This is a genomic window from Mesorhizobium vachelliae, from assembly GCF_033977325.1.
GTDB classification, from domain to species: domain Bacteria; phylum Pseudomonadota; class Alphaproteobacteria; order Rhizobiales; family Rhizobiaceae; genus Mesorhizobium; species Mesorhizobium vachelliae.
In genome coordinates, this window is the sequence record NZ_JAVIIR010000003.1 from 165,663 (window position 1) to 220,219 (window position 54,557).

Consider the following 54,557-nt stretch of genomic DNA (forward strand, 5'->3'; position numbering starts at 1 on the left):
TCGATCAGCCTCTTCAGCGTCATATAAAGGACGATGACCACGATGCAGCCGAGGAAGGTCAGGCTGGTGAAGGTGGTGCCGAAACCCATGCCGCCATATTCCACCGGCTGCGAGAGCAGGTCGCCGAAGGAGGCGCCGAACGGCCGGGTCAGGATATAGGCGAGCCAGAAGGCGAGAATGGCGTTGAGGCCGAGGAAGTACCAGGCAAACCAGATCGCCGCGATCACGCCGCCGAAGATGAGGCCGGTGTTGAGATAGCCCAGGTCGAAGCGCTCGGCGACCAGGTCGCCGGCCGCCGTGCCGAGCGAGAAGGTGAAGAGGATCGCCAGCCAATAGAAGATCTCGCGCCTGGTGGTGAAGATGGTGTGGATCGACAGCGTCCTTTCACTGGCGTACCAGGCCATGAAGGTCAGGGCCAGCACGACCGAGAAGACGATCGTCGTCGTCTCCAGCCGCACCCCGAAATTGTCGACGAGGTTGTCGGTGACCAGGGTGCCGACGATGCTGATCAGCACGACCGCCAGCCAATAGGCCCAGGGCACGTAGCGCTTCTGCGCGAATTGCAGAACGAGCGCGACAACCAGAACCCCGGTCATGATGAGCGACGTGACGGTAAGGCCGAGGCCGAGATTGACGGCGAGATAATCGGCCGCCGTCTCGCCCATGGTCACCGCCATGATCTTGATCAGCCAGAAATCGAGGGCGACGTCCGGGACCCGGTTCAATTCGGAGTCGTGTTCGTGGATGGTTGCAATCGTGGCGATGTCCATGTCCGATCTCCCCGTCGATTACTTGCCGAGGACCTTCATGGCCTGGGCGAAGAAGTCGTCGGCGCGCTTGTCGTCGTCGGCGTTGCAGCGCTCGATGCCCTTCGTCTCCAGCTCCGAAACCTTGTTCTTGTCGGCATCGTTGAGCGTCGCCTTGGCTTCGGCGGCGCGCAGGTCCTTCAGCGCGGTCTCGCAAGGCGTCGGAGCGGCAACAGCTGAAGCCAAGGAAGCGGCGATCGCGGTGGCGGCAAAGGCGAAAGCAAGGGCAAATTTGTTCATGACTCTATCCTGATGCTGAGGGCCGGTATTCGGCCTCTGTTTCAAGCCGCTTCAAATCCGGTGCGGCGATCGTCAGGCTAGGCGGGGGAATTCACAGCAGCCTGTCGGCGCACTTACAAATTCGTAAGGTCGGCCAAAAAGACTGGACGGGCCTCGTCATTGCGGGGCGGAAGGGCTAGAGATGCCCTGGCGCCCCCGTCGGCGCCGGAGCGATGAGAAAGAATGGCCTACACGTCCCTCAAATCGGCGCCGAAGGCGTTTGACCAGCACAAGCGGCTGATCGTCGTGCAGGTGGCCGCCATCCTTGCCGTCATCCTGCTTCTGTTCAGCAAGCCGGCGCTGGCCGAAGGATCGAACGGACATGAAGCCTTGGAGACGATCGGGTTCATGATGGTGCTGGTCTGCTTCCTCGGTCGGCTGTGGAGCATCCTCTTCGTCGGCGGCAGGAAGAATGACGAATTGATCGTCTTCGGCCCGTTCTCGATGACCCGCAACCCGCTCTACTTCTTCTCGACCGTCGGCGCGGTCGGCATCGGGCTGATGTTCGGCTCGCTGCTGGCGACCGTCATGCTCGGCCTGGCGAGCTTCCTCGTCTTCCGCTTTACCGCGCGCAAGGAGGCCGAGTATCTCGCCGGCAAGTTCGGCGCGGCTTACGCGGCCTATGCCGAACGCACGCCGTCCTTCTGGCCGAATCCGCTTCTTTACCGCGACGAGGCGCAGTGGCTGTTTTCGACGAGAGCGCTGCGGAACACGTTCCGCGACGGGCTCTATTTCCTGGCGCTGTTCCCGCTCATCGAGGCGGTCGAGTATCTGCGTCTCAGCGGGGACCTGCCGACGCTTTTCACGGTCTACTAAAGCTGCGCTGATATTCAGGTGAGGCCGGCCTGCAAATGGCGGCTTCCTGCGCTTTCGGTGCTCACGTACGAAAAGTACGCTCCGCCCCGGCCTACGCCGGCCGAAGCCCTTACAAGCGTATCCGCTCTATGAAGGCTACGGCCGGCGTAGGTCGGTTCTCGGAAACCACCATTTTCGACTCGGCCTGACCTGAATCTCAACGCACCTTTCGCGGCGTTGCTTTGATCAGCGCGCCTTGTCGCGCGCGGCGCGGCGCGCGCTCTCCAGGAGAATTGCCAGGCAGCCGACCAGAAGGACGAAGCCGCCGATGAGCGGCGGCAGCGCCAAAAGCTTCACCGCGGCGGTGATCAGCGCGATCAAGATCAGCGCCAGCAGCGCCAGGCTGCCGTCGTCGACGAACATGCCAACGAGCTCCTTGAAGACAAGACGGATCACGTTCATCGGGCAACTCCTTGGGCCGGCGCCGGATAGGCGCTGCGCAGCCAGCGCACGAGGGCGAAGGACGCTGCTGCAATGATGGCGAAGATGGCGAGCAGAGCGAGGTCGGCGCCCGGCCATTCGGCGCCGAGGCCTTCGCCGGTCCAGAACACGCCGAAGCTGGTCAGCATCAGCCCGACGACGAATTTCAGGGCGTTCTCGGGTACGCGCGCCAGGGGCCGGTGCACGGCAAGGCCGATCAGCATCACCAGCACGAAAGCCGCCAGCGCGCCGAGGCTGGCGTAGAGCGTCTGGCCATGCGCGGCACCGACGGCAATGACGATGAACACCACTTCGACGCCCTCGAGCAGCACCGCCTTGAACGACGCGACGGCCGCCAGATAGTCGGCGCGGCGGTCGGCGGCCTGCCGCTGCAAGGCGGCCGTCTCCTTGGAAAAGGCCTGCTCCTCGTCATGCAGCGCGATGACGCCGACGCTGCGCAGGATCGCCTTCCGTAGCCAGCGCATGCCGAACAGGATCAAAAGCACGCCGACCACGAATTGCAGGACGGTGATGGGGACGAGCGCCAGCAGCGGCCCGAAGACGAGCACCAGCGCGGCCAGCAGGGCGAGCGCCAGCGCCGCGCCCGTCAGCGCCGGGCGCCAGCTGCGCGTCACGCCGACGGCGAGCACGATGGTGAAGGCTTCGACGACCTCGACGAAGGAGGCCAGGAAGGAGGCCGTCACGGTGGAAAAAATGGGTGTCAGGCCATGCATCAAGGCATCCTACAGTTCGGGAATCAGTTGGTGAGAACGATACAGCGCTCGGGCGGCAGCGAGAAAGCCAGCGACGAACCGACCGGGGGCGCCTCCGGCCAGTCGAGGCGGACACGCTGCGGGCCAAGCTCCACCGCCAGCCGCCAGCAGCGGCCCTGGAAGGCGCTCGACAGCACCTTGCCCCGCAGCCGGTTTCCGGGATGCGCCTCGGCCGGCCGCGCATCCTCCGGACGCACCACGAGCATGCCGTCGCCCGGTTGCGCGCCGGGTGTCCGCAGGCTGTCGGATGCAGCGCCCCGCACGCTGAACAGTCCGTCGCGCACGGTGCCCGGCACCACCGAAAAACCGCCGATGAAACCGGCAACGAAGGAATCGGATGGATGCTCGTAGATCGCCCGCGGCGTGTCGAACTGGGCGATGCGGCCGTCGCGCATCACCGCGATGCGATCCGAAACGGCCATGGCTTCGGCCTGGTCATGCGTCACATAGATCACGGTCGCCGCCTCGCGGCGCACCAGCTCCATCATCTCGATGCGCATGTCCTCGCGAAGTGCTGCGTCGAGATTGCTGAGCGGCTCGTCGAACAGCATCAGGGCCGGCCGCGCCGCGAGGCAGCGGGCGATGGCGACGCGCTGCTGCTGTCCGCCCGAGAGCTCGGACGGATAGCGGTCGCGATAGGCCGCGAGCCGCGTGACCTCCAGCGCATGGCCGACCCGGGCGGCTATCTCCGGTTCGGCGAGGCGCTGCGCGCGCAAGCCGAACGACAGATTGCCCGCCACCGTCATATGCGGCCACAGCGCGTAGTCCTGGAACACCATGCCGATCCGGCGCTTTTCCGCCGGCAGGACAGTTTTTTCGCTCCACACGACACGGTCGCCGAGCGTGATCGTGCCCCTGTCGGGGTCGACCAGTCCGGCGATGCTGCGCAACAGCGTGGTCTTGCCGGAGCCGCTCGGGCCGAGCAGCGATACCACCTCGCCGGCCTTGATCGCGAGATCGAGGTTCAAGAGCACGGCGCGCCCGCCGAGCGATTTGCAGATACCGGCGCAATGAAGCGAGGCGGTCATGACGGCTCTCCCGAGGCTGCCGGAGCGCCTTGCGGCCGGCCGAAGGCAATGATGCGCTTGAGCGGATACCAGATCAACGCCGCCGCGCCGCCGGCGGCCACCATGGCGGTCAGCGCGATCGCGCAGGCCAGCCCGTCGCGGTCATGGCTGAACAGCTTCAGGATCAGCGTCGGCGCCGGCGGGCCGCTTTGCGGGATGAGCATCTGTGACATGGGCAATTCGAACACGGTGCGGATGAAGGTGAGCAGGAAGGCGGTGACGACGCTGAGCAGGATCAACGGCAAGGTCACCGCTATCAGACGCCGGACCGCGCCGACGCCGGAGAGCCGCGCGGCGTCGGTCAGGCTTGGCGCCAGCTGGCCGATCGCCGAGAGGATGACCACCAGGCAATAGGGCAGCGCCGCCGCGACATAGCCCATGACCAGCAGCGAGCCGTCGCCATAATGCGGGAACGGCCAGTCGCGAAAGCCGGGCAGCCGGTTCCAGACCAGGATGTAGCCGAAGCCGAGCACGATGCCGGGGATGGCGACCGCGCCCAGCGAGAGGCCGAGGACAGCGGTGCGCATGACGGCGCTGGAACGATCGAGCTGGGCCGAGAGAAGCAGGGCCAGCGTGCTGGCGATGATTGCGGTGAGGCCGGCATAGAAGAGGCTGCGCACCAGCCCGTCATTGGCGGCTGTGTTCAGGCTGAGCGCCGCGCCGATGTTGGCGAGCGTGAAATTGTCCGGCGCCAGGCCGTGGCCGAGCGTGCTGGTGAGCGCTCTTACCGCGATCGCGCCGAGCGGCAAGATCAGCGCCAGGAAAGCGACCAGCAGCGCCATCGCCAGAACGAGCCAGCGCCAGGCGCCGAGGTCGTAGCGTCGGGCCGGCCGGGCCCGTCCGGAAATGAGCTGCGGATCGGCGCGCCGACGCAGCAGCCTGTCCGCCATGACGACGAGCAGAACCAGGGCCAGCAGCACAAGGGCCTGCGCGCCGGCGGCGGGGAAGTCGACGGGGTAGTCGCTTGCGGCGGCATAGATGCCATAGGTCAGCACGCCGAAGCTCGACATCCTGGCAATCGTCGAGGCCAGGCCGAAATCGGAGAGCACCTCGGCGAAGGTGGCGATGAAGCTCAACACAATGGCCGGCGCCAGCAAGGGGCCATTAACGCGCAGCCAGATCCTGAGCGGCCCGGCGCCCGACAGGCGCGCCGCGTCCTCCAGCTCGCTGCCCAGTCCCGCCAGCGCGCTGCCGATGATGAAGGCCGCGAGCGGGAAGAGGCTCAGCGTGTGCACGAAGACCAGGCCGGCCAGCCCGAAGAAGGAGCCGCCGAGCCACGGCGGCAACAGGCCGAGCTGCGCCAGATAGCCGCCCGACGACATCAACAGCACCCAGGCCAGCGCCTTCAGGTAGGACGGCGTCAGGAACACAAGCCAGGGCACCAATGCAAGGGGGCCGCGAAGCGGGATGTCGCAACGCTGCACCAGCACGGCGAAGGCGCCGCCGAGGATGGTTGTCGTCAGGGCCGCAAGCAGGCCGAGCTCCAGCGAATGCAGGATCGAGCCGGCGATATAGGGCGACGAGAAGATCCGTGCGAGCGGTTCCGAGCTGAAGAGGCTTTCCGCGCCATTGACCGCGAACAGCCCGGGCATGACCGCCTGCAGCAGGACCAGCGCAAGCGGCAGGCCGATCAGCAGCGCGAAGACGGCATAGACCGCCAGCGGCCCGCCAAGGCGCGCCAGCGCGGGCAGACGCCTGCGCGCCCACCCGCTCGAGCCGATGCCGCCGGCGGCGGCATCGAATTTCTGCACCATCGTCATTGCCTGGCGAGCGCGGTCACTGGACGAACTTTTCCTTGTACCACTGCTTCCACTCCGTCTCGTGCGCCGAGGCGGTCGCGTCGTCGAGATGGGTGTAGGCGATGTTGGTCTCGCGGCCGGGCTTGGGGTTCACGCCCTTGACGATCGGAATGTAGAAGAAGTCTGTGTCGTCGCCGTTCTGCATCGCGGCCTGACCTTCAGCGCTGGTGACGAAGTCGATGAACTTGCGCGCGGCATCCATATGCTGCGTCTTGGCGCTGATGCCGAGGCCTTGCGGCAGCGAGACGGACCCTTCCTTTGGATAGACCGCAATGACGGGCTCGCTGGCGGCGATCTTGGAGAAGATGGCGCTGTCCTGGTTGATCCCGACCGCGGCGTCGCCGGTGAGCACCGCCTTGTTGACCTTGCCGCCGCTGGAAAGGCCGGAGAGCGACTTGTTGGTCAGCGTCCTGGCGAGCAACTCCTTGCCGGCATCGACGCCATTGGTCTGGAACAGGCCGGCGAGCCACTGATAGGCCGGGCCGGAAAGGTTCGGGTCCTTGGCGGCGACGCTGCCGGCGAAGCCCTCGAGGTCGGCCCAGGATTTCGGCATCTTGTCGGCCTTGACCTTCTTGGTGTTGACTTCGATCGCGGTGGTGCTGGTGCCGGTCGGCAGGAAGGCGTGGCTTTGCGGGATCAGCGACTTGCCGAGGTCGGTCCAGGCGATCTTGTCATAGGCCTCGACCGGAACCGGCTGCAGCACATGGTCGGCCGCCATGCGCTCCATGACGGCGGAGCCGTCGAGCCAGACGATGTCGAATTGCGGGTTGCTGCCCTCGGCGGCGATCTTGCCCAGCGTCTCGCCGGTGCTGCCGGGCTCGACGACGTCGACGGTCAGCCCGGTCTTGGCCTGGAAGGCCTTGGCGACCGGACCGGCGAAGTCGAGCGCGTCATAGAGCACCAGGTCGGCGGCGTATGCCGGCGCGGCGAGGGATAGGGCCGCCAAACTCAACGCAAGTCCAAGCGTTGTCTTTAAATTCATATCGCTCTCCTGTTGTTTTGAGAAGGCAAAGTAATGCCTATTTTATATTATATTGCTGTTGCTGACACTTTTATGTCAGTTGCATTTACTTCTTGCGCGTCCCACGTTTTATCCATGCCTTGTCGATCGCGCCGCGCAGGCCGCTCAGCCGGTCCAGGCTGTCGAACGCGGTCTCGCCGGCCTTTGCCGCCAGGGCGATGATCATTGCCTCGATGAGCACCATGGTGCCGCCATGGGTGGCGAGGTGATCCGCCTTGCCGCGCGGGACCGGCAGCGTGGCGGCGATCCTGTCCGAGACGAGCGGCTCGAGATTGTCGCTGATCAGCACAACCGGCACCTCATGCAGGCCGGCCTGGTCGAGGACGATCTCGACCTCGCGGTAAAGCGGCGCGTAGGCCATCATCAGCACGGCGTCGCCGCTTTCCAGCCACAGCAGGCGGTCGGCAAGCGCGACGCCGGAAACCGAAAGCGCGCTGCTCGGCAGACCGATCCTGTTGAACTGCAGCGCCGCGTATTCGGCCATGGCGCCCGACGGGCCGATGCCGAAGATATGGCGGCGTCGGGCGGCGGCCAGAAGATCGACGGCGTGGGCGAAGGCCGCTTCCATGGCGGGCTGCTTCAGCGCGTCGAGCGCGGTTTCATGGAGGCCGACGACATGGCGCAATGCCGAGGCGCTGTCACCACCTGTCTCTTGCAAGGTGCGGGCCAGCCGCTTGCCGGGCGAGGCCGTTCCGGTCAGATCCGCGAGCAGCACCTGGCGCAGCGCCGACAGGCTGTCGAAGCCGAGCGAGCGCGCGGTGCGAACAACGGTCGCGTCGCTGGCACCGGCCAGCGCGGCGATCTCGGCCGCCGATCCCAATAGCACTGCCTGCTTCTGGCTAACGAAGAAGCGCGCCATGCGCTGCTCGGCCGGCGGCAGGGCTTCCAGCGCCGCCTCGACGCGATCGTCGAAAGCGCTTTGCCGGTCGGCGGGATTTTCGGGTGTCATGGTGGTCGGCCATTCGTCGGGAAGGTTCGTAGCGATCGCTACGGCGCCGACATTCGGAAATGTTCATTACAGCCGTGTGACAGCGCAAGGATGGCTAGAGCGTTTCACCGTTTCACGGAAACGGCGAACCGCTCTATCTCTTTGTTTTTTCGCAATTCCGGACGGAAGGCTACGGCGAAGTCGCCGAGCGTAACCGCTCACACTTTTCCTGGAATTGCTCTAGGCCCGTGCCGATTGACGGTCTGTATCCGTTCGGTGTCCGTTGTATCGTGGCACTGTCCTGGCTATCTGCTGGAGCAACAAGGAGTTCAGGCGGCCGATGGGCCGCTGCAGCAGGAATGGAGCCATGAAGAAGATCGGATTTCTGTCGTTCGGGCATTGGTCGCCCTCGCCGCAATCGGGCACGCGCTCGGGCGCCGACGCTCTCCTGCAGTCGATCGACCTCGCGGTCGCGGCCGAGGAGCTCGGCGCCGACGGCGCCTATTACCGCGTCCACCATTTTGCCCGCCAGCTCGCCTCGCCGTTTCCGCTGCTCGCCGCGGCGGGCGCCAAGACCAAGCGCATCGAGCTCGGCACTGCCGTCATCGACATGCGCTACGAGAACCCGCTCTACATGGCCGAGGATGCGGGCGCGGCCGACCTTATCGCCGGCGGGCGTTTGCAGTTAGGGATCAGCCGCGGCTCGCCCGAGCAGGTGATCGATGGCTGGCGCTATTTCGGCTACGTGCCGGAAGAGGGCAAGAGCGACGCCGACATGGCGCGCCGGCATTCGGAGATCTTCCTCGACCTGCTGCGCGGCGAAGGTTTTGCCCAGCCCAATCCGCGGCCGATGTTCCCCAACCCGCCCGGCCTGCTCAGGCTGGAACCCTTCTCCGCGGACCTGCGCGAACGCATCTGGTGGGGCGCGGCCACCGACGCCACCGCGGTATGGGCGGCCATGTTCGGCATGAATCTGCAAAGCTCGACGCTGAAATTCGATGAGACCGGCGAGCCGTTGCATGTCCAGCAAGCCAAGCAGATAAGAGCCTACCGCGCCGCCTGGAAGGAAGCCGGCCACACGCGCGAGCCGCGCGTCTCGGTCAGCCGCAGCATCTTTGCTCTCGTCAACGACATGGACCGCGCCTATTTCGGCGGCAGCGAGGGCGAGGACCATTTCGGCTATATCGAGCCGGAGAAGCGCGCCGTGTTCGGCCGCTCCTATGCCGCCGAGCCTGACAAACTGGTCGAGCAGCTCAAGGAGGACGAGGCGATCGCCGAGGCCGACACGCTGCTGCTCACCGTGCCGAACCAGCTGGGCGTCGACTACAACGCCCATGTCATCGAGTCGATCCTGAAGCACGTCGCGCCGGCGCTGGGCTGGCGGTAATTTGGCGAGAGCGGCGAAGCGCATAATCTCCCTCCGCAAGGGCAGGGGAAATCGCATAGGCGCTCGCCCTCTCCGTCTCGGCTTCGCCGAGCCACCTCTCCCCGCCTCTGGCGGGGGCGAGGAACCCAAGCTTGTGAAGGTCGCGCCCTCGGCGGTTGGCGTTTCCTCGCCCCCATGAAATAGGGGAGAGGTGGCTCGGCGCGCAGCGCCGAGACGGAGCGGGGGGCAGCGCTGCCATAGGCGATTGCCCTGCCCGCAAGAGATCAGACCTCACGACGGCTTTCGCCAATCTCCAACGTCAGCTTCGGCGCAGCGCCCTCCTCGCCCACCTTACCGTCGATATTGACATCTGATAAAATACGACTCTAGTCTGCCGCGTAATCGGTTACGTAACCGATTACGGCTCAATCAAGTGGAGGAGACTAATGAGCAAGATTTCGAACACGCATGGGTTTGGCCCGCTCTCACGCCGTCAGTTTCTGAAGACCAGCGCCTTGGCCGCCGGGGCGCTGGCGCTGCCGCTCGGACCGGCTTTTGCCGCCGACAAGCCGAAGGTCGGCCTGGTGATGAAGTCGCTGGCCAACGAGTTCTTCAAGCAGATGCAGGCCGGCGCGGAGGCCTATGCGGCGAAGAACAAGGACAAGTTCGATTTCGCCGCCGTCGGCATGAAGGACGAGCGCGACTTCGCCGCGCAGGTCGACGCGATCGAGAACTTCATCACCCAGAAATACAACATCATCGTCGTGGCGCCGGCCGACTCCAAGGCGATGGTGACGCCGATCGCCAAGGCGCTGAAGGCCGGCATCAAGGTCATCAACATCGACGTCGCGCTCGACGAGAAAGCCAAGAAGAAGGCCGGCGTCGATCTCGCCTTCTTCGGTCCGGACAACCGCGCCGGCGCCAAGCTTGCCGGCGACGCGCTCGGCAAGGCGCTGGGCAAGGGCGGCAAGGTGGTCATCCTCGAGGGCAATCCTGAGGCCGACAACGCCAAGCAGCGAAAGCTCGGCTTTGACGATTCGGTGAAGGAGTACGGGCTGAAGCTGCTCGACTCCAAGACCGCGCATTGGGAGACCGAGGAAGCCAACACGCTAATGACCAACTTCCTCACCCAGCATCCGGATATCCAAGGCGTGATGGCGGCCAACGATTCGATGGCGCTCGGCGTCGTCAAGGCGATCGACGCCGCCGGCAAGTCGGGCAAGATCAAGGTGGTCGGCTTCGACAACATCCCGGCCGTCGGCCCGCTGCTGAAGGAGGGCAAGATGCTCGCCACCGTCGAGCAGTATGGTGCGCAGATGGCGGCCATGGGCATCGATTACGGCCTGCGCGAGCTCGCCGGCGAGAAGTTCTCCGGCTGGGTCAAGACCGACGTCAAGCTGATTACGGCCTGAGGCGAGCAAGGGCGCCGGGACTCCCTCTGGCGCCGTCCTTTCGCTTGTCTCATCATCGCCGCCGGCAAGCTGCCGGCGGCGATGGCGGCGCGTTCACGCCGCCTTGGCGGAAGAACGCCATTCAGGATTGCTGCATGAACGATGTGATTCTCTCCCTTGAAGGGGTCGGAAAGGTCTTTCCGGGCGTCGTGGCGCTGAGCGACGTCTCGCTATCGATCGCGCGCGGCGAAACCCATATCGTGCTGGGCGAGAACGGCGCCGGCAAGTCGACGCTGATCAAGCTCCTTGCCGGCATCTACGAACCGGACACCGGCACCATCGCCTTCAACGGCGCGGCCTACCAGCCGAAGTCGCCGCATGACGCGCAGCAGAGCGGCATCCGCATCGTGCACCAGGAGCTCAACCTTCTGCCCTATCTCAGCATCGCCGAGAATCTGATGCTGGAAAACCTGCCGCGACGCGCCTTCGGCATCGTCGACCGCAAGGCGCTGAACAGCCGCGCCGTTACGTTGCTGAAGGAGGTCGGCCTCGATGTCGATCCGAGAACGCGGGTCGAGGCGCTCGGCGTCGCACAGATGCAGCTGGTCGAAATCGCCAAGGCGCTGAGCTACGACTCGAAGCTTCTTGTGCTGGACGAGCCGACGGCGACGCTGACGCCGCCGGAGATCGAACGGTTGTTTTCCATCATCAAGCGGCTGAAAGCCCGGGGTGTCACCGTCATCTACATCTCGCACCGGCTGCATGAGGTGTTCGAGATCGGCGAGCGCGTTACCGTGCTGCGCAACGGCAGGCTGGTCGCGACGCGCGATCTCCACGGCCTCACCGTGCCCGACCTGGTGCGCATGATGATCGGCCGCGACATCGCCGACGAATATAGCTTCGACGCAACGATCGTGCCGGGCAAGGTCGCGCTCAGCGTCGCCAATCTGAAGCGCAACGCCGCGACGCCCGCCATTTCCTTCGACGTGCGTCACGGCGAGATCCTCGGCGTCGCGGGCCTGGTCGGCAGCGGCCGCACCGAAGCGATGCGGGTGCTGTTCGGCGCCGATCCCAAGCTTGACGGCGTGATCGAGATCGACGGCAAGCCGGTGGCGATCGCCGCCCCCAAGGACGCGGTGCGGCATGGCTTGAGCCTGCTTACCGAGGACCGCAAAGGTCAGGGCCTGCTGCTCGACCTGGCCGTCGACAAGAACATCACCATCACCGATCTGAGCAAAGTCTCGCGCAACGGCCTGCTCAACCGCCGGGCCGAGGCCGCGGCGGCCAACGATCTCGTCGGCCAACTGCGCGTCAAGGCAAGCTCGATCGAGCAGGCAGTGCGCAACCTTTCCGGCGGCAACCAGCAGAAGGTGGTGCTGGCTAAGTGGCTGTTCCGCGGCACCTCGACGCTGATCCTCGACGAGCCGACGCGCGGCGTCGATATCGGCGCGCGGCGCGAGATCTACCAGCTGCTGTGGATGCTGGCGGCGCAGCAGAAGGGCATCATCATGGTCTCGTCCGACCTGCCCGAGCTGATGGGCATGTGCCACCGCATCATCGTCTTTTCCAGGAACAGGGTCGTCGGCGAGGTGCCGCGCGCCGAATTCGACCAGGAGCGCATCCTGTCGCTCGCCTATCAGGAGTATGTGCGACCATGACCGAGACGTCCGAACCGCTGGTGTCGGCGCCTGTTTCCCCCGGCCGGGCGAAATTCCTGCGCTTCCTGATCCGCGACGCCGGCGTGCTGCTGGCGCTGGTGCTGATCACCTTGTTCTTCTCGGCCACGGCGCCCTATTTCGCCACTCCCGACAACGCGCTGAAGATCTTCGTGCAGATCGCCATCAACACGGTGCTGGCGGCCGGCATGACCTTCGTCATCCTGACCGGCGGCATCGACCTTTCGGTCGGCTCGGTGCTGGCGCTGTGCACCGTGGTCGGCGCCACCGTCATGATCGACGAAGACCTGTCGCCGGCCGCGGCAATCACGCTGGCGCTCCTGGCCTGCATGGCGACGGGCGCGGTGTGCGGCTTCCTCAACGGCTGGATCTCGACGCGCTGGAAGATCCCTTCCTTCATCGTCACGCTCGGCATGCTCAACATGGCGGCGGGCGCCGCCCGCGTCGTCAGCGACAATTCCACCATCACCGGCCTGCCGCAGAGTTTTGTGGATTTCGGCAACCTCATCATCGGCGGCTTCCTGCCGTCGATCTTCCTGGTCGCGGTGCTGGTGATCGCGGCCGGCTGGTTCGTGCTGCGCTTCACCGTCTTCGGCCGCATGATCTTCGCCGTCGGCACCAATGACGAGGCGGTGCGGCTGTCAGGCCACAATCCGGACTTCTACAAGGTCGCCGCCTTCACCATCAGCGGGCTCACGGCCGGCATCGCGGCCATGGTCTATCTCTTGCGCCTCAACATCGGCAGTCCGATCGCCGGCGTCGGCTACGAGCTCAACGCGATCGCCGCCGTCATCATCGGCGGCACCAGCCTCAGCGGCGGCAAGGGCTCGATCATCGGCACGCTGGTCGGCGCCTGCATCCTGCAGGTGCTCTCCACCGGATTGCAGCTGCTCGGCGTCGGCGACAATTTCAAACCCATTGTGATCGGCCTTGTCATCGTGCTCGCGGTCATCCTAGACGCGTACCGGGAGAGGCTGTTGCGGAAGATTCGCTGAAGCGGTTCCAGGAAAAGCGCGCAGCGGTTTTCCGTCCGGAATTGCATAGGAAAATGTGAGGGCCAGGGACCAAGGGCCATGACGACAATTGCCGATGTCGCGCGCCATGCGGGGGTGTCCGTCGCAACGGTCTCGCATGTGATGAACCATACGCGCCATGTCGAGCCGGAAACGGCCGAGCGCGTGCGCGCCGCGATCGCGGCGCTGCGTTACAGCCCGAACTCGGTGGCGCGGAGTCTGCGGCGCGGCGAGACCAAGACCATCGGCCTCCTGCTCCCCGACAATTCCAACCCGTTCTTCGCCAGCGTCGCGCGGCAGATCGAGGATGCCGGCTTCGTCTCCGGCTACACGGTGATCCTGTGCAACTCCGACGGCAATGCCGAGAAGGAGGAGCGCTATCTCTCGGTGCTGATGGCCAAGCAGATCGACGGGCTGATCTTCGCCGGCTCGTCCGACCATGCGCGGGTCTTCGCCCGCCTCCTGCCCAGCGTGCCGGCGGTGCTGCTCGACCGCGAGATCCAGTCGGTCAATGTCGATTCGGTGCTGGTCGACCACGTCCATGGCGGCTACCTCGCCGGTCGGTATCTGGCCGGGCTCGGGCATAAGATGATCGGCGTCATCGGCGGTCCGCGCGATTCCAGCTCCAGCCCCGCCCGCCTGCGAGGTTTCGTGCGGGCGCTTGGCGAAGCAGGTCTCGAGCTGCCGGCCTCCTCGATCGTCGATTCCGACTATCATTTCGCCGGCGGCCGCCTGGCGATGGACCAGCTCATGGCACAGGCGCCTGAGATCACGGCGGTGTTCGCCTGCAACGATCTGATGGCGATGGGCGCGGTCACCGCGCTGCGGTCGCGCGGCTTGCGGGTTCCCGACGATATCTCGATGGTCGGCTTCGACGACATCCCCTATGCCGTCACCACCTGGCCGCCGCTGACGACGATCGCGCAGCCGGTCGAACAGATCGGCACGCGGGCGGTGAGCCTGTTGCTGGAGAGGCTGGGCGAGCCGGCAGCGCCGTCGCGCCGCGAGGTGCTGGCGCCGGTGCTGGTGGAAAGGGAAAGCTGCGCGGCGCGGCGGTAGTGGCGCGTTATCTCCCCCCTTGAGGGGGAGATGTCGCCGAAGGCGACAGAGGGGGTCGCTGCGCGTGAAGCGCCAACCTCCATCTGCAGAAGCAAGCCGAGCCCAGTCGGACCGACCCCCTCTGGCCTGCCGGCCATCTCCCCCTCAAGGGGGGAGATTACGCGCTCATCCCCTCACGCCGCCGGCTGAATGGCCGCCCGCTCCAGCATGCCGAACAGGTCGCGCGGCTCGTCGGGGTCGGCGAGCAGGTCGAGCTCCTCATAGAGGCCGGTGGCCTGGAGCTGGTCGCGGACATAGCGCAGCGCGGAAAAATCCTCCGTGGCGAAGCCGACGGAATCGAACAGCGTGATCTGCTTGGCCGACTTGCGGCCCTCGGCCTTCCCGGTCATGACCTGCCACAGCTCGGTCACCGGGTGATCGGCGTCGAGCTGCTGGATCTCGCCTTCAATGCGCGTCTGCGGCGGGAACTCGACGAAGATGTCGGAGCGCAAAAGGATGTCGCGGTGGAGCTCGGTCTTGCCCGGGCAGTCGCCACCGACGGCGTTGATGTGGACGCCGGAGCCGACCATGTTGTCGGTGAGGATGGTGGCGTATTGCTTGTCGGCCGTCACCGTGGTGATGATGTCGACGCCTTCCACGGCATCCTGCCCGGTCGCGCAGATGGTGATGTCAAAACCTTTGCCGGCGAGGTTGCGCGCGCATTTCTCGGAGGCCGAACGGTCGATGTCGTAGAGCCGCAGCCGGTCTATGCCGAGGAGCGCCTTGAAGGCGATGGCCTGGAACTCGGACTGGGCGCCATTGCCGATGATCGCCATGGCGTGCGAGCCTTTGGGGGCGAGATATTTGGCGGCGACGGCGGAAGTGGCCGCCGTGCGCAGCGCCGTCAGGATCGTCATCTCGGTCAGCAGCATCGGATAGCCGGAGCCGACATCGGCGAGCACGCCGAAGGCGGTGACCGTCTGGCGGCCCTCGCGCATGTTCTTCGGGTGGCCGTTGACATATTTGAAGCCATACATCTTGCCGTCGCTGGTCGGCATCAGCTCGATGACGCCGTCATGGCTGTGCGAGGCGATGCGCGGCGTCTTGTCGAACAGCTCCCAGCGTCGGAAATCCTCCTCGATGTAGCCGGCGAGCTCGGTCAGGAAGCGCTCGACGCCGATGGCGAGCACCAGCTTCATCATACGGTCGACGCTGACGAAGGGGACGATGGCAAGGCGCGAGGGCTGGGTCATGATCAGAGGCTTCCGGAGTGGCTGCGGGTCGGGCGGTCCATGATGCGGCGGCCCATCAGGCTGGCGGTGAGGTCGACCATCAAAGTGGCGGTGCGGCCGCGCTCGTCGAGGAACGGGTTCAATTCGACCAGGTCGAGGCTGGAGACGAGGCCCGAGTCGGACAGCATCTCCATCACCAGATGCGCTTCGCGAAAAGTGGCGCCGCCGGGCACGGTGGTGCCGACGGCCGGCGCGATCGAGGGGTCGAGGAAATCGACGTCGAGGCTGACATGCAGCAAGCCGTTCTCCTCCTCGACACGGGCCAGGAAGGCGCGCAGCAAGGGCGCGATGCCGTGCTCGTCGATGGCGCGCATGTCGTGCACGGTGACGCCGGCTTCAGTGAGCGCGCGGCGCTCGGCGGGATCGACGCTGCGCAGGCCGATCGCGCAGATGCGGGCCGGGTCGACCGCTTGCGGCAGATCCGGGAAATAGCCTTTGAAGCCGGTCTGCCCGCTGGCATAGGCCAGCGGCACGCCGTGCAGATTGCCGCTGGTGGTGGTGTCGAGCGTGTGGAAATCGGGATGCGCGTCGAGCCACAGCACGAAGAGCGGCCGGCCGCGCTCGGCCGCGCGGCGCGCCACGCCGGACACCGTGCCGGCGGAGATCGAATGGTCGCCCCCGAGGAAGATCGGCATGGCATCCCTGGAAGCGGCGTAGGCGGTCTCGGCGATCGCCGCCGTCCAGGCGGAAATCTCCGGCAGTGCCTTCAGCGCCAGGTTGCCGTGCACCACCGGGCGCGCCGCGGCCTTCTCGACCGTGCCCCAGTCCTCGACCTCATGACCGAGTCCGGCCAGCACCGAGACGAGGCCCGCCGTGCGCAGCGCGCTCGGCCCCATCTCGCATCCCATCCTGCCCGCGCCGTCCTGCACCGGCGCGCCGACGATCCTGCAGCGCATGATTCTTTGGTCCTCGCGATTGATTGGCCGGATTGGATCATCAGTCGCTGGCGGTTTGAACAGGCGAAATTGGCATTTCGAGAAGGATGATTTATCATTTTGCTCATCCGACATCACCAAGGTGAGCAATCATGGATGCGCTCGACGAAAGGCTGGTCACGCTGCTCAGGCATGATGCGCGGCGCAGCGTCTCCGATCTTGCCGTCGATCTCGGCGTCTCGCGCGCCACGGTCAGGGCGCGCATGGAGCGGCTGGAAAAATCCGGCGAGATCATCGGCTACACGGTGGTGCTGCGTGCCGACGCGGTCGACCAGAAGATTCGCGGCGTCATGATGATCGAGATCGAGGGCCACGCCGCCGACCGCGTCGTCAAGGCGCTCGGCGGCCTCGCCGAGGTTTCTACCATCCACACCACCAATGGCCGCTGGGACCTTGTGGTCGAGCTCGGTACCGCCACGCTGACGGATTTCGACGCGGTGCTGCGCCGCATCCGGCTGATCCCCGGCATAACGGGCAGCGAGACGAGCCTGCTGCTGGCGACGCCGCGGACGACGCGGGCGCGGCTGGCGTAGCCGCGCGATCGGTCCAGGCTTGCCGGCAGGCCCCGCTTGCCCATCACGGTTGCGTGAGACTCGGGACGAATGACAGTCCGAAAGCGTTAGCGGCCCATGATGTCCGACTCGCCGGGTGCTCCAAAGACCCGAGCGCCCTCCTGAAATCCAATGCTTTTAGGAGAACACCATGAAACATCTCCTCACACCGATAGCAGCCAGCTTGTTCATAGCCTCCACCAGCATGGCCTTGGCCACCAACGTTCACACAGCAACCGGCACGACAGGCCAGCCGAGCCAAACCATCGGCACGCCCCAGACAGGGAGTGTCACGCCGGGCCACGCCGCCTCCGCTCCGGGTTCGGCCTTCAACCCGGACGGCAACGCGGGAACGCATTACGCGGGCAACCAGCCGCAGAGTTCGAAGAACCCGAAGAGCGTGTCGCAATATGACGTGGCCGGGTTCCAGCAGTCCCACAACCATTAGGCGCCGGGCATCAGGCGACCGGTCGCGCATGGCGGAGATAGCGAAGACCGCCTAGGAGCGTAGCTCAATGTGACAGGTGCCGGCCTTATAGCCGCTGCGACCTGGAGCAGGATGACGTTTCGTTGAATCGTCATTCTGCTCTAACTCGTTGTTGAAGCATGATCTTTTCCGAAAACCGGTTCCCACTTTTTGCGTTCGCTGACCTTCGGTTTGGGATCTTGCTCTGATGGCAATGGCAGCACCGGTGTGGAGGCCAGAGAAGGCTCGACCACACCGGCGCCGCTTTACCAGGAACGCATGCTCGTCAGCCGTTCGGATAGTAGCCGCCGTCCCCACCGCTGCCTATGTAGGTCCCCTGGCCGGTGGCATTCTGAAGCCGCTGGTCCAGCTCGTTGATCTGCCCGATCGCCGAACGGCCTCCGGTGGGCCGGATGGCATCCGCCTGCCGCATCAGGTCGCGGGCCTGATCCTGCGTGATCTTGCCGGTCTGCCTGGCCGTAAGGATACCTTGTTTCACACCAAGCAACTGCTCCGTCGCGGCTCTCGCTTCCGGGTCCGCCGGCACCGACGCCGTGGTCATGGTGTCGACCTGAGCCCTATGGTGGCGGTGCACGGCATAGGCGCTCGAAAGCGGTATGGCCGCGAAGATCGAGGCGGCCGCGATGATCTTTGGGATGAAAGAACGCATGATGACATCTCCTCGTGATGGAGGAAGCGGTAAAGCCGCTTTTTCCGAAACGGGCCGTCCGGTCGCGTCGTGTCGCGGTGCAGGCCATTCACCGCCGGCGGTTCTCGGCCCTAAAACGACATATAGAGACCACTCCAGGCGTTCAAATGGAGGTGGAACGCAAACGTTATCCGATGTGATCGAGCGCTGGATGGCGCATGCACCGCTGGCAGAGCGTTTCACCGTTTCACGGAGACCGCTGGACCACCCTAAGTCTTGGCTTTGACCATGTGCTGGAACCGCTGCCCGCTTCCATGCCATGCATGGAGGTTGGAATGGAGTCCGATTGTTCTGGCGGCGGCCAGTAAAATATCGATAAAAGGCTGAAATATCGAGAAAGCGTGGCCGGCCGCGGCGTCGAGAGGAGCTCATTCGCCTGACCGGCGAGCTCTTCCGCTTCCTCGCGCGTGAGGCCGAGCAGCATCATGTCCGGTATCTGCGCCGGGTAACCGGATCGCAGATCAAAAACCATCCATTGGCCGCACGGATCCTGTAAGGCTGTGAACCTCATGGCCGTTTTGTTCCAGCTTTTTCTGACGCAATTCCGAACGGAAGGTTACCGCGAAGCGCCGGTTTAACCGCTCACGCTTTTCCTGGAATTGCTCCAGCTATGCCCCAACGTAACGACCGCGGGAATGCGCTCCCGCGAGACTGCCCGGCCGGATTAATTCCAGCGCTTTCACGCAGCATATAGTTGTCGGGCGCACGGTAAAAGAGGCTCTACAGTCCCCTCGGTATGCGACCCAAGTCTGACGGGCGACGGATATTTTTCGGATGGCGAACGCTACATACCAGGGAAAGATCGCGCGGCCCTTGTGCTTGATCCCTTCTCGGGAGAGTCGTGGCCGAAGGCGCAAAACAGCTCGAGGCGACGGTCAGGCGCTGCTCTGGGACTCTGTGGGGCCTGAGCCGAAAAGCGAAAAAGCCGCGGAGGTCCGCGGCTTTTCGTTTGCTTGATCCTCGGTGAGGAAACTGGAGCGGGTGAGGCGATTCGAACGCCCGACCCCAACCTTGGCAAGGTTGTGCTCTACCCCTGAGCTACACCCGCTCGCGCGGCCTCGGGCCGCAAGCCGCGCCTATATGGCCGAAGAGCGCGGCGATTGCAACAGGGAAATGACGGTCTTTTTGGAGCGAATTTCTTCCCGTGGCGACGTTCGCCTCGAAAGCATCGAAGCGGCGCGAAACCGGAGCGGTCGCGAATCCGCGCGCAAGGCCGCATCCGCCTTTGCGGGAATTGCTCCGGCGGCCTTGCCCCGATGGCACCGTTGGCCGTAAACGGCATGACCCCTGTTCGATCGCGCGAGGACCGATGCCGAAGACCGAAGCCGAGCTCAACGCATTTCTTGCCGATCTCGGCATTTCCGTCTCGACGGTCAGGCACCCGCCGCTGTTCACGGTCGCCGATTCGCAAGGCCTGCGCGGCGACATTCCCGGTGGCCACACCAAGAACCTGTTCCTCAAGGACAAGAAGGACAATTATTTCCTCGTCACCGTCGGCGAGGACGCCGTGGTCGACCTGAAGCAGATCCACCACCTGATCGGCGCCGCCAGCCGGGTGTCGTTCGGCAAGCCGGAGATGTTGATGGAGCTGCTCGGCGTCATCCCCGGCGCGGTCACCGTCTTCGGGCTGATCAACGACACGGAAGGGAGGGTGAAGGTTGTTCTCGACGAGGCGTTGATGGGCCACGACATCATCAACGGCCACCCGCTGACCAATGAGGCGACGACCTCGATCGCCGCCGGCGACCTGATCAGATTCGTCAAGGCAACCGGCCACGATCCTGTTATCCTGAAAGTCTCATGACCTTGAAACTCAGATTACCTTGAAAGCCCCCTTATCTTGAAACTCAGGGGCTGATCGCCACATGGAAGGCGGTTTTTAAATCCGACAATGACGCGCCGGGCGCCGACGCCTGAGAGCGCGACCGAAAGGGCGACACGATGAGCGACAACAATCCGTATAGCGGCGCGTTTGGCGGCAATGGCGGCCAGTACGCCCAGACGGTGCAATATGGCGGCGGCGACCGCCCCAAGGTTTCGCTGGGCGACGCGCCGGCGGCGGCCGACCTGATCAAGGACACGACAACAGCCGCCTTCGCCGCCGACGTCATCCAGGAATCGCGCCGCCAGCCGGTGCTGGTCGACTTCTGGGCGCCGTGGTGCGGGCCCTGCAAGCAGCTGACGCCGCAGCTCGAAAAGGCGGTGCAGGCCGCTGGCGGCAAGGTCAAGCTGGTCAAGATGAACATCGACGATCATCCTTCGATCGCTGGCCAGCTCGGCATCCAGTCGATCCCCGCGGTCATCGCCTTCAAGGACGGCCAGCCTGTCGACGGCTTCATGGGCGCGATTCCTGAGAGCCAGATCGATCAGTTCATCCAAAAGGTCGGCGGCAAGGGCGGCGGTGCGCCGCAGATCGCCGACGCGCTTGCCGCGGCGGCCGAGGCGCGCACGGCCGGCGACGTGCAGACCGCGGCCGACATCTATGACGCGATCCTCGAGCAGGCGCCGGAGACGCTCGAGGCGATCGCGGGGCTTGGCGAGATCCTGTTCGATGCCGGTGACGCGGAAGGCGCCGAAGCCGTTCTGGCCCGGGCGCCCGAGGACAAGAAGGACGCGCCGGCGCTCGCTGCGCTGCGCGCCAAGATGACGCTGGCGGCGGAAGCGGCCGCGCTCGGCAACCCGGCCGAGTTCGAACGCCGGCTCGCTGCCAACCCGGCCGACCATCAGGCGCGCTTCGACCTGGCGATGATCCAGAATGCGCGCGGCGAGCGCAACGCGGCCGCCGACAACCTGCTGGCGATCGTCAAGGCCGACCGGACCTGGAACGAGGACGGGGCCAGGGCGCAGCTGTTGAAGCTGTTCGAGGCCTGGGGAATGACCGACGAGGCGACGCTTGCGGCACGCCGCAAGCTCTCGTCGCTGCTGTTCTCGTAGGCGTGTGTTGATATTCAGGTGATGCCGGCCTGCAAATGATGGTTTTCTGCGCTTCCGGCCTTCGCCGGCCGAAGCACTGAAGAATTGCCGTGCAGTTAAGGCTACGGCCGGCGTAGGCCGGTGCTCACGGACCCGAATGTCCGCTCCGCTCCGGTTCTCGAACGCCACCATTTTCGGCTCGGCCTGATCTCAATCTCAACACACCCTGGCGCGGTTTCGGCGTCTCACAGATTCGCCGAACCGCCTTGGTATTTGTTCCGACGCAATTCCGGACAGAAAACCGTTTCACACTTTTCCCGGAATTGCCTAGGTTTGCTTTGCGCAATTCCGGACGGAAACCACCGGTTCCTGGAATTGTCCGGAATTTTTTGCCGGCTGTCGCCGCCGGCAGGGTTGAGCGAAGGATTGTCAGCGCCAGATAAGGGCAGGCTGGCGGTTCGCCGCCGATCGAAGTCGAGTTGCCGGTGCGAGAGGAGACTGCAGGGTGATGCGCTTGCCGGCGTTTTATTGGGAGGGTTGCGGTGCGCGTCGGTAACGCACTCTACCGGCTGGCCAAGGATCTGCCGTCGGCAATCCCGGTGTTTCCGCTTGCCGGGGCGCTGCTCCTGCCCGGCGGCCGCATGCCGCTCAACATCTTCGAGCCGCGCTACCTACAGATGATCGACCAGGCGATGGCCGGCTCGCGGCTGATCGGCATGATCCAGCCGAGCCTCGACGGCGCCTTGCGCGATGACGGCGAGCCGGAGCTGTGCAGTGTCGGTTGCGCCGGGCGCATCATCTCACTCGCCGAGACGGGCGACGGCCGCTATTTGATCTCGCTGCAGGGCGTGTGCCGGTTCCGCATCGTGCAGGAACTCGCGGCAAAGGCGCCGTTCCGGCAGTGCAAGATCATGCCGTTTCTCGCCGATCTCGAGGAAGACCCGGCCGGCGCCGAGGTCGACCGGCCGGCGCTGCTCAAGGCGTTTCGCGCCTATCTGCAGGCCAACGACCTCGAGGCCGACTGGGAAAGCGTCAGCCGCGCCGAAAACGGCATGCTGGTCAACGCGCTGTCGATGATGGCGCCTTACGGACCGGCCGAGAAACAGGCGCTGCTGGAAGCGCCGGACCTGAAGACACGCGCCGAGACGCTGATCGCCATCACCGAGATGACGCTGGCGCGCGAGGATGATGAGTTTGGGTCCAGCCTTCAATAAGTGTATTGATATTCAGGTGAGTCCGGCCTGCGAAGGGCGGCTTCCTGCGCTTCCGGCCTTCGCCGGCCGAAGCACTCGTGGGTGGCGCGACAGCTAGATTAGGGCTACGGTCGGCGTAGGCCGGTGCCCACGTACGTTAAGTACGCTCCGGTTCTCGGAAGCCACCGCTCTCGACTCGGCCTGACCTGAATCTCAACACACTTAAGCCGTGCAGTGGACAAGGGATAAGTGCGATGGCGGACGGACGTGACGCTCGAAAGGCCGAAGTCGATCCGAAGCTGCTGGAATTGCTGGCCTGCCCGCTGACCAAGGGGCCGCTGACCTGGGACCCCGAGCGCAGCGAGCTGGTCTCGCGCGTGGCAAAGCTCGCCTATCCGGTGCGCGACGGCATCCCGATCATGCTGCCCTCGGAGGCGCGTACGATCTCGGCCGAGGACATGCTGGCGCCACCGCCGCCGCGGCTCGGCGGGCCTTCGTAAGCGCGCTTGCGCTCATAGGTGCAGCGCGACATAGGTTGGCGCTGTCCCGCCGACATCAAAGTTGCGCATCGTCACGGCACACACCCAGTCGGACCTATGCTTCCTCGAGTCGTGCTACTGAAAATTGCGCCCTTTCGGCATGACCTGTTGTGCGGCACCCGACAGGGCCTCGACGTCCTGCCGGACCGGCAGGCCACGGCTTGCGGCGGGCTCCGATCCAACCGGCCGTTCAACGGGATCATGCTCGATGACCGGTCGATTGGCGGACTCCAGCAGCACGCTCAGCCAGGAGGTCAAATCCTCGATCCGGTCGGCGACGATGTGGATGACGTCCGATTCATGCTGCAGCTTGCCGGTGACGCGGATGAAGCGGGCGCCCATGACCACCGAGCGGAAGCGGTCGAAGACGCGCGGCCAGATGATGACGTTGGCGATCGATTTTTCGTCCTCCAGCGTGAGGAAGATGGCATTGCCCTTGCCGGGACGCTGGCGCACCAGAACGAGGCCGGCGACGGAGACGCGGCGGCCGTCGCGCACTGACGGCAGGCTGGCATTGGGGGTGATGCCGGCGCGATCCAGCCTTTCGCGCAGGAAGGCGACGGGATGCTCCTTCAGCGACAGGCCGAGCGAACGGTAGTCGTGGACGACATGCTCGCCGAGCGGCATCTTCGGCAGTTTCGTTTCCGGCTCCAGCTCGCGCAGGCCGAGCGAAGGCTGGTCGAACAGCGGCAGTTTCTCGGCAGCACTCTTGCCGTCGAGCGCCCGCACCTCCCAGAGCGCTGCGCGGCGGTCGAGGCCGATCGAGCGGAAGGCGTCGGCCTCAGCCAGTCTTTCGATCTCGCCGACATCGAGGCCGGAGCGCAGCCAGACATCTCGCACGCTCGAATAGCCGGAACCGCGCTGTGCGGCGACTAAATCCATGCGCTCTTCGGACAGGCCCTTGATCTGGCGGAAGCCGAGCCGCACCGCATGCCCCGTCCGGATCACGCCGCGCATCGAGGCATGGCGCTCGAGGATGCGTGACGGATCGAAGGCGGATTCTTCCAGCGTGCAGTCCCAGACGGAATGGTTGATGTCGACCTCGCGCACCTCCACGCCATGGTCGCGCGCGTCGCGCACGAGCTGGGCCGGCTGGTAGAAACCCATCGGCTGGGCGTTGAGGATCGCGGCGCAGAACACGTCGGGAAAGAAGGTCTTGAACCAGCAGGAGGCGTAGACCAAGAGCGCGAAGGAGGCGGCGTGGCTTTCGGGAAAGCCATATTCGCCAAAGCCTTCGATCTGCTTGAAGCAACGCTCGGCGAACTCCTTCTCGTAGCCATTGCCGACCATGCCGTCGATCATGCGCTGGCGGTAATTGCCGATCGTGCCGGTGCGCTTGAAGGTCGCCATGGCGCGGCGCAGCTCGTCGGCCTCGCCCGGCCGGAAGCCGCCGGCGACGATGGCGATCTTCATCGCCTGTTCCTGGAACAGCGGCACGCCCAGCGTCTTGCCGAGGATCTTCTCCAGCTCCGGGCTGGGGTAATTCACCTCCTCCTTCTTCTGCCGGCGGCGGAGATAGGGATGCACCATGTCGCCCTGGATCGGGCCGGGACGCACGATCGCCACCTCGATGACGAGGTCGTAGAAATTCTCGGGCCTGAGCCGCGGCAGCATCGACATCTGCGCGCGCGACTCGATCTGGAAGACGCCGAGCGTGTCGGCCCGCTTGATCATGGCGTAAACGCGCCTGTCCTCTTCCGGGAGGGTGGCGAGCACGTAGGGTCGTCCAAACCGATCCCGCGCTTCCGGATAATGATCGGTGAGCAGGGTCAGGGCGCGCTTCAGGCAGGTCAGCATGCCAAGCGCCAGCACGTCGACCTTGAGGATCTTCACCGCGTCGAGATCGTCCTTGTCCCACTCGACCATCTTGCGCTCCTCCATCGCCGTCTTGACGATGGGCACGACCTCGTCGAGCCGGTCGCGGGTGATGACGAAGCCGCCGACATGCTGGGAAAGGTGCCGGGGAAAGCCCATGATCTCGTTGGCGCGTTCCAGCACCTGCCTGGACAGCGGATCGGTGCGGTCGAGGCCGCCGGCATTGGCTTCCCTTTCGCCGAGCTCGGAGGTCGACCAGCCCCAGATGGTGCTGGACAGCGCGCTGCGGACATCTTCCGACAGGCCCATGGCCTTGGCCACCTCGCGCAGGGCGGAGCGGCCGCGATAGCTGATGACGGCGGCGGCCAAGGCGGTGCGCTTGGCGCTGTATTTCTCGTAGATATAGGCGATGACCTCGTCGCGCCTTTCATGCTCGAAATCGACGTCGATATCGGGCGGCTCATTGCGCTCCTCGGAGATGAAGCGCTCGAACAGCGCATCGATCCGGTCGGGGCCGACTTCGGTGATGCCGATGCAGAAGCAGATGACCGAATTGGCGGCGGAGCCGCGCCCCTGGCAAAGGATGTCCTTGCTGCGAGCGAATTTCACGATGTCGTGGACGGTCAGGAAATAGCGCGCGTAATTCAGGCGCTCGATCAGGGCGAGTTCTTCCTCGATTCGCTGCACAACATGAGCGGGAACGCCAGCCGGGTAACGGACCGCCGCGCCTTCGCGCGCCAAACGCTCGAGCTCGGCCTGCGGCTCGAGCCCGGATTCGGTCGGCTCATCCGGATAATTGTATTCGAGGTCGCTGAGCGAGAAGGTGAGCTCGTCGGCGAAACGCAGCGTCTCGGCCAGCGCTTCAGGGTGGCGGCGGAACAGGCGCGCCATCTCCAAAGGCGGTTTCAGATGGCGCTCGGCATTCGCCGCCAATTCCAGCCCGACTTCGGAAACCGGCGTGTTGAGGCGGATCGCGGTCAGCACATCCTGCAGCGGTCGGCGCTCGGCGGCGTGGTAGAGCACGTCGTTGGTCGCCATCAGCGGGAGGCGCGCATGATCGGCCATCGCCGCCGCCTGCTCGATGCGGAAGCGGTCATTGCCGCCATAATCCGGCGCCACGGCCAGCCGGAGCGCCGCGCCAAAGCGACCACTGAGCCGGCTAATGATCTCCAGATTGTCTTCCACACGGGCTGACAGATCGGGCAGGATCGCCAACGACATCCGATCGCCCCATTCGAGCAGATCGCTCAAGTCGAGCAGCGTCGCGCCCTTCTCGTTCTCGTCGCGCAGATTGGCCTGGGTCAGCATGCGGCAGAGATGCCCCCAGCCCTGGCGGTCGCGGGGGTAGGCGAGGATGTCGGGCGTGCCGTCGCCGAACACCAGGCGGCAGCCCGGGTGATAGGCCATCTTCTCCACCTTGGCCTGTTGCCAGGCGCGCACGACGCCGGCCACGGTGTTCCTGTCGGCAAGGCCGATCGAGGCAAAGCCGTAGAACTTCGCCGTCACCACCAGCTCCTCCGGCTTGGAGGCGCCGCGCAGGAAGGAGAAATTCGAGCTTATGCCGAACTCGGCATAGGGGATGACGGTCAGTGCGTTCATGCGAACACCCCATGCATGAACCAGCGCGGCGGCGCGGCCTGCGGCGCGCTGCTGTAAAGACCCTGGCGGTAGAGCCAGTAGCGGCGTCCCTCGCTGTCCTCGATGCGGTAATAGTCGCGGGTCGGCGCCTCTTCCTCGCCGGGCAATTGCCGCCACCATTCGGCGGCGATGCGTTCCGGCCCCTCGGCGCGGGCGACGCGGTAAAGCGCGCGGCGCCAGCGGAAATTCATCGGCGGTCCTTCCGGGATCTCGGTCGCCGGCACCTCGATCGGCTCGGGCGAGCGGAACAGGCGCACCGGCCGCTCCGGCGGATAGATGGTCATCGGCGGTGCTGTTCGGGGCGCCACCGCCCGGCCGGTCGCCGCGGCGCGTCTTTGCGGCGCTTCGGCGAAGGGCACCGTCTTGACGGCGCGTTCCGGCAGATGGCTTTCGACGACAACCGGCTTCAGCACGGCTGCCTCGCCGAGGCGGGCGCGGACGCGGTCGGCGAACAGGGCTATGTCGGCATCATCGTCGGCAGCCTCGCCGGTAAGATCTGTCTGAACCATGTCGAAAGCGGCGACCGACAGCACGGACAGCCGCACGAGGTCGAAGCCGAAGCCGGCGTCGATGCTCTGCTCCATCGCGGTCAGCCGCTCATGGAACAGCCTTTGGATCAGCCGCGGCTCGCGCATCGGACGCGAGGTGCCGACGGCGATGCGGCTGACGGCGCCGTCGACGCGGAAGAGAAGCAGCGCCAGCGTCCGCGCGCCCTCGCCGCGGCGTTCGAGGTCGGTCTTCAAGGCGATGGCCAGCCGGCTCACCAGCCGCTCGATGTCGTCGGTGAGCATGACCGGCTCGGCAAGGTGGCGCTCGACCGAGAGCGGCGCGACGGGGAGGCGTGGCGACACGGCTTCGTCGAGGCGGCCGAGCGCCTGGTCGAGACGCAAAAGCAAGGTGGCGCCGAAACGGCGGGCGAGTGGCGCACGCGGTGCGGCCATCACCGCGCCGGCGGTGCGCAGGCCGACGCTTTCCAGGCCGGTACGGGTCTCCGGCTCGATGCGCAGCGCCGACAAGGGCAGCGGCGCCAGAAGCGCCTCCTCCTCGCCGCCGGCCACGATGCGGTCGCCATGGAAGCGCGCCGCCGCCCAGGCGGCGCCCGGCGTGGAAGCGAGACCGGCGCGGACATCGAAGCCCTGCTGGAAGAAGCGGGTGAGGATCTCGTCCTGCATGGCGCGCTCGCCGCCGAAGAGATGCGTGCAGCCGGTGACGTCGAGGAACAGCCCATCCTCGGCGTCGATCGCCACCAGCGGCGTGTAGCGGTCGCACCAGTCGGCAAGGCCTTCGAGCAGGCGGCGGTCGGCCTCCGGGTCGGCCTCCACCACATCGATCGAAGGGTGCATGGCGCGGGCATCGGCAATGCCCATGCCGCGCCTCAGCTTCAGCGCCTCAGCCCGCTCGTCGAGGGCTGCGATGCGCTGGGTGTTGTTGTCGCGATGGCTGATGACCAGCGGCAGGTGATGCGAGGGCCGGGAACGCCAGGACCGCCCCAGACGCTGGCGCAGGATCCGCTCCGCGCTGAGATGCGGGAACCACAGCGACAGAATTCTCTGTTCTTTCTGCAAAAGCGTGCTCATTCGGGTTCCACTCCAGTGTGAATTGTCCGGGCAGGGCCGTGCGGCTCTTGCCGATATCGACTTTGAAGGCGGGGCGGCCGATCGAGCCGGCGAGCGGTCCGGCGACGGTTTCGCGGCTGGCCGCCGGTGCTGCCGAAACGATGAGGCGCACCGGTGCTGCGGTGGGGTCGGCCGCGCCGGCCTGACGCAGCAAAAGCAGCGGACGGCCGGCGTTCCGGGCGCGAGCATGGAGCCGGCGCGTGGCGGTGAGGTCGAGAAGCCGCGGGCTGCCGCGGATCTCGAGGATGACGGCGGCGAAGGCGGTCATGCGGGCGGCCTCCTCGGCGATCCACAGCGCATCGAGCAGCTTCGGCGCTTCGGAAAACAGCAATTGCTCCGGCTCGATGCCGAACAGGGCGTGAAGACCCCTTGCATAGGGAAGGCCGGCCTCGTGGAAAATTTCCGCCGTGCCGACCCACAGGACCGGCAGGCCCTGCTTCTCCTTGAGGATCAGGCTTACGAGCGAGAGCGCAAAGCCGGCGACGCCGCCGGCATCGCGGGTCTCCAGGCCGTGGATTTCGCTGAGCGCCGCCTTGGGCAGGCCGCCGCCAAGGGCGGTGTCGAGGCGATCGATGCCGGTATGCAGGAAGGCGTCCGCCGAGGCCACGGCGAGGCCACGCCGGACAAGTGTCATGTCCGATCCGCTGGCATTGATAGGTGCGCCGGGCGCCGGCGCTTCAAGGCGCTCGGGCAGCGTTCCTTCGATCTTCGCGATCTGGCGGCGCAGGGCAAAAACAGTGTCCCGCGCCACGGCGCTCATCGCCATGACGTTCACTTCCGGCAGCAATTGTTCCTGTTATGTTCTTATAGATTCCAGAGGGCTTCGGAAGAGTCAAGCGGAGTCACAAGGAATTTATTCCTTCACTCTTTACCCTCGGGGAAGTCCGCCAGCTGGCTCATTTGCCTCTATCGGCGCGAAAGCCTATATGCCGGGATCAAAGGACATTTCATGGCCCGTATCTATAAGACACGCACCTGGCACGACCAGCTCTCGCCATCGATGGACGAGATGGAGCTTCTGGCGCTGGAGAGCTATGCCCATCTGCCGGACGAGTTCCGCCAGCTCACCGGCGAGATCATCATCCAGATCGCCGAGTTCCCGACCGACGAGATCATGGACGACCTGTCGCTGGAGACCCCCTTCGACCTGCTTGGCCTGTTCGAGGGACGCGGCATCGCCGAGCGCTGGAACCCGCAGACCGGCGAGGGTCCGAACCGCATCACGCTCTACCGCCGCGCCATCCTCGACTACTGGGCCGAGAACGAGGAGACGCTGGGCGATATCGTCACCCATGTGCTGATCCACGAAATCGGCCACCATTTCGGCCTGTCGGACGACGACATGGAGCGGATCGAGGAAGCCGCCGAGCAAGTGGCGCCGGGCTAAGAGACTGTTTGGAAATTCTACTCCGGCGGCCATCTGGCGGCGCTTTCTGCGCTTCCGGTGACTCAAGTGGCGCCGGGTAAAAGCGCACGTAGCACAGCGGCGGACGCCTCGTTCCTTCGCGCCCCCCTCTGCCCTGCCGGGCATCTCCCCCTCTTGGGGGGAGATTGGCTAGCTACCAATCGCTCAGCTTGGTGTCCGGCGTGTAGTCCTGGCCCTCGACATCCTTCACCACGGCCTGGCCGCAGCGCATCGACTTGGTCTTCTTGTCATAGGCATAGGTCGGCGAGCCGAACAGGTGCCAGCCCTTGTTCAGCGCCGCCGTCACCTTGTGGCAGAAGGTGGCGTCGTCCGGGCCGGTGAGGAAGCGGTAGAGTTTCATGGATCGATCCTGTCGTGCCTAACCTGTCGTGCCTAATCTGTTGGCGGAAAGCCGGGCCTGAAAAACCCGCCCGGCGCATCATGCGCCGATGAACGCGGCCTTCGCCAGAAGTTTCTCGGCTTCCGCCAGATGCAGCCGCTCGACCATCTTGCCGTCCAGCGCAATCACGCCCTTGCCGGCATTTTCGGGCCGCGCGAACGCATCCCTGATCGCGTGGGCCCTGGCGAGCGCTTCCGCCGACGGCGAGAAGGCGCGGTTCGCCGGCTCGATCTGGGCAGGATGGATCAGCGACTTGCCGTCGAAACCCATGGCTGCTGCTTCCCCGCATTCGCGGGCAAAGCCGTTAAGGTCGCGAAAATCATTGGCGACACCGTCGATCACGTCGAGGCCGCCGGCCCGCGTCGCGAGCACCAGCTGCATCAGCCAGGGCATCAGATAGCGCCGGTCGGGCGTCGCCAGGATGCCGGTCGCCTTCACCAGGTCGTTCGTTCCGGCCACGAAACAAGCCAGGCGCGACGCAGGATCGCGACCAAGCTCGGCAATGGCGCCGATGTTGAGCAGCGCCCTGGGCGTCTCGACCATCGCCCATAGTTTCACGCTGTCCGGCGCGAAATTGTCGTCGAGCAGGTCGCCGGCTTCGAGGATGTCGCGCGGCGTGCCGATCTTGGGCAGGAGAATGCCGTCGGGCTCGGCCTTGGCCACTGCCAGAAGATCGTCGGCGCCCCATTCGCTGGCCAAAGGATTGATGCGCACCACCATCTCGCAGCGCCGCTCGGGGCGCGTAGCCAGGATGCCGGCAATCTTGTCGCGCGCGGCCTTTTTGTCAGCGGGCAGGACGGCGTCCTCGAGATCGATGATGACGGCGTCGCAGGCAAGCGAGCCGATCTTGGCGAGCGCCTTGTCGTTCGAGGCCGGGATGTAAAGCACCGAGCGGCGCGGGCTGTAGGGTTCTTGAGCCATGGCCGATCTATGCCGGGTGAAGCGGGATGAGGCAAGGCGCGAAGGAATCGTCCTCAAAGAGGGCATCACAATCGCATAAGGCAGCGCTGACCCCCTCTCCGTCTCGGCGCTGCGCGCCGAGCCACCTCTCCCCCATTTCATGGGGGCGAGGAAACGCCAACCGTCAAGGGCGCGGCCTTTGCAAGGTTAGGTTCCTCGCCCCCGCCAAAGGCGGGGGAGAGGTGGCTCGGCGAAGCCGAGACGGAGAGGGGGAGCGCCCTGTGCGATTATCATGTCTCAAGGGGAGATTGCCCCTGCACGAAAACTGCAAATCCTTGCGGAAAACCTCCTCCAATCCGCCGCGCCCTTACCGCGCCCGTTGGCGAGAAGGCCGCCATGCGAACCCCTCACATATACCGCTGGTCCCTGCCGCGCCGGCTCCGCAATGACGGCTGGTGGCTCGTCGAGCCGCAAAGGCCATGCCATCAGGCGCGCATCCTGCTTTTCGCCCCGAGGTCGCGCCAGACGGTGGGGGCGGACACGCGCCGAGGAGAGTCCGGCGATGACGCTCTTTGCCGACCCTGCCATGGGCTTCGCACAGGCATGCGCAAATGCCCAAGCCCTTTGTCGCTTCACCACCTTGTCCCGATGCAGCTCCGGACCGAAAACAATTTCGCACTTTTCCTTGGAATTGCTCTAATCCTGCCGTCACCCAAGCTTATCCGCCGGGCTATTGATCGATGCCGCACAACATACTCGTCGCCGACGACGACCCGCATATCCGCGAGATCATCTGCTTCGCGCTGGAAAAGGCCGGCATGAAGACGGCCGCCGTCGCCAACGGCGCCGCGGCGCTGCAGGCGGTCGAGCGCCGCGCGCCCGACCTCATCGTGCTCGATATCGGCATGCCGGAGATGGACGGGCTGGAGGTCTGCCGCAGACTCAGGCAAAAATCCGACGTGCCGGTGCTGTTTTTGTCCGCGCGGGATGAAGAGATCGACCGCATCCTCGGGCTGGAGATGGGCGGCGACGATTATGTGACCAAGCCGTTCAGCCCGCGCGAGCTCGTCGCCCGCGTCAACGTCATCCTGCGGCGCGCGCGGCCCGCGTCGGTCGAAGAAGAAGCGGACGACCGTCAATTCGCGCATGGCAAGCTCATGCTCGTCCCGGCAAGCCATGAAGCGAGCTTCGACGGCAGGCCGCTCACCTTGACGGCGATCGAATTCGCGATCCTGAAAGGCTTCCTCGCCCGCCCGCAGCACGTGCTTGGCCGCGACGCGGTGATGGCCAATGCCTATGCGTCCAACATCCATGTCTCGGAACGCACGGTCGACAGCCACATCCGCAACGTGCGGGCCAAGCTGGCGGCGGTCGGCTGCCTCGACGTGATCGCGACGGTGCATGGCGTCGGCTTCCGGCTCGGCCGATGCGGTGGTTGAGCAAGGAAAGGTGGCGGCCGCGGCTCGCCACCGTCGTCATCGCCATCCTGATCGTCGTCATGGCGCTGCCGCTGGTCGGGCTGTTCTTCTTTCGGCTCTATGAGAACCAGCTGATCCGCCAGACCGAGGGCGAGCTGATCGCGCAGGGCGCGGTGGTCGCGGCCATCTACGCCCAGGAAGTGCGCGCCGCCGGCATTCCCCAGGACAGACTGGGTGAGCCGATCTCGGCCGATCCTGCCAAGGACAACAACTATCCCTATGATCCGGTCGAGCCGCGGCTCGACCTTGCCTCCGACGATGTCATGCCGATGCGCCCGGCGGCGCTTCCCGCCAGCCCCGACCCGGCCTTCGCGGCCATCGGCGTCCGGCTCGACGGCATTCTCGATGAGACGCAGAAAACGACGCTTGCCGGCTTCCGCCTGCTCGATCCGCACGGCGTGGTGATTGCCGGCGGCGACGAGGTCGGCCGATCGCTTGGCGATGTCGAGGAGGTGCGGACCGCGCTTTCAGGCCTCTATGCCAGCGAACTGCGCTTGCGGATACCCGACCAGCCCGCGCCGCCTCTCTATTCGGTCAGCCGCGGCACCAGGGTGCGCGTCTTCGTGGCCATGCCGGTCGAGCTCGACGGCCGGGTCGCTGGCGTCGTCTATCTGTCGCGGACGCCGAACAACATCGTCAAGCACCTCTATGGCGAGCGCGGCAAGGTGACGTTGGCGGCGATCACGATCGTCGGCGGCACGCTTCTGATCGCGCTGGTGTTCATCCGCACCGTCAGCCGGCCGATCTATGCGCTGATCGAGCGGACGAAGCGCATCGCCGCCGGCGATCGCGAGGCGATCAGGCCGCTCGCCCATCACGGCACGCGCGAGATGGCGGCGTTGTCGACGGCCTTCCTCGACATGGCGACCAAGCTGCAGGCGCGCTCCGACAGCATCCAGACCTTCGCCACCCATGTCTCGCATGAATTGAAATCGCCGCTGACGGCGATCCAGGGCGCGGCGGAGCTGCTCAGGGATTCGGGAGGCGCGATGGACGAGGCCGAGCGCAAGCGCTTCTCCAACAACATCGTCACCGATGCCGGGCGGCTCAATCTCCTGGTGCGCCGGCTGCTCGATCTGGCGCGCGCCGAAAACCTGGAGCCGAGCGGCGAGAGCACGACGCTTCATGCGGCACTGGCGTCGTTGCCGATCGACACAAGGCTGGAAGCGCGGCTTGAAGGCGGCGGCGATATCAGGCTCGGCATCTCGGCGGAGAATCTCGGCATCGTGCTCGCCAACCTCATCGACAATTCGGCACGGCATGGCGCCCGGCAGGTGGCGATCCACGCGTCAGCCGATAGCGAGCGCGCGTCGGTCCAGATCGGCGACGATGGCGACGGCATCTCGGCCGCCAACCGCGCCAGGATCTTCGAGCCGTTCTTCACCACGCGGCGCGAATCCGGCGGCACCGGCATGGGGCTCGGCATCGTGCTGGCCCTCCTGAAAGCGCATGATGGCATGATCAGGCTGGTTGACTCCGAACGCGGCACGCGCTTCGAGATCGACTTGCCGGTTGCGTGAGCGCGCGACCCGCCGGATTTGGAGAAAAAATGCGCTACGACATCGTCATCATCGGCGGGGCCATCGTCGGGTCCTCGGTCGCCTATTACCTGCGCGAGGAGGGCTTTACCGGCTCGATCGCGCTGATCGAGCGCGATCCGCAGTTTTCCCACGCGGCGACGACCTTGTCGCTGGCCTCGATCCGCCAGCAATTCTCGATCCCTGAAAACATCCGCCTGTCGCAGTTCACGCTGAAGCTGTTCCGGCGGCTGAAGGAAACGTTCGGCGCCGATGCCGATATCGGCTTTCGCGAGGGTGGCTATCTGATCCTTGCCGGCGAGGCCGGGTTGCCGATCCTCAAGGCCAATCACGAGACACAGGTCGCCGAGGGGGCCGACATCCTGCTCGAGGAGGCCGGGCAATTGGCGCGCCGCTTCCCATGGCTGTCGGTCGAAGACATCGCCGCCGGCGCCTTCGGCCGCAGCGGCGAGGGCTGGTTCGACGCGCATGCGCTGCTGACGCTGTTCCGCAAGGCGCTGCGCGACAAGAAGATCGATTTCATCACGGCTTCCGCCACCGGTATTTCGCGCGACGGCAATCGCGTCACCGGCGTCAGCCTGGACAATGGCGAGGTGCTGGAAGCCGGCATTGTCGTCAACGCCGCCGGGCCGAATGCCGGCAAGGTCGCGGGTTTTGCCGGGCTCGATCTGCCGGTCGAGCCGCGCAAGCGCAATGTCTTCGTCTTCGAGGCGCGCGAGAAATATGCCGACATGCCGCTGCTGGTCGATCCGTCCGGCATCTATGTGCGGCCCGAAGGCTCGGTCTACCTCACCGGCGGCGCCGAGCCGGAGGAAGGCGATGTCGCGCCCGATCCCAAGGATTTCGATGTCAACTGGCCGCTGTTCGAAGAGGTGATCTGGCCGACCTTGGCCACCCGCATCCCGGCCTTCGAGGCGATCAAGCCGACGCGCGCCTGGGTCGGTCATTACGACTACAACACGCTCGACCAGAACGGGGTGATCGGACCGCATCCGGAGGTTACGAACTTCCTCTTCGCCAACGGCTTTTCCGGCCACGGCCTGCAACAGGCGCCGGCGGTCGGCAAGTCGCTCGCCGAGCTCATCGTGCATGGCGGGTATCGGACGATCGATTGCAGGGCGTTCGGCTATGAACGGGTGGCGCAAGGAAGGGCGTTCAGGGAACTGAACGTGATTTGAGCGGAAAGCCCGGGCTAAGGCAGATATTCGTGGGGCACCCCACGAATATCTGCCTTAGCTCTGTTGGTTTTCGCAGGTTCTGATCGCAAAACCGCGGGACACTTTTGCGGAACCTGCGGTGGGCCGACTATATTCAGTCCTGCTGATAAATACCGTTGCCTCCTGCCGGCTGTGTCATGCTACTGTAGGTCCGCGTTGGGCGCGTGGGGCAAACAGTGTCTGGAAAGGCTGTCGAAGTTTTTCGGCGCACAAGGGGAGTCCAACTCCTGTTGAGGCTCCGTCACGAGATTCTGTACCGCCAGTTTCTGGGCGCCGCCGCGTCAAAAGGCCGTGCGTTCGCCAGGGACCTGGGCGGGAAGGATTTGAGCGAGAAGGATCTGAGCGGGAAGGCGGGGCGGAACTACTGCTTCACCATCGCATTCAACACCCCCTGGATCATCGACGTGCTCACCAAGGCCTGGCAGGTGTTCCCAACCGGGACCCGGCTTGTGGTGATCGACAATTCACCGAAGCAGGATGCGCGGGCTTCGATCGAAGCGATCTGCGCGCGGCGCGGGGTCGCGTATTTCCGGCTGCCCAGGAACTTCGAGACGAATCCCTCCAGATCGCACGGCATCTCCCAGACCTGGGTCTTCCATAACATCGTCAAGCACCTCAAACCCGACATGTTCGGGTTCATCGATCACGATTGTTTCCCGGTCAGCCCGATCGATATCGCGCAACGCGTCGGGGGCAAGATCGGTTACGGGCTGCCGCTGCACGCCGAGTCCAGCTACCTGTACAAGGCAGCCGCAGACGAACCCGGCTGGTATTACTGGGCCGGCCTCTGCTTCTACGATTTCGCTGCCGTGGAGCACACGAAGCTCGATTTCAGAAATCGGCTCGACATCGGAATGGATACTGGCGGCGGCAACTGGCCGGTCCTGTATTCGAAGCGTCCCACCAGGGAATTCGAGATGGCCCGGTCAAATTCCATCGCGGTGAATGTCGAGGGGAAAGTCGCCAACTATGAGCTGCTCGACGAAGCCCTTTTCCACGTGGGCGGCGCCTCCTACCGCTCGCTCGCGACAAATCCGGACTATCGTCGCCAGCTGTCGGACCACATCTGGAAAACCTACCTGGGCGGGACCCAGGATCGCCTGGTCCCTAGCTGAGCCTAAAGCGCGTCGCGATCTTTCAGATTCGCTCCATGCGCTTTAGGTTTTTGATTTTACGCATGTCTTTATCCCGAAACCGGTTCCCACTTTCGGGAGACATGCTTTAACCCGGCTATCCCGGTCGAAATACCGTTGCAACCAACCAAGCACACGTGCCCAATCGTCGGCATGTTCGGGCGCGGCTTCCGCAAATCCCGCGAATCCACCATGGCAGATGGTGAGCCGCGTGCCATCGCCGATCGGCTCAAGCAGATAAGCGACCGTCGTTTCATGACGCCCCAGCGTTGGGTGGTTCCAGTCGTAGCGTCTTGTCTGCACGATCCGGCGCGGCGTCTCGATTTCGAGGAATTCGCCGCTGGCGGGCAGATGTTGACCATCAGCCGTTTCCACGACGGTGTTCCAGCGGCCGCCGGCGCGGAGGTCGGCGGTCCAGCCGGTCATGCGGTAGGTGTCGGTCGAACCCCACCAGCGCTCGACCTCAGTTGTGACCAGCGCCGCCATGACCTCGTCCGGCGAGGCGGGAAGGTCGGCCGCGGCCATCACCGTCTCGGCATTCGCCATGGCCTGCGGCCAGGATTGCCCGAGCATCATCGCAACCTCCTTGGTTCGTTCCGCCTTCGAAACGATACTTCAACCCTTTGACGGCGGGCGCTCGAAGCCCTTGCCGGTCTCGAGCAGGCTCTTGAGGCTCGCCAGCACCAGCGGCCAGCCCTTGGAGACGTTCGGGATCAGCCTGTGCGGGCCGTCGGCCTCGTGGAGGACGGCGAGCTTCATCAATTCACCGTCCTGCTCGATGGTGAAGGTGCAGCGCGTGTAGCCGTCTTCCTTCACCTCGGGCAGCCATTCGTTGCGCCATTTGATCACCAGGCGGCGTGGCGGGTCGATCTCGAGGATCTCGCCGGAGTCGGCGACGCGTCCGTCAGGGAAGACGAGCTTCCAGCTCGAGCCGACCTTCCAGTCGCTCTCCTGATAGGAGCAGAGGAAGAACTGCCGGTTGAATTCCGGATCCGTCAGCGCTTCCCAGAGCTTCTCAGGCGTTGTGCGGATATAGGTGACATAGACAAAGCTGTTCTCGCTCACGGCTCTTCCCTTTCCAGGCGTTGCTTCAGGTCGCTGAGGGCAGCAAGCCGCCCCCGCTCGAACTTGCCGATCCAGCGCTCGGCGATCTCGTTGATCGGAACGGGGTTGAGGTAGTGCTCCTTCTCGCGGCCCCGGCGCATGGTGGTGACGAGGTTGGCCTCCTCCAGGATCGCCAGGTGCTTGGTCACCGCCTGGCGCGTCATGTCCATGTGCTCGCAGAGCGCGTTCAGCGTCTGCCCGTTCCGGGCATGGAGGCTGTCCAGCAATTGCCGGCGGGTCGGGTCGGCCAAAGCGCGAAAGACGGCATCCATGCTCATGGCCTTAATATGCAACCATTTGGTTGCATGTCAAGCGGGACGGCAGAACCGGGGCAATCACATGCCGGTGAATGACGTCAGCGCTTGCGGGAGAACCAGAAGGCGTCGGTCATGCGCGTCATGCCGATGCGCTGGTAGAAGCCGACAGCGTCGGGCATCGAGATCAGGCTGATGGCGACCGAAGGGCCGAGCTGCTGCCGCGCCTCGTCCATCAGGCCCTTGCCGACGCCCAGCCCTTGCGCCGCCTTCGAGACGGCGAGGTCGGAAATGTAGCAGACCCAAGAGAAGTCGCTCATGCCGCGCGCCACGCCGACCAGTTGCCTGTCCGACCGGTCGAGCCGCGCGGTCAGCACCAGATTGGCGTTGTCGAGCATGGTTTGCAGCCGGGCGGCTTCGTCGACGGGCCTTACCTTGCCGAGGCCGGATTCCACCAGCACGCGGCGAAATTCGGCGACATCGAGGGCGGGTTCGCTGGCATAGAGGATTTTGGACGGATCGGCCATGGCCGCAGACTGCACCAGCCGGCCAGGATTTCGAAGCCGTTTTTAGAGCGTTCCAGTTTGGCTCCGCGCACCCTGCCCGCCATTGGCCCAAGGGCGGTGCACGAACAGTTGCCTTTCATTTGCCGCCGGCTTTGTGTAAACCGTCCGGCAAAATTCACCCGCAAGCCAGAAGAAGACGGGCACCATGGATAAATTCACCAAGCTCACCGGCGTCGCGGCGCCCATGCCGATCGTCAATGTCGACACCGACATGATCATCCCGAAGGATTATCTCAAGACGATCAAGCGCACCGGGCTTGGCACCGGCCTTTTCGCCGAGATGCGCTATAATGAGGACGGTTCGGAGAATCCGGATTTCGTGCTCAACAAGCCGGCCTACCGCAAGGCGCAGATCCTGGTCGCCGGCGACAATTTCGGCTGCGGCTCGAGCCGCGAGCATGCGCCTTGGGCGCTGCTCGATTTCGGCATTCGCTGCGTGATCTCGACCTCGTTCGCCGACATCTTCTACAACAACTGCTTCAAGAACGGCATCCTGCCGATCACGGTCAGCCCGGAAGACCTCGACAAGCTGATGGACGACGCCTCGCGCGGCTCCAATGCGACGCTGTCGATCGACCTGGAAGCCAAGGAGATCCGTGGTCCGGATGGCGGTGTCGTTACCTTCGACCTCGACGATTTCAAGCGCCACTGCCTCCTGAACGGCCTCGACGATATCGGGCTGACCATGGAGAAGGCCGGCGCCATCGCGACCTTCGAGAAGAAGAATGCCGAGCTGCGCCCCTGGGCCTAAGAGACTGTTTGGAAATTCTACTCCGGCGGCCATCTGATGGCGGTTTCTGTGCTTCCGGTGCTCACGGACCTGAATGTCCGCTCCGCTGCGGTTCTCGAAACCACCACCATATGACTCGCCGGAGCGAATTTCGAAACAGTCTCTGAGCGACACGGCTTCAAATCGGTAGGCCTGCCTCGTACCGGCTGGGCTCGCGACTGAATGGAGGGACAGTCATGACACGCTCGCTTCTGGCCGCCGGCGCCTCGGTGGCAATCCTTCTCGCCACGATCGGCGCGAACGCGCAGACCACCGCGCCGGCGACGCAGCCGGCGCCCGCCGCGTCCGACCAGCCGGCCGCTGATCAAGGCGCGTCCGACCAGGGATCGGGCAGCGACCAGGCCGCGCCGGACGACGACAAGCAGGCGCCGATCCCGTTCGAGGGCGGGCAGCTCACCATCACGCAGCCGGAGCAGGACGGCGAGAAGGTGCTGTCCTATGACGGCAAGCAGCTTGCCAGCAATTACGACGTCTTCTTCGACAAGATCGTCAAGATCGGCGACGTCAACGTGGCGCTGGTCGACGTCGGCGACGGCGGCAACCAGTGCGGGCCGGCCAAGGTCATCGTCTGGAAGCCGAAAGACGGTGAGATCCAGACCACCACGGTCGAGCAGGACGAATGCGGCGCGCCGCCGGCCGCTGTCTCCGACGACGCCATCTATTTCGTGCCCTATCTGCTGCCGGGCGATTCCAAGCCGGCGCTGCAATGGTCGCCCACGGAAGGGCTGACGACCTCCGGCAACCTGACCTACACGCCAGAGCCCGGCACCGACTGGAAGGATATCGACCCGTCGAAATACGACAACATCATCGACGCCTTCCACAACGAGGCCGTCTACAAGGCTGGACAGGCGCTGCTGGGCGACGACATGCCCGACATGGCGACCAGCCTGCTGGTCGGCGGCGGCACCGAGAAGACGGCGTCCGGCGCCTTCTACGCCACCGGCTGCGTGCCGCATGACTGCGGCGGCAATGACGGCTTCATGGCCGTCGACCCGGCCAAGCAGAAGCTTTATTTCGCCCGCCGCGGCGACAATGGCGAGCCGCAGGCCTGGCCGGCGCTGAAGGACTGGCCGGACGATATCAAGAAGGCCTATGACGACGCGCAGAGCTCGGGGAATTAAGGTCTTATCGCGACGACCGTCCGCGCCTTCGTCATTCCAGGGCGGAGCGACGCGAAGCGGAGCGTAGACCCTGGAATCCATGCCGTGACCGTTGCCGTAGAATGCGAGGGTCCAGAATTCTGCACGGTGGCGGCGTTTCGGCGTAACACACAGGATGGAGGGACGTTCCGGCCAATCTCCAACGTTGCGATTGCCAACTCGCCTTACACAATGCCAGCGTTGCCAAGTTCGATTTTCACACTGGCGCACCCCCAAACCCTTGCAGCAACCCCCCGCTTTCACCACATTTTCCCGCGGCGGGCCGGTGCAAGCATGCGCGCGGCCGCCAAGGAGTGACTCGATGACGCAACAACCCGGTTTCGATTTCTTCGGCTTCGGCGACAAGCTCGCCGGCGAAGGCGAGGTCCGCGAGAAATTCTGGCGCACCGCCAAGAAGGCGGCGCGGCAGATTCCGTTTATGGACGAAGTAGTTGCCGCCTATTACTGCGCCATGGACAAGGACACGCCGCTGCGCGCCAAAGCAACCCTGCTCGGCGCGCTCGGCTATTTCGTCCTGCCGTTCGATTTCATTCCCGATTTCGTCGTCGGCCTCGGCTACACCGACGACCTTGCCGTGCTGACCGCGGCGATCACCGCCGTCAGTGCCCATATCACGCCGGCCCACAGGCAGGCCGCCAAGGACGCGCTGGCCGACAGGAGCTGACGGCCGCTCGCCTCACGCCCGCAAATCAGCAGGTGCGAAAAGACAAACTCTTGCCGTTTTCGTGGCCTCCAACTCCGCCCCGGGACACGCGCTGACAACCACAGGCGGCGGCGCGGATGGTGGCGGTTTCCTGGGGTGAGTTCCTTTTCTTCGAGGACAATTCACCGTTTGGTAACCCTGATTAAATCAAAATGAAGCGACGGCAGGACGCCACGCGGCCCGCCTCCGCACCATTTGGAATACGGGAAGAACGATGCGCGGATTGATTGCTATAGTTTCCAGCCTGGTCCTGGTGGCCTCGGCAGTGCCGGTTCTGGCGCAGCAGGCGACCAAGATCGGCCAGCACAATGCCTGGGGCACCTACAGCTATCAGTCGGCCGCCGGCAAGGTCTGCTACGTGCTGACCGTGCCCACCGACAAGCAGCCTCCGTCGCTCGACCATGGCGACATGTTCTTCTTCGTCAGCCAGCGGCCCGGGCAGCAGGTTTCCTACGAGCCGCAGTTCATCGCCGGCTACAATTTCCAGGAAGGCTCGAAGGCCACCGTCACCATCGACAAGAAGACCTTCTCGATGTTCACCCGCGGCAAGTCGGCCTGGGTCGAGAACGCCGCCGAGGAACCCGTGCTGATCGCCGCCATGAAGACCGGCTCCGACATGAAGGTGCAGGCGAAGTCCGGCCGCGGCAACCCGACCTCCTATGTCTTCTCGCTGAAGGGCATCTCGGCCGCGCTGGCCTCGATCGCCAAGTGCAAATAGGCTGAGACCCTCTTGGCGGCGGACAGCAACATCGACGGCATCATCATGCAAATGGTGATGGACCGATGGCAGAAGACTGCCATGGTCCTCGCGAAGACCGAAGACGCGCTTCGCAAGGCGGGCGAGCAGGTTTCCTGGGACGACATCGCCGAGCGACTGGAAGCTCTCGATGCGCGAGGCGACATCGAAAGCCAGGGAGATCTGACCCTCTGGCGCAACAGCGAGGTCCGCCTCCCGCAAGTAAAAGCGGAAGAACGGTAAGATCAGCCCCGCGCGGGCTCCACTTCCGCCCTGCGCCGCCGGATCGCCTCGGCGATGAAGACGCGCGACAGCGCATGGTAGAGCGGCTCGTTGGAGATGAGCCTCGCCGTGCCGTAGCCCAGCATCGCGGCGCACATCAGCGCGATCACATTGTCGTGGTTGCCGGTCATCTCGAGGATGATGACGAAAGCCGTCATCGGCGCCTGCACGACGCCGGCGAAATAGCCGGCCATGCCGAGCAGCGCCGCCGTGCCGGTGGCCGTGCCGAAGACCAGGCCGAGCGTGCTGCCCAGCCCCGCGCCCACCGCCAGCGACGGCGCGAAAAGGCCGCCCGGAATGCCCGACACCATCGACAAGAGGCCGGCGGCGAATTTCTCGACGAAGAAGACAGCCGGCAGCGGCGTGCCTTCGATCGCGCCGCGCGCCTGCACATAGCCGGTGCCGAATGTCAGCCCGCCGGACGCGACGCCGATCACCGCCACGGCGAGCCCGCAGATGGCAGCCACGACCAGCGCGCGCGGCAGCGGCTGCAGCGCGTTCCAGCGCCGGATGCGACGCATGATTTTCAGCGCCAAGAGCGAGAACAGCGCGCCGACACCGCCGCCGATGATGCCGCAGGCGAGCACGAGCGGCCAGTCGGTGGCGAAGGCGACCGTGTCCTTGGCGATGCCGAAATAGGTGTAGTTGCCGAGCAGCCCCAGCGAGGCGAGGCCGGCCAGGATCACCGCCGTCAGCACCAGCCCGTTGGTGCGCGCCTCATAGGCGCGGCCCATTTCCTCGATGGCGAAGACGATGCCGGCGAGCGGCGTGTTGAAGGCGGCGGCGATGCCGGCGGCGGAGCCGGCCAGGATCAGGCCGCGCGCCTGCGCCATCCCGCCCCAGCGCGCGGCCTGCAGCATCAGCGACGCGCCGACCTGCACCGTCGGGCCCTCGCGGCCGATCGAGGCGCCGCAGGCGAGGCCGACGATGGTGAGCGCGATCTTGCCCGCCACCAGCCTGAGGGACAGCATGCGGCTGCGGTCATCCTCGTCGCGCAGATGCCGCGCCGCGATCGCCTGCGGAATGCCGCTGCCTTGCGATCCCGGGAAGAAGGAATGCGCAAGCCAGGCGCAGAGGACGAAACCGAGCGGCGTCACCGCAAGCGGCAGATAGAAGCGCCAGCCGCCCTCATTGCCCGTCATGACATGGAACAGGGCCTGCGCGCGGTCGGCGAGCAGGGCGAACAGGACGCTGATAAGGCCGATCGAGATGGCGCCGGCCCAGAAGACGAGACGGGGCTGCCAGACGCGGCGCGACACCCACATGGCGTGTGAGCGCCGCAACATGCGGTATTTTCGCGATATGCCGGCCATGACGTCCTCTTGATGATCATCCGCCCTAGCACACTCGCCGGGGCGATCAACCCGCGAGGGCAGGGCCGGCGCTATGCCGGCAAGGTCGAGGAACGGTGCTTGAGGATCGCGGCTGGAACTGATGGCGGATAACCCGCCGGCACACCGGCCGGCGGGGAGGTCGGCACGCAGGGTCGGCGAGGTTACATCGCCATTTTTTCACATTCGGCCTGGGCCTTCTTGGTCGACGTATCGATCATGTAGGCTTTGCCCTTGGCGTCGGTGATCATCATCATGCAATGCTTGATGGGCTTCGCCATCTTCATCATCTCGGTGCTCATCTTGGCGTCCGGCATCATGGTGCCCATGTGGCCGTCCGGCATGATCGCGGTGACTTGCCCGCCCTTCATCATGGTCATGGCGCCCATCGTGTCCTCGGCAAAGGCCTGCGAGGCGCAAAGACCGGCGAGGCCGGCAATAAGTGCGAGCTTGATCGAGTGCATCTGAACAACTCCCATTGTTGAGGGGCATGGTCGCCCTCTTCCGGTTCGCGGCCGCGTTTCGATTGGTTACGCCAACACGAATATGTGATCGGGTTTCAGCCGAAGGTGGCGGCCACGGGCCGCGTTCCGCTGCCTCAGCGCAGGCCGGGTCAAAATTTGTTGACCTCTGTGCCAGTCGAAATAGCTATCGCTTCGCATCGGTCGGGACATAAAGCAGTCCGGTGCGGTGGGGGTACGGGCCGGCTGGGCCGCACGACATCGACGCCGGCTCGATCGCGGATGGCTCGCAGCGGGCTATCGCTTCCTGCACGACGGAACTGGCGGACAATTGGAACAGCATCTCTTTGCGACCGAGCGCGACCCGCGGCTCAAGCTGATCATCCCGGCAATCGTCGCCATCGCCTTCCTGATGGAACAGCTCGATTCCACCATCCTCACCACCGCTATCCCGGCCATCGCGCAAAGCCTCGACACCACGCCCGTCCGGCTTAACCTTGCGATCACCACCTACATCCTGACTTTAGCGGTGTTCATTCCGGTCAGCGGCTGGTTCGCCGACCGGTTTGGCGCCCGCAAGATCTTCGCGCTGGCGCTTTTCACCTTCACCCTCGGCTCGGTCCTGTGCGGCGTGGCCGACAGCGTCGGCATGCTTTTGGCCATGCGCGCGCTGCAAGGGCTGGGCGGCGCCATGATGACGCCGGTCGGTCGGCTGATCCTGCTGCGCTCTTTCCCGCGCAGCGGGCTGATCACCGCCATGACCTACATGACCTTGCCGGCGATCATCGGTCCCGTCATCGGCCCGCTGCTCGGCGGCCTCCTGACCACCTATGCCTCCTGGCGCTGGATTTTTTACGTCAACGTGCCGTTCGGCCTCATCGGCATCTTCGCCGCCTTGCGCTTCGTCGACGATTTCCACGACGAGGAAGCCCAGCCCTTCGACTTCGCCGGCTTCCTCATGGTGGGGGCCGGCGCCGCTCTGCTGCAGTTCGGCCTGGAGAATATCGGCAGGCCGGTCATTTCCTCGCTGGCGACCGTGCTGGTGCTCGCCGCATCAGTCCTGCTGCTCGTCGCCTTCGGCCGCTATGCGCGCCGCGTCGACGCGCCGGCGGTCGACCTCACGCTGTTCCGCTTCCGCTCCTTCTGGGTCGGTACGCTGGCCGGAGGGGTGTGCCGCATCGGCCTCAACGGCGCGCCGTTCCTTTTGCCGCTGATGCTGCAGGTCGGCTTCGGCATGAGCCCGGTCACGTCTGGATCGCTGACCTTCGTCAGCAGCTTCGGCGCGCTTCTGATGCGGCCCTTGCTGTCATTCTTCTTGCGGCGCTTCGGCTTCAAGGCCGTGCTGAGCGGCAGCGCAATTGTCGGGTCGATGACGGTGGCGGGCTTTGCCCTGCTCAGCGCCGACACCCCGCATTGGCTGATCGGCCTTTATGTCTTCTTCTTCGGCATTGTCCGTTCGGCGCAATTCATGTCGTCCAACACTTTGTCCTATGCCGACCTGCCGGCGGAGAAGCTCAGCCGCGCCACCAGCCTGGGCGGCGTCCTGCAGCAGCTCAGCGTCTCGCTCGGCGTCTCGATCGCCGCCATGGTGCTCGGCCTCGTCTCCGGTCAGATCCATGCGCCGACGGCGGACCAGTTCCACTGGGCATTCCTGCTGACGGCGGTGATTCCGCTGCTGCCTATTCCGGGTTTCTTCTTCCTGCATCCCGAAGACGGCGCGCAGGTCAGCGGCCATCGCCGCAAGGCGGAAGCCGGCAAATAATCGCCCGGTGGGCGTTCAGGCCCGGCGCCCTCGCGGCCTTACGTCCTCTTTCAATGTCCGCGCGCGACAAGCGTGCCATCGCCGTAGATCATGCGGCCGGCGCGGAACGTGGCCCGCACGCGCGCGACCGGCTGGCGGTCCACGACGACGAGATCGGCGAGCAGTCCGGCTTCGATGGCGCCGCGATCCGCAAGCCCCAGCGCCTTTGCCGGATTGGCGCTCGCCAGCGCGACCGCCGCGACAAGGCCGCCCTCGCCCAGTTCCGCCAGGCCGAGCAGCGCCGGCAGGATCGATGCCGGATGATAGTCGCTGGCCAGCATGTCGAGCAGGCCGGCCTGATAGGCCTGGCGAGCCGAAAGATTGCCCGAATAAGAGAGGCCGCGCAGCGCGTTCGGAGCGCCCATGGCCGTATACATGCCCAGCCTGCGGGCTTCCTGCGCTGCCTCCAGGGTAACCGGAAATTCGCTGAGCACGGCCCCCAGGCCATGGACGAACTCCACCTTTTGCAAAGTATCGTCGTCATGCGAGGCGAGCACGATGCCGCGGGCACGCGCGAACGCCGAAAGGCTCTGCAACGTGTCGAGCACGCCGGTATGCTCGCTTCGATCGATCATGCGCTTGCCAACGATCTCGGAGACATCGGCGATGGACATGCCGCGGTCCTTGGCCAGGCGGGCAATATACAGCTCGACGTCGCGGTACTGCCCTTGCCCGGGCGTGTGGTCCATCAGCGAAACCAGGTGCAGCTTGCCGGCGTCGATCAGCCGCTCCAGCACGCCGACCGCCTCGGTGAAGGTCACCTCGAATCGGGCATGGATGCGGTGATCGACCAGGAGCTCGTCCTTCAGCCGGGCCATGGTTTCGATGATCGCCGACGTGTGTTCTTCGGATCGCAGCAAGGCTGCGGTCGCGCTGGCGCCGATGAAGGACAGCGCGGCATAGGCCGTGGTGATGCCGCAGGAGGCCAGCCGCTTGTCGAGCTCGGCGATGCCTATCTCCATCGGCACATGGACGCCGGTGCGTGGCTCCACCTCCCTTTCCACCATGTCGCCATGCATGTCGATGAAACCGGGCAGCAGCAGACGCCCGCCGCCGAGGATATCGGCATTCTCGACGGGCTCGTCGCGGATCTCTGCGATCACGCCGTTCTCGATCCGGACGGCGCCATTGGCAATGACGCGGTCGCGCATGACGATCTCGAATTCGCTAAGCCAGATATGGTGCGGCCGGCCTGACACCTCTCGGCGGGGTTGCGACATGGTTCTGTCCGTCAGCTCAAGCATGGTGCTCTCCGAAAGCAGGCTTGCGTCGTTCTTGACCGGGCTCCGGCACGGCGGTTTCAAGGAGGAATTCCCGATCGACAAGACCGGCGACGTCCTCCGGGTTGTGGAAGACGCCGATCATGGCGACGCCCTGCGCCTTCAGCTCCTTCAGGCGGGCGACCAGCGCCAGGCGGGCGCCACGGTCCAGCGAAGCCGTCGGCTCGTCGAGGAACAGCAGTCGCGGCGGCAGGATCAGGGCCCGCGCCAGATTGACCTTCTGCTGCTCGCCGCCTGAAAATGTCGAGGGATAGGCGGCCCATAGCGACTGCTTGACGCCGAAGGACGACAGCCAGCGACGGGCTTCTGTCAGGGCCTCGCCATGGCCGCTGCCTGCCAGCACCAGCGGCTCGGCAACCAGCTCCTCGGCGGCGACGCGCGGACGCACCTGCAGGAACTGTGTGATGAAGCCGATCTCGCGCCGGCGCAGCAGCGCGATGTCGACATCGGCCGCTTGCGCAAGGTCGATGACGCCGTCGGTCATGTGGAAGAAGGCATGGCCTTGTCCCGGCAGGCAGGACCGGTAGAGCGTGCGCAGCAGCGTCGACTTGCCGGCCCCGTTCTCGCCCTTGAGCAGAATGAACCGGCCGGCGTGGAGGTCGAAGTCGATACCGGCAAAGGCCGGCAGGACGCGGCCGAGATGATGCATCTCGAAGGACTTGCCGAGGCCCTGGACCGACAGCACCAGCCGGGGCGCCGCGTCGGGTGAAAATTGGATGTTCATCGGCAGGCCCTCACAGCTTTGCGTGGACGAGTTGCTGCGTATAGGGGTGTTGCGGATCCTGGAAGACCTGGTCCGTCAGCCCCTGCTCCACCACCAGCCCGCCGCGCATCACCATGACACGGTCGGCCAACGTCCTGATGACACCGAGGTCGTGGGAGACCAGCACCATCGTGATGCGGCGATCCCGCTGCAGCCGTTTCAGCGTATCGAGCACCAGCGCCTGGACGCTGACGTCGAGACTGGTCGTCGGTTCGTCGAGCAGGAGCAATGCCGGCTCGAGCGCAATCGCCTTGGCAAGCTGCACGCGCTGCTGCATGCCGCCCGACAGCTGCATCGGCAAGGCATCCATACGCTCGACCGGGAATTCCGAGGCCTGCAGCGCGTCCTGCGCCTTCTCGCGCAGGGTGGCGAAGTTGCGTGTCCCGGCGATCAGCAGGCGCTCGGCGATGTTGCCGCTGCTGGTATGGTCCATCAGCAGCCCCAGATGCGGATTCTGGTAGACGATGCCTATACGCAGCGCCCGCAGCATCCGCCGCTGGAAACGGTCGAGCGCGAACAGGTCGGTATCGTCCTGATCGGGCAGGGCGAGCCGGTACTCTCCTTTCTCGGGCGTGTCCTCGAGATTCATCAGCCGCAGCAGGGTCGATTTGCCGGAGCCGGATTCGCCGACGATGCCCAGAACTTCGCCGGGATAGACCGTGACATCGACGCCTCCGAGCGCCCGAACCGCACCGTATCTCTTTTCAATTCCGCGCATGGTGAGCAGCGGCGGCGTCCGCATCAGCAGCGGCGGTTGCCTGGGGATCGCGCCCGGTGCCGCAAATGCCGTGCTCATGGGGCCATCCTCCCGTCGCGATACCAGGTGTCGCCGATGGTCACCGCCGCGCCCTCTTCCTTCCTGATGTGCTTGACGCCGAAATGGCTGTCGGAAAGTTCATGACGCGACGTGCCGTCGTCCTGCGGCAGCTCATTCATGAAGAAGCCGGAAACGCCGCTGCGGTCGCATCTGAGATGGCCATGCTCCTCGACGCGGTAGGCGATGTCGTCGAAAACCAGCGGTTCGACGCGCGTGTGCGGCGGAACGGCATAGATGCGCTTTTCGCGCCCGGCTGAAAGCAGTGTCAAATGCGCGGCCATGTGCAATTTGCGGACATCCCAGCGCGGGATCGGCGACGGGCTCATGACATGCCGGCCGTTGACCAGACTTGGATAGCTTGCGCCCTGCATGATCCGGCCGGAGCGGACGATCTGCTCGTAGAGCTTGAGCCAGATCGGCCCGTAGTCGGCGTCGCCATGCATCTCGCGGGCCACTGAAATGTCCGGATTGACCGAACGCAGCGGCTCCGGATTGGGCACCTGCAGGATGAGGATCTGGTCGGGCCGCAGCTTCTCCTCTGGAATGCGGTGGCGCGACTGGATGATCGTCGCCGCCAGCGTGTCCTCGGTGGTGCCGGCGGAGCTGACCCGCTGGATGAACTTGCGGATGCTCGAGGCATTGACGCTGTCGTCGGCGCCTTGGTCGATGACCTTGACGACCGACTGCGGCTTGACCAGCGTCAAGGTCGATTGCAGGCCGCCGGTGCCCCAGCCGCGGGCGATCGGCACCTCGCGGCTGGCATAGGGCACCTGATAGCCGGGAATGGCGATGGCCTTCAGCGTGCGGCGCCGGATCTCGCGCTTGGCGGAGGCGTCGAGAAAGCCATAGGAGAAGGCGGCCCACGGCTTGGCCAGATGCTTGAGGGTCATTCGGCGGGTTCCTTAGCCGGCTGTTTTATTTTCGCCGTCTGCCCGGCCTGCTTCTTGGCTTTCGCGTCGCGCAGCGCGTCGAGCGACGACTGGAAGGTGACATAGTGCGGCAGCTTGAAGTGGATGCAGAAGCCGGAGCTCTCCACCGGCTCGGTATGGTAGAGAACGAACTCCTCGTTCGAGGCGGGATGTGGCTTCGGCAGGCGCGAGGCCAGGTCCAACGAGGCGCCGGCGATGGTCTTGACCTCGTTCCAGCCGAATGTGGCGCAGAAGCCGAGCTCGAGGCCGCCGCTCTTGGAGATTATTTCCGCTTGGCTGACGCGGACCCGGCCGGCGCTGAAGACCGTGCCGCGCGGATGGCGCATGCGCACCGGCGCATGCGCCAGGCGCAATTCATTGACGGTCGGATGCACCGCGCCATAGCCGCGCATCGTCGCGTAGCCCAGCGCCAGCATGCCGCCGGTGTCGGCCCGCGCCAGGCTTTGCAGCTTGTGGGCGCGGCTCGCGGGAAAGAGCAGCGGCTCGCGGGTGAGATCGGGAATGTCGTTGGGCGCGGTGACGTCGGGCGCCGGATCGGCGATCAGCCCCTGCGCCTTCTGCCAGTCGGTCAGCGACGGCTGCCGAGCGGGCGCGGCGGTCTCAGTGACCGCGACTGGTTCCGGAACGGCCGCGTCGCCGCCGAGCACATCGAGCTTCAGCATGCGGTGGGAATAGTCGAGTGTCGGCCCGAGGATCTGGCCGCCTGGGATGTCCTTGAAGGCGGCCGAGATACGCCGGACGGTGAACAGGTCGCCTTGATGAAGCGGGTCGGCGACCGCAAGCCGCGGCTGCGTCGTGCGATAAGCGCGCAGCAGCAGCACGGCTTCGTAGAGATCGCCGCCGGACTGCGCCAGCGCCAGCGCCGCCAGATCGGGCTCGTAGAGCGATGCCTCGCCCATGACCCGGTCGACCAGATAAGGCATGCTGTCGCGGATCGCCGTCACCCGGCCCGCGTCGATCGTGCCCAGGTCCTCGCGGTAGAGCCGCTCGGATTGCTCGATGGCATGTTCGCCGCCGCGTGTCGCCACATAGGCCATCACAGCACCTCCACTCTGGTCGAGCGCGGCACGCCGATGACCCGGTCGCCATCGACGAGAAAGAGGTCGAAGCCGAGCGGATAGCGAACAAGCCGCTCGCGCAGCGGCCAGAAGCAACGGTCGACGCCCCCGATAGAAATGTCGCCGACGCCGTCGATGCCGGGACCGGAAAGCCTCAGGCGTACGCCTTCGTTGAAAATGCCCGCGGCTATCAGCGTGGCGGAATCGTCGGGATAGAGCAGGTTTCCGCGCTTGAGGCGCTCCAGCGCCTCGATCTCGCGGGGGGCGGCGAGCGCGGCGAAGACATAGTCGGCCTGGCCCAGCGGTGCGGGCCTGGCACCGGTCCGCGCCAGCGGTTCCGTCAAGGGCTCCTGTGTCGTATGGAAGCTGCATTCACGGTCGATCAGGCTGGCGACCACCGCGGCGAAGCCGGGTGTCGGCAGCGTGTGGATCGTGCCGGGGCGGGCAAGCGCCCCCATCAGCGCGTCGAAACCGGCATTGGCGAAGATCTCATCCTGATCCGGAAGCATGGCGGCAAGGCTCATCAGAAGGTCTCCATCTTGACGCGGGTGGCTTCGACCTTGCGCAGCAGGGCGGTGTCCTCTTCCGCCTGCCGCGCCGCCTGGGCGGAAAGGAAATCCCCGATCCGCGCCGCCTGGATGCCGGCGGCAAGTGCCGCATCGACAATGGCCATGGCCATCGCCTGCTCGAGGTCGCGGCCGGTCACGGCGCCATAGCCGTCGAGACCGTCGTGATCGCCAAGGCGGATATGCGCCTCCGCCACCAGAACTTCGCCGAGATGGAAGGCTGTGTTCAGCACCGTATCGATGAAAGGCAGCATCACCAGTCCGGTGCGGCTTGAGACGACTTCGATCGAGCCGATCTCAGGCAGCAACAGTTCGGCAAGATGCTTCAACGCGCCCACGTCGCTGCGCGCCAGCGTATCCAGCACGAAGGCATGTGACGCGATCCCCTGATCTCGCGCTTCGCGGGTCATGATCACCTCCAAACATTCGAATGTCTTCTAGATGATCCGAATGATGATTGCCATTTGATTTTTATGACATTTTTTTGAAGGTCCGGCTCTGCGCGGGACCAGCGTCAGGCGGTGCCGGCGCGCTCGCACAGCCATTCGGCCGTGCGCAGGCTTGCCTGTTCGGCGGCATCATCGAGGCTCAGCCGGCGCAGCAGGCCGTGCAGGAAAATCCCGGCGAAGCAATCGCCGGCGCCGATCGTGTCCGGCACGCAAACCTGTTTCAACGGCCTGACGTGACGAGGCTTGCCGCCGTCATAAAGCAAGATCGGACGCACGCCATCGGTCAGGACCAGCGTCGTCAGGCGCGGCCCGGCGACCGCCGCGGCCCTGTCCCAGACGCGATGGATGTCTTGCCCCGGAAAATCGGCGTGCGATCCAATCACGATGTCGGCCGGACGCGGCGATGCGCTGCGCAGCGGAAACTGCGACACCACGAGCGGGATCGTCTCCAGGGAGTCGGCGACCTCGTCGCCGAGCATAAGCGCGTTGAGATAGGCGGCGTCGCCGCTGACCGGCCCCTGTGCCGAAAACCGCGGCTTGATCTGCTCGCCGCTGTTCAGGATGGTGCGCTCGCCATTCGGCTCGAGCAGGATATCGGTGAACCGGGTTTCACCGTCCAGCATGCCGACGCCGCCGACATCGATGCCGCCCGCCATCAACGCCGCCAGCGCCGCCCGACCATGATCGTCATCCGCCAGGTTGCTGATCAGCCGCACGTCGTTGCCGAGCCTGGCGAGCTCGATGCCGGTGCGGAAACCGCCGCCGCCGAGCCTGACGGTTCGGCTGGAATAGGTGATGCGCGCGCCCGACGCGAGCGGCGCCGTAAGTGACCAGACGCGGTCGTGGTTGACGTGGCCGATAACGACGACTTTGCCCATATGCTGCTACTTTTCGTCCAGTCCTGGCGCCAGCGCATCGACGATGAAGCGCTGCGCGAGAAGAAACAAGGCCAGGACGGGCGCCACGGACAGCAGGCTCGTTGCCATCAGCGGACCCCACAGCACCTCGGCGCCGTCGAGATCGGCGAAGGCGGCGATGCCCGTGGTCAGCGTCTTTCGGAAACTGTCCTCCAGCACCAGCTGGCCCCAGAGGTAGATGTTCCAGGCCCCCATGAAGGAAATCACCGAAAGCGCCGCGATCGCCGGGATGACATTCGGCACCGCGATCTCCCAGAATTGCCGCCAGAGGCCTGCGCCGTCCATCCGCGCGGCTTCGAACATCGAGCCCTGCAGCGAGCGGAAGGCCTGGCGGAAATAGAAGACGTAGAAGCCGATATAGGGAACGGAGGGGACGATCATCGCGCCATAGGTGTCGAAGGCCTGCACTTTGACGACCGCGATGTAGGTCGGGATGATGGCGAGCACGGTCGGAAACGACATCGTCGCCACCACCAGCCAGAACAGGAATTTTCGTCCGGGAAATTCCAGGCGGCCGAAGGCGTAGCCGGCGGGCAGCGCCAGCACCAGCTTGCCGAGCGTGATCAGGGTCGAGGTCAGGATAGAGTTCCACAGCCACATCCAGATCGGATGGCGGCTGGCTGCGATGGTGAAGTTCGAGAGCGTCGGCTGCTCCGGCCAGAGCCGGATCGCCTTGGCGGCGATCAGCTCGTTCGGCGTGAAGGCGGACGTCACCATCCAGACGAGCGGAAACACCGTCGCGACGCTCAGGCACAGAAGGACGACGTGAATGATCGCGCGCTCAAGGGACAGATGCGCCGGCAGGGATTGCGCGCTCATCCGTAATGGACCCGCTTTTCCCCGATGCGGAACTGCATCCAGGTAACCGACAGCACCACCACGATGATGATCATGGCGACAGCGCTGGCCTGTCCGAACTGGAAGAACTGCATGCCTTGTTGCCACAGGAAATAGAGGATGCTGCTGCTGCGTCCCGCCGGCCCGCCATGCGTCAGGACGTCGATGACGCCGACGATGTCGTCAAGGATATGGAACAGCGTGGTGACCGAGATGAAGAAGGCGGTGGGCGTGATCATCGGCAGTTCGATGGTCCAGAAATATTGCCAGCGGCTGGCGCCGTCGAGCCGGGAGGCCTCCCGCAGGCCGTGCGGAACATTGGCGAGCGCCGCCAGCCACAAAAGCATGTTCAGGCCGAATGTCTTCCAGAACGTGATCAGCGCTACGCATGGCAGCGCCAGGTCCGGATCCGTGTGCCAGCGCAGCCGCGCGAGGCCGAGCGATGTGAGGACCTCGTTGAAAAGGCCGTTGACCGGGTTGAGCAGCCACGACCAGGCGACGCCGGCGACCGAAAAGGCGAGGATGGTCGGCAGGAAAAGCATGCCGCGATAGACCGCGTCCATGCGCGACCCGCGCACGGAATGGATCATCAGCGCCAGGATCAGCGGCAGGATGATCTGCGCCGGGATCAGGATCGCGCAGTAAAGCAGCGTGTTCCATGCCGACAGCTGGAAATCGGCGCTGGCGAACATGGCGACGTAATTGGCGGTGCCGACGAAACGGATGTCCGACGACAAAAGATTCCAGTCGAGGACCGACAAGGCGGCCGAGCCGACGATCGGGCCATAGAGAAAGACGACGACCGCCAGGACCGCCGGCCCCACGAACAGGTAGGGAGCCAGCAGCCTGTGCAGCGATCGGTATTGCAGTGCGCTCATCCGGCGGCGATGAGGGCAGCAAGCTCGTCGTTCGCGCCCTTCATGCCGTCGGCGACGGAAGTTTCCTTCAGGAGCATGCGCGAAACCCATTTGCGCCAGATGGTCTGGCCCTCCAGGCCGCGCTTGCCCGGCCAGATGGTTTCGGCCGTGAGGCCGTCGGCGAGCTGGCCGGCGGCGGGCTTCATGAAGTCGTTGATCAGCGGGATGTCGTGCACCGAGGTGTTGAGATAGCCCACGCTCGACCAGATCGCCTGACCTTCCTTGGAAGCGCAGAATTCGAGGAAGGCGAGCGAGGCGTCGGCCTGCTCCTGGTTGTGCGTGTAGACGGCAAGGAAATTGCCGCCGCTGTTCATCTTGCGGGCATGGCCGGGCAGGCCGGGGAACTTCGTGGTGATGGCCTTTGCGGCGCCGAACGGGAACGTCGTGGCGCGGGTCGAGCTGGTGGTGCAGATCGCCAGCGCGCCGGATTCGAAGGCCGCGTCCTGCTCCTTGGCGCTGACGGGCAGCCACAGGCCATCATAGGCCGGCGCGCAATAGCGCTCCATGCCGGCGATGGCTTCCGGACTGTTGAGCGCCAGTTTTCCGTCCGGGTCGACGATGAAGCCGCCGGCATTCTGGATGAAGGACTGGCTCGTCCACTCGTTGTTGGACAGCGCCAGCGCCGAACGATAGGTCGCGTGCTTGTCTTTCAGCTTGCTGTCG

57 protein-coding genes and 1 tRNA gene (2 of these 58 cut by a window edge) are annotated in these 54,557 nt (G+C 65.1%); 23 read left to right on the forward strand and 35 right to left on the reverse strand.

Annotation, left to right across the window (positions count from 1 at the left end; all coding sequences use genetic code 11):
- A protein-coding gene (locus RFM41_RS07625; protein ID WP_320247791.1) for a COG4705 family protein crosses the window boundary here: on the reverse strand, positions 1–770 show its 5' portion. It extends 28 nt beyond the left edge of the window; the window shows 770 of its 798 coding nt (coding positions 1–770); its start codon is at positions 768–770; the stop codon falls past the left edge of the window.
- Between the two features lie 18 nt (positions 771–788).
- A complete protein-coding gene (locus RFM41_RS07630; protein ID WP_320247789.1) occupies positions 789–1,046 on the reverse strand; it encodes a hypothetical protein in 258 nt (85 codons plus the stop codon).
- Between the two features lie 222 nt (positions 1,047–1,268).
- On the opposite strand from RFM41_RS07630, the gene RFM41_RS07635 reads away from it, so the two are divergent.
- Positions 1,269–1,901 (forward strand): methyltransferase family protein, encoded by a 633-nt coding sequence (locus RFM41_RS07635; RefSeq protein WP_320247788.1) that lies wholly within the window; start codon positions 1,269–1,271, stop codon positions 1,899–1,901.
- A 225-nt stretch (positions 1,902–2,126) separates the two neighbouring features.
- Here RFM41_RS07635 and RFM41_RS07640 read toward each other — a convergent pair whose 3' ends face one another.
- The 6 genes from RFM41_RS07640 to RFM41_RS07665 all read right to left on the reverse strand — a co-directional run bounded on the left by RFM41_RS07640 (position 2,127) and on the right by RFM41_RS07665 (position 7,969).
- Complete coding sequence (locus tag RFM41_RS07640) at positions 2,127–2,342, reverse strand: hypothetical protein (RefSeq protein ID WP_320247787.1); 216 nt, start codon at positions 2,340–2,342, stop codon at positions 2,127–2,129.
- Positions 2,339–3,094 (reverse strand): COG4280 domain-containing protein, encoded by a 756-nt coding sequence (locus RFM41_RS07645; protein ID WP_320247786.1) that lies wholly within the window; start codon positions 3,092–3,094, stop codon positions 2,339–2,341. The genes RFM41_RS07640 and RFM41_RS07645 overlap by 4 nt, the downstream gene beginning before the upstream one ends.
- A gap of 23 nt (positions 3,095–3,117) precedes the next feature.
- Positions 3,118–4,161 (reverse strand): ABC transporter ATP-binding protein, encoded by a 1,044-nt coding sequence (locus tag RFM41_RS07650; protein ID WP_320247784.1) that lies wholly within the window; start codon positions 4,159–4,161, stop codon positions 3,118–3,120.
- Positions 4,158–5,954, reverse strand: a complete 1,797-nt coding sequence (locus RFM41_RS07655) for an ABC transporter permease (RefSeq protein ID WP_320247782.1) — start codon at positions 5,952–5,954, stop codon at positions 4,158–4,160. The genes RFM41_RS07650 and RFM41_RS07655 overlap by 4 nt, the downstream gene beginning before the upstream one ends.
- 22 nt (positions 5,955–5,976) lie before the next feature.
- Positions 5,977–6,981, reverse strand: coding sequence for an ABC transporter substrate-binding protein (locus RFM41_RS07660; RefSeq protein WP_320247780.1), 1,005 nt, complete (start codon positions 6,979–6,981; stop codon positions 5,977–5,979).
- An 85-nt stretch (positions 6,982–7,066) separates the two neighbouring features.
- Complete coding sequence (locus RFM41_RS07665) at positions 7,067–7,969, reverse strand: MurR/RpiR family transcriptional regulator (RefSeq protein WP_320247778.1); 903 nt, start codon at positions 7,967–7,969, stop codon at positions 7,067–7,069.
- A gap of 346 nt (positions 7,970–8,315) precedes the next feature.
- Here RFM41_RS07665 and RFM41_RS07670 point away from each other — a divergent pair, with 346 nt between their 5' ends.
- From RFM41_RS07670 to RFM41_RS07690, 5 genes are all read left to right on the forward strand, one after another.
- Complete coding sequence (locus RFM41_RS07670; protein WP_320247777.1) at positions 8,316–9,335, forward strand: LLM class flavin-dependent oxidoreductase; 1,020 nt, start codon at positions 8,316–8,318, stop codon at positions 9,333–9,335.
- A gap of 425 nt (positions 9,336–9,760) precedes the next feature.
- Positions 9,761–10,726: a sugar ABC transporter substrate-binding protein gene (locus RFM41_RS07675; protein WP_320247776.1), complete on the forward strand. Its 966-nt coding sequence runs from the start codon at positions 9,761–9,763 to the stop codon at positions 10,724–10,726.
- A gap of 134 nt (positions 10,727–10,860) precedes the next feature.
- A complete protein-coding gene (locus RFM41_RS07680) occupies positions 10,861–12,363 on the forward strand; it encodes a sugar ABC transporter ATP-binding protein (protein ID WP_320247774.1) in 1,503 nt (500 codons plus the stop codon).
- Positions 12,360–13,376: an ABC transporter permease gene (locus tag RFM41_RS07685; protein WP_320247773.1), complete on the forward strand. Its 1,017-nt coding sequence runs from the start codon at positions 12,360–12,362 to the stop codon at positions 13,374–13,376. The genes RFM41_RS07680 and RFM41_RS07685 overlap by 4 nt, the downstream gene beginning before the upstream one ends.
- Before the next feature lie 78 nt (positions 13,377–13,454).
- Positions 13,455–14,453, forward strand: a complete 999-nt coding sequence (locus RFM41_RS07690; RefSeq protein ID WP_320247772.1) for a LacI family DNA-binding transcriptional regulator — start codon at positions 13,455–13,457, stop codon at positions 14,451–14,453.
- A 173-nt stretch (positions 14,454–14,626) separates the two neighbouring features.
- On the opposite strand, the gene ocd is transcribed toward RFM41_RS07690, so the two are convergent.
- Both ocd and rocF read right to left on the reverse strand, forming a co-directional pair.
- On the reverse strand, positions 14,627–15,685 hold the full coding sequence (ocd, locus tag RFM41_RS07695) for an ornithine cyclodeaminase (protein ID WP_320247771.1): 1,059 nt from the start codon (positions 15,683–15,685) through the stop codon (positions 14,627–14,629).
- A 2-nt stretch (positions 15,686–15,687) separates the two neighbouring features.
- Positions 15,688–16,620, reverse strand: a complete 933-nt coding sequence (gene rocF / locus RFM41_RS07700; protein WP_320247770.1) for an arginase — start codon at positions 16,618–16,620, stop codon at positions 15,688–15,690.
- Positions 16,621–16,751: 131 nt separating this feature from the next.
- On the opposite strand from rocF, the gene RFM41_RS07705 reads away from it, so the two are divergent.
- Entirely contained in the window at positions 16,752–17,192 is a 441-nt protein-coding gene (locus tag RFM41_RS07705; protein ID WP_041000507.1) for an Lrp/AsnC family transcriptional regulator, read from the forward strand.
- A 169-nt stretch (positions 17,193–17,361) separates the two neighbouring features.
- Entirely contained in the window at positions 17,362–17,658 is a 297-nt protein-coding gene (locus RFM41_RS07710) for an adenylate cyclase (RefSeq protein ID WP_320247769.1), read from the forward strand.
- 304 nt (positions 17,659–17,962) lie between these two features.
- Here RFM41_RS07710 and RFM41_RS07715 read toward each other — a convergent pair whose 3' ends face one another.
- From RFM41_RS07715 to RFM41_RS07725, 3 genes are all read right to left on the reverse strand, one after another.
- A complete protein-coding gene (locus RFM41_RS07715; protein WP_320247768.1) occupies positions 17,963–18,346 on the reverse strand; it encodes a hypothetical protein in 384 nt (127 codons plus the stop codon).
- A gap of 226 nt (positions 18,347–18,572) precedes the next feature.
- A complete protein-coding gene (locus tag RFM41_RS07720) occupies positions 18,573–18,857 on the reverse strand; it encodes a hypothetical protein (RefSeq protein WP_320319258.1) in 285 nt (94 codons plus the stop codon).
- Between the two features lie 501 nt (positions 18,858–19,358).
- Positions 19,359–19,433, reverse strand: a tRNA-Gly gene (locus RFM41_RS07725).
- Positions 19,434–19,694: 261 nt separating this feature from the next.
- Here RFM41_RS07725 and RFM41_RS07730 point away from each other — a divergent pair.
- The 4 genes from RFM41_RS07730 (at position 19,695) to RFM41_RS07745 (ending at position 22,991) form a co-directional block, all read left to right on the forward strand.
- Entirely contained in the window at positions 19,695–20,189 is a 495-nt protein-coding gene (locus tag RFM41_RS07730) for a prolyl-tRNA synthetase associated domain-containing protein (protein WP_320247766.1), read from the forward strand.
- Positions 20,190–20,326: 137 nt separating this feature from the next.
- The gene (gene trxA / locus RFM41_RS07735) at positions 20,327–21,319 is read left to right on the forward strand and encodes a thioredoxin (RefSeq protein ID WP_320247765.1); all 993 of its coding nucleotides are present in this window, start codon (positions 20,327–20,329) and stop codon (positions 21,317–21,319) included.
- Between the two features lie 521 nt (positions 21,320–21,840).
- Positions 21,841–22,512, forward strand: a complete 672-nt coding sequence (locus RFM41_RS07740) for an LON peptidase substrate-binding domain-containing protein (protein ID WP_320247764.1) — start codon at positions 21,841–21,843, stop codon at positions 22,510–22,512.
- Positions 22,513–22,745: 233 nt separating this feature from the next.
- The gene (locus RFM41_RS07745; protein WP_320247763.1) at positions 22,746–22,991 is read left to right on the forward strand and encodes a Trm112 family protein; all 246 of its coding nucleotides are present in this window, start codon (positions 22,746–22,748) and stop codon (positions 22,989–22,991) included.
- A 114-nt stretch (positions 22,992–23,105) separates the two neighbouring features.
- Here RFM41_RS07745 and RFM41_RS07750 read toward each other — a convergent pair whose 3' ends face one another.
- From RFM41_RS07750 to RFM41_RS07760, 3 genes are read right to left on the reverse strand one after another with little or no spacing between them, the layout of a single operon-like run.
- On the reverse strand, positions 23,106–26,444 hold the full coding sequence (locus tag RFM41_RS07750; RefSeq protein ID WP_320247762.1) for an error-prone DNA polymerase: 3,339 nt from the start codon (positions 26,442–26,444) through the stop codon (positions 23,106–23,108).
- Positions 26,441–27,940 (reverse strand): DUF6504 family protein, encoded by a 1,500-nt coding sequence (locus tag RFM41_RS07755; protein WP_320248084.1) that lies wholly within the window; start codon positions 27,938–27,940, stop codon positions 26,441–26,443. The genes RFM41_RS07750 and RFM41_RS07755 overlap by 4 nt, the downstream gene beginning before the upstream one ends.
- Positions 27,873–28,865, reverse strand: a complete 993-nt coding sequence (locus tag RFM41_RS07760) for an ImuA family protein (RefSeq protein ID WP_320247761.1) — start codon at positions 28,863–28,865, stop codon at positions 27,873–27,875. The genes RFM41_RS07755 and RFM41_RS07760 overlap by 68 nt, the downstream gene beginning before the upstream one ends.
- Positions 28,866–29,048: 183 nt before the next feature.
- On the opposite strand from RFM41_RS07760, the gene RFM41_RS07765 reads away from it, so the two are divergent.
- Positions 29,049–29,486 (forward strand): metallopeptidase family protein, encoded by a 438-nt coding sequence (locus tag RFM41_RS07765; protein ID WP_320247760.1) that lies wholly within the window; start codon positions 29,049–29,051, stop codon positions 29,484–29,486.
- A gap of 172 nt (positions 29,487–29,658) precedes the next feature.
- Here RFM41_RS07765 and RFM41_RS07770 read toward each other — a convergent pair whose 3' ends face one another.
- Both RFM41_RS07770 and RFM41_RS07775 read right to left on the reverse strand, forming a co-directional pair.
- Positions 29,659–29,865 (reverse strand): DUF1737 domain-containing protein, encoded by a 207-nt coding sequence (locus RFM41_RS07770; protein ID WP_320247759.1) that lies wholly within the window; start codon positions 29,863–29,865, stop codon positions 29,659–29,661.
- Positions 29,866–29,943: 78 nt separating this feature from the next.
- Entirely contained in the window at positions 29,944–30,825 is an 882-nt protein-coding gene (locus tag RFM41_RS07775) for an HpcH/HpaI aldolase/citrate lyase family protein (protein WP_320247758.1), read from the reverse strand.
- Positions 30,826–31,544: 719 nt separating this feature from the next.
- On the opposite strand from RFM41_RS07775, the gene RFM41_RS07780 reads away from it, so the two are divergent.
- The 4 genes from RFM41_RS07780 to RFM41_RS07795 all read left to right on the forward strand — a co-directional run bounded on the left by RFM41_RS07780 (position 31,545) and on the right by RFM41_RS07795 (position 36,152).
- Positions 31,545–32,243: a response regulator gene (locus RFM41_RS07780; protein ID WP_320247757.1), complete on the forward strand. Its 699-nt coding sequence runs from the start codon at positions 31,545–31,547 to the stop codon at positions 32,241–32,243.
- Between the two features lie 59 nt (positions 32,244–32,302).
- A complete protein-coding gene (locus RFM41_RS07785; protein ID WP_430691519.1) occupies positions 32,303–33,802 on the forward strand; it encodes a sensor histidine kinase in 1,500 nt (499 codons plus the stop codon).
- A 29-nt stretch (positions 33,803–33,831) separates the two neighbouring features.
- Positions 33,832–34,998 (forward strand): NAD(P)/FAD-dependent oxidoreductase, encoded by a 1,167-nt coding sequence (locus RFM41_RS07790; protein ID WP_320247755.1) that lies wholly within the window; start codon positions 33,832–33,834, stop codon positions 34,996–34,998.
- Between the two features lie 269 nt (positions 34,999–35,267).
- The gene (locus tag RFM41_RS07795) at positions 35,268–36,152 is read left to right on the forward strand and encodes a hypothetical protein (protein ID WP_320247754.1); all 885 of its coding nucleotides are present in this window, start codon (positions 35,268–35,270) and stop codon (positions 36,150–36,152) included.
- A 42-nt stretch (positions 36,153–36,194) separates the two neighbouring features.
- On the opposite strand, the gene RFM41_RS07800 is transcribed toward RFM41_RS07795, so the two are convergent.
- The 4 genes from RFM41_RS07800 to RFM41_RS07815 form a co-directional block, all read right to left on the reverse strand.
- The gene (locus RFM41_RS07800; protein WP_320247753.1) at positions 36,195–36,746 is read right to left on the reverse strand and encodes an SRPBCC family protein; all 552 of its coding nucleotides are present in this window, start codon (positions 36,744–36,746) and stop codon (positions 36,195–36,197) included.
- 39 nt (positions 36,747–36,785) lie between these two features.
- Positions 36,786–37,235: an SRPBCC family protein gene (locus RFM41_RS07805; RefSeq protein WP_320247752.1), complete on the reverse strand. Its 450-nt coding sequence runs from the start codon at positions 37,233–37,235 to the stop codon at positions 36,786–36,788.
- Positions 37,232–37,546 carry an ArsR/SmtB family transcription factor gene (locus tag RFM41_RS07810; RefSeq protein ID WP_210242039.1) on the reverse strand — a complete coding sequence of 105 codons (315 nt, stop codon included), beginning with the start codon at positions 37,544–37,546 and terminating at the stop codon, positions 37,232–37,234. Before RFM41_RS07810 ends, RFM41_RS07805 begins: the two co-directional genes overlap by 4 nt.
- Before the next feature lie 83 nt (positions 37,547–37,629).
- Positions 37,630–38,055 (reverse strand): GNAT family N-acetyltransferase, encoded by a 426-nt coding sequence (locus RFM41_RS07815; protein ID WP_320247750.1) that lies wholly within the window; start codon positions 38,053–38,055, stop codon positions 37,630–37,632.
- Positions 38,056–38,239: 184 nt separating this feature from the next.
- Between RFM41_RS07815 and leuD the strand changes: the two genes are divergently transcribed.
- The 5 genes from leuD to RFM41_RS07840 all read left to right on the forward strand — a co-directional run bounded on the left by leuD (position 38,240) and on the right by RFM41_RS07840 (position 41,729).
- A complete protein-coding gene (leuD, locus tag RFM41_RS07820) occupies positions 38,240–38,845 on the forward strand; it encodes a 3-isopropylmalate dehydratase small subunit (RefSeq protein ID WP_320247749.1) in 606 nt (201 codons plus the stop codon).
- 215 nt (positions 38,846–39,060) lie between these two features.
- Entirely contained in the window at positions 39,061–40,008 is a 948-nt protein-coding gene (locus RFM41_RS07825) for an Ivy family c-type lysozyme inhibitor (protein WP_320247748.1), read from the forward strand.
- Between the two features lie 340 nt (positions 40,009–40,348).
- Positions 40,349–40,711, forward strand: a complete 363-nt coding sequence (locus RFM41_RS07830) for a YkvA family protein (RefSeq protein ID WP_320247747.1) — start codon at positions 40,349–40,351, stop codon at positions 40,709–40,711.
- A 253-nt stretch (positions 40,712–40,964) separates the two neighbouring features.
- The gene (locus RFM41_RS07835) at positions 40,965–41,468 is read left to right on the forward strand and encodes an invasion associated locus B family protein (RefSeq protein ID WP_320247746.1); all 504 of its coding nucleotides are present in this window, start codon (positions 40,965–40,967) and stop codon (positions 41,466–41,468) included.
- Positions 41,469–41,480: 12 nt separating this feature from the next.
- Positions 41,481–41,729 (forward strand): hypothetical protein, encoded by a 249-nt coding sequence (locus tag RFM41_RS07840; RefSeq protein WP_320247745.1) that lies wholly within the window; start codon positions 41,481–41,483, stop codon positions 41,727–41,729.
- Positions 41,730–41,731: 2 nt separating this feature from the next.
- On the opposite strand, the gene RFM41_RS07845 is transcribed toward RFM41_RS07840, so the two are convergent.
- Both RFM41_RS07845 and RFM41_RS07850 read right to left on the reverse strand, forming a co-directional pair.
- Positions 41,732–43,081 carry a chloride channel protein gene (locus RFM41_RS07845; protein WP_320247744.1) on the reverse strand — a complete coding sequence of 450 codons (1,350 nt, stop codon included), beginning with the start codon at positions 43,079–43,081 and terminating at the stop codon, positions 41,732–41,734.
- Positions 43,082–43,263: 182 nt separating this feature from the next.
- Positions 43,264–43,563, reverse strand: a complete 300-nt coding sequence (locus tag RFM41_RS07850; RefSeq protein WP_320247742.1) for a hypothetical protein — start codon at positions 43,561–43,563, stop codon at positions 43,264–43,266.
- A gap of 328 nt (positions 43,564–43,891) precedes the next feature.
- Between RFM41_RS07850 and RFM41_RS07855 the strand changes: the two genes are divergently transcribed.
- On the forward strand, positions 43,892–45,322 hold the full coding sequence (locus RFM41_RS07855) for a DHA2 family efflux MFS transporter permease subunit (protein WP_320247741.1): 1,431 nt from the start codon (positions 43,892–43,894) through the stop codon (positions 45,320–45,322).
- A gap of 50 nt (positions 45,323–45,372) precedes the next feature.
- Here RFM41_RS07855 and RFM41_RS07860 read toward each other — a convergent pair whose 3' ends face one another.
- The 11 genes from RFM41_RS07860 to RFM41_RS07910 all read right to left on the reverse strand — a co-directional run.
- Positions 45,373–46,539 carry an alpha-D-ribose 1-methylphosphonate 5-triphosphate diphosphatase gene (locus RFM41_RS07860; RefSeq protein ID WP_320248083.1) on the reverse strand — a complete coding sequence of 389 codons (1,167 nt, stop codon included), beginning with the start codon at positions 46,537–46,539 and terminating at the stop codon, positions 45,373–45,375.
- Positions 46,540–46,597: 58 nt separating this feature from the next.
- Entirely contained in the window at positions 46,598–47,365 is a 768-nt protein-coding gene (locus tag RFM41_RS07865; protein WP_320247739.1) for a phosphonate C-P lyase system protein PhnL, read from the reverse strand.
- Between the two features lie 10 nt (positions 47,366–47,375).
- A complete protein-coding gene (locus tag RFM41_RS07870; protein WP_320247738.1) occupies positions 47,376–48,200 on the reverse strand; it encodes an ATP-binding cassette domain-containing protein in 825 nt (274 codons plus the stop codon).
- Entirely contained in the window at positions 48,197–49,111 is a 915-nt protein-coding gene (locus RFM41_RS07875) for an alpha-D-ribose 1-methylphosphonate 5-phosphate C-P-lyase PhnJ (RefSeq protein ID WP_320247736.1), read from the reverse strand. The genes RFM41_RS07870 and RFM41_RS07875 overlap by 4 nt, the downstream gene beginning before the upstream one ends.
- Positions 49,108–50,187, reverse strand: a complete 1,080-nt coding sequence (locus tag RFM41_RS07880) for a carbon-phosphorus lyase complex subunit PhnI (protein WP_320247734.1) — start codon at positions 50,185–50,187, stop codon at positions 49,108–49,110. Before RFM41_RS07880 ends, RFM41_RS07875 begins: the two co-directional genes overlap by 4 nt.
- Positions 50,187–50,732: a phosphonate C-P lyase system protein PhnH gene (gene phnH, locus RFM41_RS07885; RefSeq protein WP_320247732.1), complete on the reverse strand. Its 546-nt coding sequence runs from the start codon at positions 50,730–50,732 to the stop codon at positions 50,187–50,189. Before phnH ends, RFM41_RS07880 begins: the two co-directional genes overlap by 1 nt.
- Entirely contained in the window at positions 50,732–51,184 is a 453-nt protein-coding gene (locus RFM41_RS07890; protein WP_320247730.1) for a phosphonate C-P lyase system protein PhnG, read from the reverse strand. Before RFM41_RS07890 ends, phnH begins: the two co-directional genes overlap by 1 nt.
- A gap of 104 nt (positions 51,185–51,288) precedes the next feature.
- Positions 51,289–52,101 (reverse strand): PfkB family carbohydrate kinase, encoded by an 813-nt coding sequence (locus RFM41_RS07895; protein WP_320247728.1) that lies wholly within the window; start codon positions 52,099–52,101, stop codon positions 51,289–51,291.
- A 6-nt stretch (positions 52,102–52,107) separates the two neighbouring features.
- The gene (locus RFM41_RS07900; protein WP_320247726.1) at positions 52,108–52,959 is read right to left on the reverse strand and encodes a carbohydrate ABC transporter permease; all 852 of its coding nucleotides are present in this window, start codon (positions 52,957–52,959) and stop codon (positions 52,108–52,110) included.
- The gene (locus RFM41_RS07905) at positions 52,956–53,855 is read right to left on the reverse strand and encodes a carbohydrate ABC transporter permease (RefSeq protein ID WP_320247724.1); all 900 of its coding nucleotides are present in this window, start codon (positions 53,853–53,855) and stop codon (positions 52,956–52,958) included. Before RFM41_RS07905 ends, RFM41_RS07900 begins: the two co-directional genes overlap by 4 nt.
- Positions 53,852–54,557, reverse strand: partial view of an extracellular solute-binding protein gene (locus tag RFM41_RS07910; protein WP_320247722.1) — the 3' portion only. Its footprint extends 545 nt past the window's final position; only the last 706 of its 1,251 coding nucleotides appear in the window; the start codon falls outside the window, past its right edge; the stop codon is at positions 53,852–53,854. The genes RFM41_RS07905 and RFM41_RS07910 overlap by 4 nt, the downstream gene beginning before the upstream one ends.

Coding starts and splice junctions, on each gene's coding strand:
- RFM41_RS07630 (WP_320247789.1), bottom strand. CDS start 1,046: ATGAACAAATTTGCCCTTGCTTTCGCCTTTGCCGCCACCGCGATCGCC.
- RFM41_RS07635 (WP_320247788.1), top strand. CDS start 1,269: ATGGCCTACACGTCCCTCAAATCGGCGCCGAAGGCGTTTGACCAGCAC.
- RFM41_RS07640 (WP_320247787.1), bottom strand. CDS start 2,342: ATGAACGTGATCCGTCTTGTCTTCAAGGAGCTCGTTGGCATGTTCGTC.
- RFM41_RS07645 (WP_320247786.1), bottom strand. CDS start 3,094: ATGCATGGCCTGACACCCATTTTTTCCACCGTGACGGCCTCCTTCCTG.
- RFM41_RS07650 (WP_320247784.1), bottom strand. CDS start 4,161: ATGACCGCCTCGCTTCATTGCGCCGGTATCTGCAAATCGCTCGGCGGG.
- RFM41_RS07655 (WP_320247782.1), bottom strand. CDS start 5,954: ATGGTGCAGAAATTCGATGCCGCCGCCGGCGGCATCGGCTCGAGCGGG.
- RFM41_RS07660 (WP_320247780.1), bottom strand. CDS start 6,981: ATGAATTTAAAGACAACGCTTGGACTTGCGTTGAGTTTGGCGGCCCTA.
- RFM41_RS07665 (WP_320247778.1), bottom strand. CDS start 7,969: ATGACACCCGAAAATCCCGCCGACCGGCAAAGCGCTTTCGACGATCGC.
- RFM41_RS07670 (WP_320247777.1), top strand. CDS start 8,316: ATGAAGAAGATCGGATTTCTGTCGTTCGGGCATTGGTCGCCCTCGCCG.
- RFM41_RS07675 (WP_320247776.1), top strand. CDS start 9,761: ATGAGCAAGATTTCGAACACGCATGGGTTTGGCCCGCTCTCACGCCGT.
- RFM41_RS07680 (WP_320247774.1), top strand. CDS start 10,861: ATGAACGATGTGATTCTCTCCCTTGAAGGGGTCGGAAAGGTCTTTCCG.
- RFM41_RS07685 (WP_320247773.1), top strand. CDS start 12,360: ATGACCGAGACGTCCGAACCGCTGGTGTCGGCGCCTGTTTCCCCCGGC.
- RFM41_RS07690 (WP_320247772.1), top strand. CDS start 13,455: ATGACGACAATTGCCGATGTCGCGCGCCATGCGGGGGTGTCCGTCGCA.
- ocd (WP_320247771.1), bottom strand. CDS start 15,685: ATGACCCAGCCCTCGCGCCTTGCCATCGTCCCCTTCGTCAGCGTCGAC.
- rocF (WP_320247770.1), bottom strand. CDS start 16,620: ATGCGCTGCAGGATCGTCGGCGCGCCGGTGCAGGACGGCGCGGGCAGG.
- RFM41_RS07705 (WP_041000507.1), top strand. CDS start 16,752: ATGGATGCGCTCGACGAAAGGCTGGTCACGCTGCTCAGGCATGATGCG.
- RFM41_RS07710 (WP_320247769.1), top strand. CDS start 17,362: ATGAAACATCTCCTCACACCGATAGCAGCCAGCTTGTTCATAGCCTCC.
- RFM41_RS07715 (WP_320247768.1), bottom strand. CDS start 18,346: ATGCGTTCTTTCATCCCAAAGATCATCGCGGCCGCCTCGATCTTCGCG.
- RFM41_RS07720 (WP_320319258.1), bottom strand. CDS start 18,857: ATGGTTTTTGATCTGCGATCCGGTTACCCGGCGCAGATACCGGACATG.
- RFM41_RS07730 (WP_320247766.1), top strand. CDS start 19,695: ATGCCGAAGACCGAAGCCGAGCTCAACGCATTTCTTGCCGATCTCGGC.
- trxA (WP_320247765.1), top strand. CDS start 20,327: ATGAGCGACAACAATCCGTATAGCGGCGCGTTTGGCGGCAATGGCGGC.
- RFM41_RS07745 (WP_320247763.1), top strand. CDS start 22,746: ATGGCGGACGGACGTGACGCTCGAAAGGCCGAAGTCGATCCGAAGCTG.
- RFM41_RS07750 (WP_320247762.1), bottom strand. CDS start 26,444: ATGAACGCACTGACCGTCATCCCCTATGCCGAGTTCGGCATAAGCTCG.
- RFM41_RS07760 (WP_320247761.1), bottom strand. CDS start 28,865: ATGGCGATGAGCGCCGTGGCGCGGGACACTGTTTTTGCCCTGCGCCGC.
- RFM41_RS07765 (WP_320247760.1), top strand. CDS start 29,049: ATGGCCCGTATCTATAAGACACGCACCTGGCACGACCAGCTCTCGCCA.
- RFM41_RS07770 (WP_320247759.1), bottom strand. CDS start 29,865: ATGAAACTCTACCGCTTCCTCACCGGCCCGGACGACGCCACCTTCTGC.
- RFM41_RS07775 (WP_320247758.1), bottom strand. CDS start 30,825: ATGGCTCAAGAACCCTACAGCCCGCGCCGCTCGGTGCTTTACATCCCG.
- RFM41_RS07780 (WP_320247757.1), top strand. CDS start 31,545: ATGCCGCACAACATACTCGTCGCCGACGACGACCCGCATATCCGCGAG.
- RFM41_RS07785 (WP_430691519.1), top strand. CDS start 32,303: ATGGCGCTGCCGCTGGTCGGGCTGTTCTTCTTTCGGCTCTATGAGAAC.
- RFM41_RS07790 (WP_320247755.1), top strand. CDS start 33,832: ATGCGCTACGACATCGTCATCATCGGCGGGGCCATCGTCGGGTCCTCG.
- RFM41_RS07800 (WP_320247753.1), bottom strand. CDS start 36,746: ATGATGCTCGGGCAATCCTGGCCGCAGGCCATGGCGAATGCCGAGACG.
- RFM41_RS07810 (WP_210242039.1), bottom strand. CDS start 37,546: ATGGATGCCGTCTTTCGCGCTTTGGCCGACCCGACCCGCCGGCAATTG.
- RFM41_RS07815 (WP_320247750.1), bottom strand. CDS start 38,055: ATGGCCGATCCGTCCAAAATCCTCTATGCCAGCGAACCCGCCCTCGAT.
- leuD (WP_320247749.1), top strand. CDS start 38,240: ATGGATAAATTCACCAAGCTCACCGGCGTCGCGGCGCCCATGCCGATC.
- RFM41_RS07825 (WP_320247748.1), top strand. CDS start 39,061: ATGACACGCTCGCTTCTGGCCGCCGGCGCCTCGGTGGCAATCCTTCTC.
- RFM41_RS07830 (WP_320247747.1), top strand. CDS start 40,349: ATGACGCAACAACCCGGTTTCGATTTCTTCGGCTTCGGCGACAAGCTC.
- RFM41_RS07835 (WP_320247746.1), top strand. CDS start 40,965: ATGCGCGGATTGATTGCTATAGTTTCCAGCCTGGTCCTGGTGGCCTCG.
- RFM41_RS07845 (WP_320247744.1), bottom strand. CDS start 43,081: ATGGCCGGCATATCGCGAAAATACCGCATGTTGCGGCGCTCACACGCC.
- RFM41_RS07850 (WP_320247742.1), bottom strand. CDS start 43,563: ATGCACTCGATCAAGCTCGCACTTATTGCCGGCCTCGCCGGTCTTTGC.
- RFM41_RS07865 (WP_320247739.1), bottom strand. CDS start 47,365: ATGAACATCCAATTTTCACCCGACGCGGCGCCCCGGCTGGTGCTGTCG.
- RFM41_RS07870 (WP_320247738.1), bottom strand. CDS start 48,200: ATGAGCACGGCATTTGCGGCACCGGGCGCGATCCCCAGGCAACCGCCG.
- RFM41_RS07875 (WP_320247736.1), bottom strand. CDS start 49,111: ATGACCCTCAAGCATCTGGCCAAGCCGTGGGCCGCCTTCTCCTATGGC.
- RFM41_RS07880 (WP_320247734.1), bottom strand. CDS start 50,187: ATGGCCTATGTGGCGACACGCGGCGGCGAACATGCCATCGAGCAATCC.
- phnH (WP_320247732.1), bottom strand. CDS start 50,732: ATGAGCCTTGCCGCCATGCTTCCGGATCAGGATGAGATCTTCGCCAAT.
- RFM41_RS07890 (WP_320247730.1), bottom strand. CDS start 51,184: ATGACCCGCGAAGCGCGAGATCAGGGGATCGCGTCACATGCCTTCGTG.
- RFM41_RS07895 (WP_320247728.1), bottom strand. CDS start 52,101: ATGGGCAAAGTCGTCGTTATCGGCCACGTCAACCACGACCGCGTCTGG.
- RFM41_RS07900 (WP_320247726.1), bottom strand. CDS start 52,959: ATGAGCGCGCAATCCCTGCCGGCGCATCTGTCCCTTGAGCGCGCGATC.
- RFM41_RS07905 (WP_320247724.1), bottom strand. CDS start 53,855: ATGAGCGCACTGCAATACCGATCGCTGCACAGGCTGCTGGCTCCCTAC.